52 protein-coding genes and 2 pseudogenes (1 of these 54 running past the window's edge) are annotated in these 57,419 nt (G+C 73.2%); 22 read left to right on the top strand and 32 right to left on the bottom strand.

All coding sequences use genetic code 11. From position 1 onward, the window contains the following. Positions 1–8: 8 nt before the first annotated feature. Entirely contained in the window at positions 9–668 is a 660-nt protein-coding gene (locus tag FE634_RS13820; RefSeq protein WP_137292830.1) for a TerD family protein, read from the bottom strand. Positions 669–777: 109 nt separating this feature from the next. Between FE634_RS13820 and FE634_RS13825 the strand changes: the two genes are divergently transcribed. Next, positions 778–2,946, top strand: coding sequence for a molybdopterin-dependent oxidoreductase (locus FE634_RS13825; RefSeq protein ID WP_262347426.1), 2,169 nt, complete (start codon positions 778–780; stop codon positions 2,944–2,946). On the opposite strand, the gene FE634_RS13830 is transcribed toward FE634_RS13825, so the two are convergent. Next, entirely contained in the window at positions 2,909–5,110 is a 2,202-nt protein-coding gene (locus FE634_RS13830; protein ID WP_262347427.1) for an MMPL family transporter, read from the bottom strand. The genes FE634_RS13825 and FE634_RS13830 overlap by 38 nt on opposite strands. A 135-nt stretch (positions 5,111–5,245) precedes the next feature. On the opposite strand from FE634_RS13830, the gene FE634_RS13835 reads away from it, so the two are divergent. The 3 genes from FE634_RS13835 to FE634_RS13845 all read left to right on the top strand — a co-directional run bounded on the left by FE634_RS13835 (position 5,246) and on the right by FE634_RS13845 (position 8,308). After that, positions 5,246–6,409 carry a sensor histidine kinase gene (locus tag FE634_RS13835; RefSeq protein ID WP_137292831.1) on the top strand — a complete coding sequence of 388 codons (1,164 nt, stop codon included), beginning with the start codon at positions 5,246–5,248 and terminating at the stop codon, positions 6,407–6,409. Next, a complete protein-coding gene (locus FE634_RS13840) occupies positions 6,361–7,002 on the top strand; it encodes a response regulator transcription factor (protein WP_137292832.1) in 642 nt (213 codons plus the stop codon). The genes FE634_RS13835 and FE634_RS13840 overlap by 49 nt, the downstream gene beginning before the upstream one ends. Before the next feature lie 73 nt (positions 7,003–7,075). Further along, complete coding sequence (locus FE634_RS13845; protein WP_137292833.1) at positions 7,076–8,308, top strand: AI-2E family transporter; 1,233 nt, start codon at positions 7,076–7,078, stop codon at positions 8,306–8,308. A 186-nt stretch (positions 8,309–8,494) separates the two neighbouring features. Here FE634_RS13845 and ptsP read toward each other — a convergent pair whose 3' ends face one another. Next, on the bottom strand, positions 8,495–10,198 hold the full coding sequence (gene ptsP, locus FE634_RS13850) for a phosphoenolpyruvate--protein phosphotransferase (protein WP_187366706.1): 1,704 nt from the start codon (positions 10,196–10,198) through the stop codon (positions 8,495–8,497). 137 nt (positions 10,199–10,335) lie between these two features. Here ptsP and FE634_RS13855 point away from each other — a divergent pair, with 137 nt between their 5' ends. From FE634_RS13855 to FE634_RS13870, 4 genes are read left to right on the top strand one after another with little or no spacing between them, the layout of a single operon-like run. After that, entirely contained in the window at positions 10,336–11,103 is a 768-nt protein-coding gene (locus FE634_RS13855) for a DeoR/GlpR family DNA-binding transcription regulator (RefSeq protein WP_137292835.1), read from the top strand. A 20-nt stretch (positions 11,104–11,123) separates the two neighbouring features. Next, entirely contained in the window at positions 11,124–12,083 is a 960-nt protein-coding gene (locus FE634_RS13860) for a 1-phosphofructokinase family hexose kinase (protein WP_137292870.1), read from the top strand. 4 nt (positions 12,084–12,087) lie between these two features. Beyond that, positions 12,088–14,214: a PTS fructose transporter subunit IIABC gene (locus tag FE634_RS13865; RefSeq protein ID WP_138876213.1), complete on the top strand. Its 2,127-nt coding sequence runs from the start codon at positions 12,088–12,090 to the stop codon at positions 14,212–14,214. 46 nt (positions 14,215–14,260) lie between these two features. Next, positions 14,261–14,521, top strand: a complete 261-nt coding sequence (locus FE634_RS13870) for an HPr family phosphocarrier protein (RefSeq protein ID WP_138876214.1) — start codon at positions 14,261–14,263, stop codon at positions 14,519–14,521. Positions 14,522–14,594: 73 nt separating this feature from the next. Here the strand turns inward: FE634_RS13870 and FE634_RS13875 are convergent, their stop codons facing one another. The 9 genes and pseudogenes from FE634_RS13875 to rimP form a co-directional block, all read right to left on the bottom strand. Beyond that, positions 14,595–15,605, bottom strand: coding sequence for a hypothetical protein (locus FE634_RS13875; protein WP_148240692.1), 1,011 nt, complete (start codon positions 15,603–15,605; stop codon positions 14,595–14,597). After that, positions 15,598–16,533, bottom strand: a complete 936-nt coding sequence (locus FE634_RS13880; RefSeq protein WP_137292839.1) for a bifunctional riboflavin kinase/FAD synthetase — start codon at positions 16,531–16,533, stop codon at positions 15,598–15,600. The genes FE634_RS13875 and FE634_RS13880 overlap by 8 nt, the downstream gene beginning before the upstream one ends. Positions 16,534–16,554: 21 nt before the next feature. Next, positions 16,555–17,427, bottom strand: a complete 873-nt coding sequence (gene truB / locus FE634_RS13885) for a tRNA pseudouridine(55) synthase TruB (protein ID WP_138876215.1) — start codon at positions 17,425–17,427, stop codon at positions 16,555–16,557. Further along, entirely contained in the window at positions 17,424–17,945 is a 522-nt protein-coding gene (rbfA, locus tag FE634_RS13890) for a 30S ribosome-binding factor RbfA (RefSeq protein WP_138876216.1), read from the bottom strand. The genes truB and rbfA overlap by 4 nt, the downstream gene beginning before the upstream one ends. Before the next feature lie 167 nt (positions 17,946–18,112). Next, positions 18,113–19,954 carry a translation initiation factor IF-2 gene (gene infB / locus FE634_RS21660; protein ID WP_262347673.1) on the bottom strand — a complete coding sequence of 614 codons (1,842 nt, stop codon included), beginning with the start codon at positions 19,952–19,954 and terminating at the stop codon, positions 18,113–18,115. A 990-nt stretch (positions 19,955–20,944) separates the two neighbouring features. Then, a pseudogene (locus FE634_RS21665) lies at positions 20,945–21,007 on the bottom strand (translation initiation factor IF-2 N-terminal domain-containing protein); the annotation flags it as partial. Between the two features lie 141 nt (positions 21,008–21,148). Further along, positions 21,149–21,508: a YlxR family protein gene (locus FE634_RS21785; protein ID WP_316043815.1), complete on the bottom strand. Its 360-nt coding sequence runs from the start codon at positions 21,506–21,508 to the stop codon at positions 21,149–21,151. Positions 21,509–21,595: 87 nt separating this feature from the next. Further along, a complete protein-coding gene (gene nusA / locus FE634_RS13905) occupies positions 21,596–22,576 on the bottom strand; it encodes a transcription termination factor NusA (protein ID WP_137294835.1) in 981 nt (326 codons plus the stop codon). After that, entirely contained in the window at positions 22,576–23,094 is a 519-nt protein-coding gene (gene rimP / locus FE634_RS13910) for a ribosome maturation factor RimP (RefSeq protein WP_148240693.1), read from the bottom strand. Before rimP ends, nusA begins: the two co-directional genes overlap by 1 nt. A 120-nt stretch (positions 23,095–23,214) precedes the next feature. Between rimP and FE634_RS13915 the strand changes: the two genes are divergently transcribed. The 6 genes and pseudogenes from FE634_RS13915 (at position 23,215) to FE634_RS21795 (ending at position 26,944) form a co-directional block, all read left to right on the top strand. Then, the gene (locus tag FE634_RS13915; RefSeq protein WP_138876218.1) at positions 23,215–23,745 is read left to right on the top strand and encodes a hypothetical protein; all 531 of its coding nucleotides are present in this window, start codon (positions 23,215–23,217) and stop codon (positions 23,743–23,745) included. Next, on the top strand, positions 23,742–24,161 hold the full coding sequence (locus tag FE634_RS13920; RefSeq protein ID WP_138876219.1) for a DUF4439 domain-containing protein: 420 nt from the start codon (positions 23,742–23,744) through the stop codon (positions 24,159–24,161). The genes FE634_RS13915 and FE634_RS13920 overlap by 4 nt, the downstream gene beginning before the upstream one ends. Positions 24,162–24,565: 404 nt before the next feature. Further along, positions 24,566–25,564: a dihydroxyacetone kinase subunit DhaK gene (dhaK, locus tag FE634_RS13925; RefSeq protein WP_148240694.1), complete on the top strand. Its 999-nt coding sequence runs from the start codon at positions 24,566–24,568 to the stop codon at positions 25,562–25,564. Next, positions 25,564–26,226 carry a dihydroxyacetone kinase subunit DhaL gene (dhaL, locus tag FE634_RS13930; protein ID WP_148240695.1) on the top strand — a complete coding sequence of 221 codons (663 nt, stop codon included), beginning with the start codon at positions 25,564–25,566 and terminating at the stop codon, positions 26,224–26,226. Before dhaK ends, dhaL begins: the two co-directional genes overlap by 1 nt. Next, positions 26,223–26,620: pseudogene (dhaM, locus tag FE634_RS21790) on the top strand (dihydroxyacetone kinase phosphoryl donor subunit DhaM); the annotation flags it as partial. The gene dhaL and the pseudogene dhaM, both read left to right, overlap by 4 nt. A 75-nt stretch (positions 26,621–26,695) precedes the next feature. Then, on the top strand, positions 26,696–26,944 hold the full coding sequence (locus FE634_RS21795; protein WP_222847754.1) for an HPr family phosphocarrier protein: 249 nt from the start codon (positions 26,696–26,698) through the stop codon (positions 26,942–26,944). 18 nt (positions 26,945–26,962) lie between these two features. Here FE634_RS21795 and FE634_RS13940 read toward each other — a convergent pair whose 3' ends face one another. The 9 genes from FE634_RS13940 to FE634_RS13980 all read right to left on the bottom strand — a co-directional run bounded on the left by FE634_RS13940 (position 26,963) and on the right by FE634_RS13980 (position 36,692). Then, entirely contained in the window at positions 26,963–27,670 is a 708-nt protein-coding gene (locus tag FE634_RS13940; protein WP_148240696.1) for an HAD family hydrolase, read from the bottom strand. Further along, on the bottom strand, positions 27,670–29,439 hold the full coding sequence (locus FE634_RS13945; protein WP_148240697.1) for a proline--tRNA ligase: 1,770 nt from the start codon (positions 29,437–29,439) through the stop codon (positions 27,670–27,672). The genes FE634_RS13940 and FE634_RS13945 overlap by 1 nt, the downstream gene beginning before the upstream one ends. 91 nt (positions 29,440–29,530) lie before the next feature. Further along, positions 29,531–30,376 carry a GNAT family N-acetyltransferase gene (locus FE634_RS13950; protein ID WP_137294844.1) on the bottom strand — a complete coding sequence of 282 codons (846 nt, stop codon included), beginning with the start codon at positions 30,374–30,376 and terminating at the stop codon, positions 29,531–29,533. A gap of 67 nt (positions 30,377–30,443) precedes the next feature. Then, complete coding sequence (gene ispG, locus FE634_RS13955; protein ID WP_137294845.1) at positions 30,444–31,598, bottom strand: flavodoxin-dependent (E)-4-hydroxy-3-methylbut-2-enyl-diphosphate synthase; 1,155 nt, start codon at positions 31,596–31,598, stop codon at positions 30,444–30,446. A gap of 280 nt (positions 31,599–31,878) precedes the next feature. After that, positions 31,879–33,246: a M50 family metallopeptidase gene (locus tag FE634_RS13960; protein WP_138876220.1), complete on the bottom strand. Its 1,368-nt coding sequence runs from the start codon at positions 33,244–33,246 to the stop codon at positions 31,879–31,881. After that, positions 33,243–34,358, bottom strand: coding sequence for a 1-deoxy-D-xylulose-5-phosphate reductoisomerase (dxr, locus tag FE634_RS13965; protein WP_137294847.1), 1,116 nt, complete (start codon positions 34,356–34,358; stop codon positions 33,243–33,245). Before dxr ends, FE634_RS13960 begins: the two co-directional genes overlap by 4 nt. A gap of 23 nt (positions 34,359–34,381) precedes the next feature. Next, complete coding sequence (gene mctP, locus FE634_RS13970) at positions 34,382–36,148, bottom strand: monocarboxylate uptake permease MctP (protein WP_316043816.1); 1,767 nt, start codon at positions 36,146–36,148, stop codon at positions 34,382–34,384. After that, positions 36,145–36,417, bottom strand: a complete 273-nt coding sequence (locus FE634_RS13975; protein WP_138876221.1) for a DUF3311 domain-containing protein — start codon at positions 36,415–36,417, stop codon at positions 36,145–36,147. The genes mctP and FE634_RS13975 overlap by 4 nt, the downstream gene beginning before the upstream one ends. Positions 36,418–36,482: 65 nt before the next feature. After that, positions 36,483–36,692 carry a hypothetical protein gene (locus tag FE634_RS13980; RefSeq protein ID WP_137294849.1) on the bottom strand — a complete coding sequence of 70 codons (210 nt, stop codon included), beginning with the start codon at positions 36,690–36,692 and terminating at the stop codon, positions 36,483–36,485. A 153-nt stretch (positions 36,693–36,845) separates the two neighbouring features. Between FE634_RS13980 and FE634_RS21370 the strand changes: the two genes are divergently transcribed. After that, a complete protein-coding gene (locus tag FE634_RS21370) occupies positions 36,846–37,433 on the top strand; it encodes a TetR/AcrR family transcriptional regulator (protein ID WP_212721888.1) in 588 nt (195 codons plus the stop codon). Between the two features lie 52 nt (positions 37,434–37,485). Here FE634_RS21370 and FE634_RS13990 read toward each other — a convergent pair whose 3' ends face one another. Genes FE634_RS13990 through FE634_RS14010 form a run of 5 tightly spaced genes read right to left on the bottom strand, consistent with a single transcriptional unit; the run spans position 37,486 to position 45,206 of the window. Continuing rightward, positions 37,486–39,318 carry a sensor histidine kinase gene (locus tag FE634_RS13990; RefSeq protein WP_148240698.1) on the bottom strand — a complete coding sequence of 611 codons (1,833 nt, stop codon included), beginning with the start codon at positions 39,316–39,318 and terminating at the stop codon, positions 37,486–37,488. 28 nt (positions 39,319–39,346) lie between these two features. Continuing rightward, positions 39,347–40,768: a M1 family metallopeptidase gene (locus FE634_RS13995; RefSeq protein WP_148240699.1), complete on the bottom strand. Its 1,422-nt coding sequence runs from the start codon at positions 40,766–40,768 to the stop codon at positions 39,347–39,349. 21 nt (positions 40,769–40,789) lie between these two features. Beyond that, positions 40,790–42,034, bottom strand: coding sequence for a saccharopine dehydrogenase family protein (locus FE634_RS14000; RefSeq protein ID WP_262347429.1), 1,245 nt, complete (start codon positions 42,032–42,034; stop codon positions 40,790–40,792). Beyond that, entirely contained in the window at positions 42,027–43,460 is a 1,434-nt protein-coding gene (locus tag FE634_RS14005; RefSeq protein WP_138876225.1) for a gamma-aminobutyraldehyde dehydrogenase, read from the bottom strand. The genes FE634_RS14000 and FE634_RS14005 overlap by 8 nt, the downstream gene beginning before the upstream one ends. Before the next feature lie 54 nt (positions 43,461–43,514). Then, entirely contained in the window at positions 43,515–45,206 is a 1,692-nt protein-coding gene (locus tag FE634_RS14010) for an amidohydrolase (protein WP_148240700.1), read from the bottom strand. Positions 45,207–45,300: 94 nt separating this feature from the next. On the opposite strand from FE634_RS14010, the gene FE634_RS14015 reads away from it, so the two are divergent. Further along, complete coding sequence (locus tag FE634_RS14015) at positions 45,301–46,674, top strand: aspartate aminotransferase family protein (protein ID WP_138876226.1); 1,374 nt, start codon at positions 45,301–45,303, stop codon at positions 46,672–46,674. Positions 46,675–46,789: 115 nt separating this feature from the next. Here the strand turns inward: FE634_RS14015 and FE634_RS14020 are convergent, their stop codons facing one another. Genes FE634_RS14020 through FE634_RS14040 form a run of 5 tightly spaced genes read right to left on the bottom strand, consistent with a single transcriptional unit; the run spans position 46,790 to position 52,325 of the window. Then, complete coding sequence (locus FE634_RS14020) at positions 46,790–48,184, bottom strand: NAD(P)/FAD-dependent oxidoreductase (protein ID WP_138876227.1); 1,395 nt, start codon at positions 48,182–48,184, stop codon at positions 46,790–46,792. A gap of 6 nt (positions 48,185–48,190) precedes the next feature. Then, positions 48,191–49,105 carry an ABC transporter permease gene (locus FE634_RS14025; protein WP_246060876.1) on the bottom strand — a complete coding sequence of 305 codons (915 nt, stop codon included), beginning with the start codon at positions 49,103–49,105 and terminating at the stop codon, positions 48,191–48,193. Then, on the bottom strand, positions 49,102–49,962 hold the full coding sequence (locus FE634_RS14030; RefSeq protein WP_138876228.1) for an ABC transporter permease: 861 nt from the start codon (positions 49,960–49,962) through the stop codon (positions 49,102–49,104). Before FE634_RS14030 ends, FE634_RS14025 begins: the two co-directional genes overlap by 4 nt. Next, positions 49,955–51,154, bottom strand: a complete 1,200-nt coding sequence (locus tag FE634_RS14035; protein WP_262347430.1) for an ABC transporter ATP-binding protein — start codon at positions 51,152–51,154, stop codon at positions 49,955–49,957. Before FE634_RS14035 ends, FE634_RS14030 begins: the two co-directional genes overlap by 8 nt. Next, on the bottom strand, positions 51,138–52,325 hold the full coding sequence (locus tag FE634_RS14040) for a polyamine ABC transporter substrate-binding protein (RefSeq protein WP_246060878.1): 1,188 nt from the start codon (positions 52,323–52,325) through the stop codon (positions 51,138–51,140). Before FE634_RS14040 ends, FE634_RS14035 begins: the two co-directional genes overlap by 17 nt. 184 nt (positions 52,326–52,509) lie before the next feature. Here FE634_RS14040 and FE634_RS14045 point away from each other — a divergent pair, with 184 nt between their 5' ends. The 6 genes from FE634_RS14045 (at position 52,510) to FE634_RS14070 (ending at position 56,922) form a co-directional block, all read left to right on the top strand. Beyond that, positions 52,510–52,977, top strand: a complete 468-nt coding sequence (locus FE634_RS14045) for an Lrp/AsnC family transcriptional regulator (RefSeq protein WP_137294857.1) — start codon at positions 52,510–52,512, stop codon at positions 52,975–52,977. A gap of 66 nt (positions 52,978–53,043) precedes the next feature. Continuing rightward, positions 53,044–53,703 (top strand): rhodanese-like domain-containing protein, encoded by a 660-nt coding sequence (locus FE634_RS14050; RefSeq protein WP_138876229.1) that lies wholly within the window; start codon positions 53,044–53,046, stop codon positions 53,701–53,703. A gap of 297 nt (positions 53,704–54,000) precedes the next feature. After that, a complete protein-coding gene (locus tag FE634_RS14055) occupies positions 54,001–54,858 on the top strand; it encodes a serine protein kinase RIO (protein ID WP_138876230.1) in 858 nt (285 codons plus the stop codon). 94 nt (positions 54,859–54,952) lie between these two features. After that, entirely contained in the window at positions 54,953–55,561 is a 609-nt protein-coding gene (locus FE634_RS14060; protein ID WP_148240701.1) for a DUF2975 domain-containing protein, read from the top strand. Beyond that, positions 55,561–55,800 (top strand): helix-turn-helix domain-containing protein, encoded by a 240-nt coding sequence (locus FE634_RS14065; RefSeq protein ID WP_137294861.1) that lies wholly within the window; start codon positions 55,561–55,563, stop codon positions 55,798–55,800. Before FE634_RS14060 ends, FE634_RS14065 begins: the two co-directional genes overlap by 1 nt. A 9-nt stretch (positions 55,801–55,809) precedes the next feature. Beyond that, positions 55,810–56,922 (top strand): LOG family protein, encoded by a 1,113-nt coding sequence (locus FE634_RS14070; protein WP_137294862.1) that lies wholly within the window; start codon positions 55,810–55,812, stop codon positions 56,920–56,922. Here FE634_RS14070 and FE634_RS14075 read toward each other — a convergent pair. After that, positions 56,919–57,419: the 3' end of a glycosyltransferase family 4 protein gene (locus tag FE634_RS14075; RefSeq protein ID WP_137294863.1), read on the bottom strand. The gene runs 636 nt beyond the window's last position; 501 of the gene's 1,137 nt are visible here — the last part of the coding sequence; its start codon lies off the right edge, out of view — the gene reads right to left on this strand; its stop codon occupies positions 56,919–56,921. The genes FE634_RS14070 and FE634_RS14075 overlap by 4 nt on opposite strands.

The raw sequence follows: 57,419 nt of genomic DNA on the forward strand, positions 1-57,419 counted from the left end.
CCGAGGGCTCACTTGGTGCCGCGGCCCCACGTCAGGCCCCAGCCGTAGGCCTGGTCGACCTCGGCGTGACCGGGCACGTAGCGGACCTCGCGGCGCACGACGAGCTCGCCGCCGACGTTCTCCAGCATGGCGATCGCGCACATCCCGGCGCCGGCGCCGGCCTCGTCGAGACGCACCTCGACCTGGGGGCCCGACGGCGGGAACAGGGTGACGACGCCGTCGGCGGCCGCCCAGTTCGCGACCCCCTCGTAGATGAAGGCGTAGACCAGGATCCGGCGGATCGCCGCGACCTGGCCGAGGTCGACGAAGAGGTTCTCGCCGGCGGCGTTCGTGCCCGAGCGGTCGTCGCCGTCGAGCCAGGCGACCGGGTTCGCCGTGTCGTGCTGGCCGCGCAGCGCGTTTCCCAGGGCCTGGACGGCGCCCTTGGCGCCGTCGGTCCGCTCGTAGAGGCAGCCGAGGTCCAGGTCGATCGCCGGGGCGGGCGTGGCCGCGAGGCGCTTGAGGAACCCGCCGGACTTCGTCGCCGACGGCGGCCGCGCGTTCCAGTTGAGGTTCACCCGCAGCACCCCGCCGGCCGCTCCGGCCTTCGCCAGCGACACCGACGGCGCCGCCTTCGTCAGGGTCACCTTGTCGAGGGACACCGGGCCCCGGTCGTTGCTGTCGGTCATCGGTGGTCCTCGCTGTGGTCGCCGGGTGGTCCGGGCCGTCGCCGGGTCGTCGCCGGCCTCCGGTGCGCGTAGCCTCCCACGGCCCCGCCGCCCGTGCCACGATGACGAGGTGACCACCCTCCCCAGGTCCCCCGTGCCGGCCGGCTTCACCGGCACCCGACTGGCGGCGTGCAACCTGTGCGAGGCGATCTGCGGGCTGCGGCTGACGATCGAGGAAGGCGCCGTCACCGGCGTCCGCGGCAACGCCGACGACCCGCTCTCGCGCGGCCACGTGTGCCCGAAGGGCATCGCCCTCGCCGACGTCCACGCCGACCCCGACCGGCTCCGTCGTCCGGTGCGGCGGGTGGGCGACACGTGGGAGGAGCTGTCCTGGGACGACGCCCTCGACCTGGTCGCCGACCGGCTGGCCGCGACGATCACCGAGCACGGCGGCGACGCGGTCGGGGTCTACCTCGGCAACCCGAACGCCCACTCGCTCGGCTTCGGCACCCACGGGCCGGCGTTCGTGCGCGCGCTGCGGACCCACAACCGGTTCAGCGCCTCGACCGTCGACCAGGTCCCGCACCAGCTCGTGGCCTGGCTCCTGTACGGCCACCAGCTGCTGCTGCCGATCCCTGACCTCGACCGCACCTCCTCCTTCCTGGTCGTGGGGGCGAACCCGATGGCGTCGAACGGCTCGCTGATGACGGTGCCCGACTTCCCCGCCCGGGTGCGCGAGCTGCACGCCCGCGGTGGCCGGATGGTCGTGCTCGACCCGCGGCGCACGGAGACCGCGAGGGTCGCCGACGAGCACCACTTCGTCCGCCCCGGCACCGACGCCGCGGTGCTGCTGGCGATGCTGCACGTGCTCCTCGACGACGGGCTGGCCCGCCCGCCAGCCTACGTCGACGGCGTGGACGCGCTCGCCGCCCTCGTGGCGCCATTCACCCCCGAGCGCGCCGAGGCGGTCTCGGGGGTGCCGGCCGACGTGGTCCGCGGCCTGGCGCACGACCTCGCGGCCCCGGCCGGCGGCGGTGCCGGCGTCGTCCACGGCCGGATGGGCGTCTCGACCCAGGGCTTCGGCACGATCTGCCAGTGGGCCATCGCCTGCCTCAACCTGCTGTCGGGCCACTTCGACCAGCCGGGCGGCGCGATGTTCACCGAGCCCGCCGTCGACACCGTCGGACGACGGATCGCCGGTCCCGGCCGGCACGACCGGTGGCGCAGCCGGGTGCGCGACCTCCCGGAGTTCGCCGGCGAGCTGCCCGCCGCGGTGATGGCCGAGGAGATCCGGACCCCCGGCGAGGGTCGGATCCGGGCGATGGTCACCGTCGCCGGCAACCCGGTGCTCTCGACCCCCGACGGCCGCGGCCTGGCCCGGGCGCTCGACGGGCTCGACTTCATGGTCGCCGTCGACCTCTACCTCAACGAGACGACCCGGCACGCCGACGTGGTGCTGCCGCCGACGAGCGCGCTCGAGCGCGACCAGTACGACCTGGTCTTCCACGGCTTCGCGGTCCGCAACACCGCCCGGTGGACGCCGGCCGTCTTCGACGTCGACGACGACCAGCGCCACGACTGGCAGATCTTCGGCGGGCTCGCCGCCCGCCTCGCCGACCGCCTCGGCGCCCCGCTGGCCGACGACGTCGCCGCCCAGCTGGCGACCCCGCCCGCCGACCTGGTCGAGGTGCTGCTCGACACCGGCGGCCGCGCCACGGCCGCCGAGGTCGCGGCGCACCCCGAGGGCCTCGACCTCGGCCCGCTGCGCCCGACGATGCCCGGGCGCCTGCAGACCGAGGACCGGCGCATCGACGTCGTCCCCCCGCTCGTGGTCGCCGACCTCGACCGGGTGCGGGCCTGGCTGGAGGAGCCGCCGGCGCCGGCGTCCGACGAGCTGCTGCTCATCGGACGCCGCCACCAGCGCGACTGCAACTCGTGGCTGCACAACACGACCCGGCTCACCCGCGGCCGGCCGCGGCACCACCTGCTGATGCACCCCGACGACCTCGCCGCCCGGGGCCTCACCGACGGCGGCACCGTCGAGGTGACCTCCCGGGTCGGCTCGGTCGAGGTGGAGGTGACCGCGTCCGACGACGTGATGCCGGGCGTCGTCTCGCTCCCCCACGGCTACGGCCACCAGGTCGCGGGCACCCGCCTGGCGCACGCCTCGACGGTGCCCGGGGTCTCGATCAACGACCTCACCGACCCCGGGCTCCTCGACGTCTCGGGCAACGCCGCGCTCAACGGCGTCCCGGTGCGCGTCAGACGGGCTGGCGCTCCGGCCCCGGCGCCGGCCTGACCTCGCCGGTCTCCCAGTCCAGCGGGGCCGCCGGGGGCGGGACGACGGGGCGCGGGCGGACCGGCCACCACGCCCGCTCCCCCAGCAGCACCAGCGCGGCCGGCAGCATCACCAGCCGGACCAGGGTGGCGTCGAGGAGGATCGCCGCGGACAGGCCGACGCCCATCATCTTCATCTCCAGCATCGACAGGGTCGCGAAGATCGCGAACACCGAGACCATCACCGCGGCCGCGCTGGTCACGACGCCGGCGGTGTCGGCGATGCCGCGCTGGACGGCGACGCGGGTCGGCAGCCCGGCGCTCACGTGCTCGCGGATCCGGCTCACCACGAAGACGTGGTAGTCCATCGAGAGCCCGACGAGCACGACCAGGACGAACAGCGGCAGCCAGTCGATGACGAAGCCCGGGTTCGTGAAGTCGAGCAGGCCCGAGCCCCACCCGTGCTGGAAGACCAGGACGAGGAACCCGAAGGCGACGCCGACCGAGGCCAGGTTGAGCACCGTCGAGAGGGCGGCGACCACCACGCTGCGGAAGGTCACCAGCATCATCAGGAAGGTCAGCAGCAGCACGAACCCGACCACCAGCGGCAGCCGTCCGCCGAAGCGGTCGGCGGTGTCGAGGCTGACCGCGGCGTCCCCGCCGACGACGACCTCGGCGTCGGTCCCGTCGAACGCCGCCGGCACGAGGTCGGCCCGCAGCGCCCGCACGGCGTCGTCGACCCGCTCGTCGGACTCCTCGTAGGGCAGCCCGAGGTGCAGCACCGTCGTGCCGCGGGCCGTTGACGGCGCCTCACCGGTCGCGGTGAAGTCGCCGGTGGCAACGGCGTCCCGCTCGAGGGAGGTCAGGGCCCGGGCGACCGCGTCGTCGTCGTCCGAGCCGACGACGACGTCGACCACCGTGCCCTCCGACGGGAAGGCGGCGGCGACCTCGCGCATCGTCTGCACCTCCGGCACCGAGGCGGGCAGGGTGTCGAGGTTGCCGGCGTGCACCCGCAGCCCGAGCGCCGGGAGGGCCAGCGCGGCGACGACGAGGCCGGACAGCAGCAGCGCCACGCCGGGACGCCGGACGACGGGGGCGAGGATCCGCGTGCTCAGCCCGCCCCGGCCGATGCGCGCGTTGAGGCGCCACAGCAGCGGGACGCGGGGCCGGTCGACCCAGCGGCCGAGCTTGGCCAGCAGCGCCGGCAGCACGGTGACCGAGCCGAGGACGGCGACGCCGACGACGATGATGGACCCGACCGCGAGGCTGTTGAAGGTCGCGTCCCCCATCAGGAACAGCCCGGTCATCGAGGCGATGACGGCCCCGCCGGAGACCAGGATCGAGTGCCCGGAGGTCTGGGCGGCGATGTCGACGGCCTCCAGGGTGCTGTGGCCGGCGAGCCGCTCCTCCCGCTCGCGCTTGAGGTAGAACAGCGAGTAGTCGACGCCGACGGCCATGCCGATGAGCACGACCATGCTGGTCACCGTGCTCTCGGCCGGCACCAGGTGCGAGATCGGGGCCAGGATGCCGATCGTGGCGGCCACGCTGGTCACCGCGAGGAGCACCGGCAGCCCGGCGGCGACCAGCGCCCCGAAGGCCACCAGCATCAGCACCAGGGTGATCGGGAGGCTGATCCCCTCGGCGGCGGCCAGGTCGTCGCCGACCCGCTCGTCGATCGCGGCGTCCAGGGTGGCGTCGCCGGTGGCGCGCACCTCGACGTCGGGGTGCGCGTCCTGGACGCCGGCCACGGCGTCCAGGACCCGGTCGGCGAGGGCGCCGCGCCCGGACCCGTCGTCGTCACGGGCCAGCTGGACCGGCACCAGCAGGGCCGACCGGTCCGGGCTCCACTGGGGCCCGGCCACGGCGGCCACGCCCTCGAGGGGCGTGAGGGCGGTGACGACCGCCGCGGCCGCGGCGTCGGCCGCCGCCGGGTCGAGGACGCCGTCCGCGGTGACGAGCACGTTCTCGGTGTCGGGCCCGTCGAGCCCGGCGGCCGCGACGAGCTCGGCGGCGCGGCCCGAGTCGCCGTGCCGGTAGTCGGCGTCCTCGGTCTCGGCGGTCGGCACCAGCGCCGCCAGCGCGACGGCCACGACGACGAGGAGGAACCAGGCGCCGATGGCGCGCCAGGGGTGGGTGGCGCTCCAGCGGGCCGCACGGCGCGGAAGGGTGGTCAGGGGGTTGGTCACGACGTCTCCTGGGAGGTTCTGGACTGGGGGCTCCAGCCTCGTGAGCGCGGACGTCGTCGTCAGGAGTCCAGGCACCCGGGCCGAGGTGGTGCCAGCACCCCTGCGCGCGGTCGGGTCGACCGCGAGGATGGAGCCATGTCCGAGCCGAGTCGCCTGCGCCTGACCGGGTACGCCGTCGCGCACCTCCTGCTGGGGGTCGTCGCGCTCGCGCTGGTGGTCCTCACCGTCGTCGGCGGGGTGCTGATGGTGGTCTGGGTCGGCGGGCTGCTGCTGGTGGTGGCCGTGCCCGCCACCCGGCTGGTCGCCGACGCGCACCGGCGGATGGCCGCCGACGTCCTCGGCCTCGACGTGCCGCGGCCCTACCGGCCGGTGCCCCGCCAGCCGCTGGCCGCCCTGGTCGCGGTCGCCCGCGACCCGATGAGCTGGCGCGACCTGGGCTGGCTGGTCTGGGCCTGCACCTTCGGCTGGGTGGTCGCGCTGCTCTGCGTGCTCGAGCTGCTGGCGGTGGTCACCTGGCCGTTGTGGTGGGTCGCGATCCGGCCGACGATGCAGCTGCGGTCGCACGTCGACCTGTGGTTCCTCGCGTCGAGCCGCACCGAGAAGCTCGAGCGGCGGGTGCAGGTGCTCACCGAGACCCGGGCCGAGGCCGTCGACCACGCCGCCGCCGAGCTGCGCCGCCTCGAGCGCGACCTCCACGACGGCCCGCAGGCCCGGCTGGTCGCGCTGTCGATGAGCCTCGGGCTCGCCGAGCAGGCCCTGGCCGACCCCACCGGCGACCTCGCCAGGGCCCGCCGGCTGGTCACCGACGCCCGGGCGACGACGTCCACGGTGATCGGCGAGCTGCGCGCGGTCGTGCGCGGCATCCACCCGCCGGTGCTGGCCGACCGCGGGCTGGCCGGCGCCGTGGAGGCCCTGGCCCTCGACATGGCGCTGCCGGTCCACGTGGAGGTCGACCTGCCCGGCCGGCCCCCGGCGCCGGTGGAGTCGGCGCTCTACCTCGGCGTCGCGGAGTGCCTGGCCAACGTCGGCAAGCACGCCGCTGCCACCGAGGTCACCATCGCGCTGCGCCACGTCGGCGACCACGCCGCGGGCCGGGTGCGCGTCGTCGTCACCGACGACGGCGTGGGCGGCGCCGACCCGGGCGCCGGGACCGGCATGCTGGGCATCGGACGCCGCCTGGCGTCGTTCGACGGCACGATGGCGGTGACCAGCCCGCCGGGTGGGCCGACCGAGATCGTCCTGGAGGTGCCGTGCGACTCGTCCTGGCCGAGGACCACGCCCTCCTCCGCGCCGGGATGACCCAGCTGCTCGAGGGCAACGGCTTCACCGTCCTGCACGCGGTCGCCGACGGCGACGCGCTGGCCGAGGTGCTGCGCGACCCCGACGCCGACGCGGCCGTCGTCGACGTCCGCCTCCCGCCCACGCAGACCGACGAGGGCCTGCGCGCGGCGATCGCCGTGCGCGCCCAGCGGCCCGGGTTCCCGGTGATGGTGATCTCGCAGTACGTCGAGCAGCTCTACGCGCGCGAGCTGCTCGCCAGCGGCGAGGGCGGGGTGGGCTACCTGCTGAAGGACCGGGTGTCCGACGTCGCCGAGTTCGTCGACGGCGTCCTGCGGGTCGCGGCGGGCGGCACCGTGCTCGACCCAGAGGTGGTCGCCGCGATCATGGCGCGCCGGCGCGAGCGGCCGCTGGACCGGCTCACCCCGCGCGAGCGCGAGGTGCTGGCGCTGATGGCCGAGGGCCGGTCGAACGCCGCGATCGGCGCCCACCTGGTCGTCACCGAGAAGGCGGTGGCCAAGCACATCAACGGCATCTTCTCCAAGCTCGACCTGCCCCTGGCCGACGACGACCACCGCCGGGTGCGGGCGGTGCTGGCCTGGCTGGACGCCTGAGACCTCCTGCGGTCGCCCCACCGCCGGGGTGAGGAATCCTCCCGGGCCTCCGGCGATCTGCGAGGGTCGGGGGATGACCTCCCCCACGCCCCCGCCTGTCGCGCCGTCCCCCGCGCCCCGCCAGCGCGCCGAGGTCGTCGGCGACGGCATCGCCTGGCTGGCCCGCTGGAGCGGGCGGTGGATCCTGATCGCGATCGCCGCGGTGCTGCTCGGCCTGGTCGTCGGGCGCTTCTGGAGCATCGTGCTGCCCGTCGCCCTGGCGCTGATCCTCACGACCGTGCTGGAGAAGCCGGCCCGGTTCCTCGAGCGCCGGCTGCACCTGCCCGCGGCGCTGGCCGCGGCCGCGGTCCTGCTGGGCTCGCTGGCTGCCCTCGTCGGCCTCGGTTTCGCGATCGCGCCGGCGGTGAGCGGGCAGCTCGGCGACATCGTCGACAAGGCCTCGGCCGGCCTGCAGGACGTGCAGGACTGGGTGCAGGCCAAGGACTTCGTCTCGCGCGACCAGATCGACGCCGGCATCCAGGCGATGCAGGACAAGCTGGGCAGCAGCAGCGGGGCGATCGCCTCCGGCGTCCTGACCGGCGTCGGCGCGGCCACCTCGGCCACCGTCACCGTCGTCATCACGCTGATCCTGACGTTCCTCTTCCTCAAGGACGGACGCCGGTTCGCACCCTGGGTCGAGCGGCTGGCCGGCGACCGCGTGGGCGGCCACCTCACCGAGGTGATGCGGCGCTCGTGGACGACGCTCGGCGGCTACATCCGCACCCAGGCCATCGTCAGCGCCATCGACGCGGTGCTGATCGGTGCCGCGCTGCTGGTCGTGGGCGTGCCACTGGCGATCCCGCTGGCGATCCTGACCTTCGTCGGCGGCTTCGTGCCGATCGTCGGCGCCTTCGTCGTCGGCGCCCTCGCGGTGCTGGTCGCCCTGGTCTCGAACGGGCCGACCGCCGCGCTCATCATCCTCGCGGTCATCGTGGCCGTGCAGCAGCTCGAGGGCAACGTGCTCTCGCCGTGGCTGCAGTCGAGGAGCATGCAGCTGCACGCGGCCGTCGTGCTGCTGTCGGTGACGCTGGGCTCGACGCTGTTCGGCATCACCGGGGCGTTCCTCGCGGTGCCGGTCGTCGCGGTCGCGGCCGTGGTGCTGCGCTACCTCGACGAGGTCGTGTCGGTGCGGAGCGGGACGCCGGTGGCGTCGGCGCCGCCCGAGGACGAGGACCCGCCCGTCGAGGAGCCCGTCGAGGAGCCGGCCGAGGAGCCGGCCGGGGAGCCGGCCGACCGGCGGGACGGGAAGCCGCTCAGCCCACCGTGACCGGGTGCCGGACGACGGCGTCGAAGAAGTAGCCGTTGTCGTTGAACGGCGTCTCCAGGGGCTGGGTGCCGCCGGGGCGGGGTTTCCCCGGTCGACCGGGGAAACCTGAACCTGGGGGCCGGGATCCCGGCCCCCAGGTTCAGGTTCAGGCCCCCCAGACGCGCCGGGCCGGCGGACGCCGGGCGCTCAGCCCCCGAGCACGGCGAGGGCAGCGGCTCGGGCCGAGGCGGGGTCGACGGCGGCGAGGGCGGCCTCGGCGGCCTCCAGGCAGGTGTCGTGGGTGATGCTGGCCAGGCGGGCTCCCACCGGCTTCGCCGCGGCTGCGGCCATCGAGAGCGACGTGATGCCCATGCCGACCAGCACGCAGGCGAGCAGCGGGTCGGCCGCGGCCTCGCCGCAGACGCCGACCGGCTTGTCGGCCTGACGACCGGCCTCGGCGGTGATCGCGACCAGCTGGAGGACGGCGGGCTGCCACGGGTCGGTGAGGTGGGCGAGGTCGGTCGCCATCCGGTCCGCGGCCATCGTGTACTGGGTCAGGTCGTTGGTGCCGATCGAGAGGAAGTCGACCTCCTCCAGCATCTGGTGGGCCATCAGCGCGGCCGAGGGGACCTCGACCATGACGCCCGACTTCAGCCCACGCCCGCGGACGGCGGCCGAGAACTCCCGCGCCTCGGCGACGGTGGCCACCATCGGCGCCATCACCCACGTCTCGGTGCCGGTCGACTCAGCCGCCGCGGCGATGGCGTCGAGCTGGCGCTCGAGCAGCGAGGGGTTGCTGAACGACAGCCGCAGCCCGCGGACGCCGAGCGCCGGGTTCTCCTCCCCCGGCATCGTCGCGAACGCGACGGGCTTGTCGGAGCCCGCGTCGAGGGTGCGCACGACGACGTAGCGGTCGTCGTGGAAGGCCTGGAGCACCTCGGCGTAGATCTCGGCCTGCTCGTCGACCGTCGGCTCCTCGGTGCGGTTGAGGAAGCACAGCTCGGTGCGGAAGAGGCCGACGCCCTCGACGGGGCCGGTGGCCGAGGAGCGCGCGGACTGACCGTCCGCGACGTTCGCCAGGATCTTGACGCGGAAGCCGTCCGACGTGGCGCCGGGGCCGGTCCACTGGGCCAGCGCCTCGCGGTCCTCGGCGTCGGCGGCCACGAGCGCGCCGGCCACCTCGGGGTCGACGTCGACCGTGACGCCGCCGCTGGTGCCGTCGACGAGCAGCATCGTGCCGGGCTCGACGGTGAGGACGTCGGCGGTGCCGACGACGCACGGGATGCCGAGCTGGCGCGCGATGATCGCGGTGTGGCTGGTGGGACCGCCCCGCTCGGTGACCAGGGCCAGCACCACGGCCGGGTCGAGGCCGGCGGTGTCGGCGGGCGCGAGGTCCTCGGCGAGCAGGATCGAGGGCGCCTCGGGGGTGGGGACGCCGGGCTCGGCCTCCCCGACCAGGCGCGCGACGAGGCGGCGCTCGATGTCGCGCAGGTCGGTGACCCGCTCGGCCATCAGCCCGCCCATCTGCGTGAAGACGCCGGCGAACTGCTCCACGGCGTGCTCGACGGCCTCGAGCAGGGGGCTGCCGGCGCGCAGGTTCTTGCGGACCGCGCCGCGCAGGCCACGGTCGGTGGCGAGGCCGGCGCTCGCGGTGAGCACCTCCGCCGCGGCACCGCTGGCGCGCTCGGCCTTGGCCGAGAAGCCCCCGGAGACCGCGGTCGCGGCGGCGTCGTAGGCGGCCAGGGCCGCCTCGGCGTCGGCGAACCCGCCGTCGCCGAAGGCCGCGACGGCCTCGGCGGAGACCTCGCCGCGGGCGAGGACGGCGGGCCCGTAGGCCACCCCGGGGACGACCGGGGTGCCGGTGAAGGCGGGCTGGAGGGAGCTGGCGGAGGGGCTGGCGTCGGTGACCACGATCACAAGTTACTCACCCCCACCCCTTGACAGTCAACACATTCGGGCATAAAACAACACAAGTACAGATTGTGAGGGCCGCCACCAGGCCCTGCCGGATCCACCGAGGGACCGGGCACCGGGTGAGGAGGGTCCACGTGTACGCCGAGGAACGACAGCAGGCGATGTCCCGGCTGATCACCGAGCGCCGACGCGTCTCGGTGACCGCGTTGGCCGAACAGTACGACGTCACCACCGAGACCGTGCGCCGCGATCTCTCGCAGCTCGAGCGGCTCGGCCTCGTGCGCCGCGTCCACGGCGGCGCCGTCCCGGCCGACGCCCTCGCCACGACCGAGGCCGCGCTGGGCGACCGCGACCGCCTCAACACCGACCTCAAGGACCTGATCGCGAAGGCCGCCCTGGCGCTGCTGCCCGCCGACGGCTCCACGATCATCCTCGACGCCGGCAGCACGACGTCCCGCCTGGCCGGGGCGCTCCCCCAGGACCGCCGCCTGGTGGTCTTCACCCACGCGGTCCCGGTCGCCTCACGGCTGGCCACCCTCCCCCTGGTCGAGCTGCACCTGCTCCCCGGCCGGGTGCGCACCGCCACGCACGCCGCCGTCGGCCCCGACACCGTCGCCGCCCTCGGCATGCTGCGCGCCGACATCGCCTTCCTCGGCAGCAACGCCCTCAGCGTCGGGCACGGACTGTCGACCCCCGACGCCGACGAGGCCGCGACCAAGCGCGCCGTCGTGGCCGCCGCCCAGCAGGTGGTCGCCCTGGTCGACTCGACCAAGATCGGCCACGACTCCGCCATCCGTTTCGCGGCGCTCTCCGAGGTGGACATCGTGGTCACCGACGCCGCCATCGAGCCGTCCGACCGTCGGGCGATCGAGAGAGCAGGAACTGAGGTTCTCGTAGCGTGAGCATCCCCCCGCCGACCGGCCTGATCGTCACCCTCACCCCCAACCCCAGCATCGACCGCACGATCGTGCTCGAGGGCCCGCTGCAGCGCGGCGCCGTCCAGCGCACCGAGGCGGCGTTCTCCCAGGCCGGCGGGAAGGGCGTCAACATCTCGCGGGCCTGCCTGGCCGCCGACGTCGCGACGACGGCCGTGCTGCCGGCCTCCCCCGACGACCCGTTCGCCCTCGAGCTCGCCGCGGCCGCGATCCCGAGCCGCCTGGTCGCCCCCGACGGGCCCGTCCGGGTCAACCTCACCATCAGCGAGCCCGACGGCACCACCACCAAGCTCAACAGCCCGGGAGCCACCGCCACCCCCGCGACCCTCGAGGCCCTCGCCGCCACGCTGCACGAGCTGGCCGCCTCCGCGGAGTGGGTCGTGCTCGCCGGCTCGCTGCCGCCCGGCGCGCCCACCGGCTGGTACGCCGACCTGGTCGCCGACCTGCGCAGCGTGACCCGCGTCGCGGTCGACACCTCCGAGGAGCCGCTCACCGCGCTCGTCGCACGGCTCTCGCCCACGACCGCGCCGCACCTGATGAAGCCGAACGGCGAGGAGCTGGCCTCCTTCACCGGCGGCGACGCCGACCTGCTGGAGTCCGACCCGGCCGCCGCCGCGACCGCGGCCCGCACCCTGGTCGACGCCGGCGTCACCGACGTCCTGGCCACCCTCGGTGGTCACGGCGCCGTCCTGGTCACCGCCGACGGCGCCTGGCACGCCACGCCCCCGCCGACGGAGGTCGTCAGCACCGTCGGTGCCGGCGACTCCAGCCTGTTCGGCTACCTGCTCGGCGGGCTCCGCGGCCAGGGCCCCGCCGACCGCCTGGCCCTCGCCGTCGCCTACGGCAGCGCCGCCGCCGCACTTCCCGGCACCACCATCCCTCAGCCAGAGCAGGTGCGACCCGACCTGGTCGTCGTCCGCGACCTGGCGATCAGAACTGGAGCGTGACCGCATGACCGAGCTCATCACCGCTGACCTGGTCCGGCTCGACGCCGACCTCGGCAGCGACAAGCACGACGTGATCCGGGCGCTGGCCCAGGTCGTCCAGGACGCCGGCCGCGCGACCGACGTCGACCGCCTCGTGGAGGACGCGCTCGCCCGCGAGGCCACCTCCCCGACCGGGCTCAAGGGCGGCATCGCGATCCCGCACTGCCGCACCGAGGGCGTCGAGGAGCCCACGCTGGTCTTCACCCGGCTCGCCCCGCCGGTCGACTTCGGCGCCAAGGACGGCCCGGCCGACATCGCCTTCCTCATCGCCGCCCCGGCCGGCGGCGGTTCCACCCACCTGCAGATCCTCACCAAGCTCGCCCGGGCGCTGGTCCGCCAGGAGTTCACCGACGGGCTGCGGTCCGCGGCCTCCGCCGACGAGGTCGTCGCGCTGGTGCTGGACGCCGTGGCCGACAAGCCCAAGCCGGCCGCCGCACCGGTGAGCGTCGAGAAGACCCCGGCCGGCACCACCACGACGACGGGCGCCACCACCGGCGCCACCACGGCCGACAGCACCGGCGCCGCCACGGCCACCGCCGCGGCCACCCGCCGCCTGGTCGCCGTCACCGCCTGTCCGACCGGCATCGCGCACACCTACATGGCCGCCGAGGCCCTCGAGGCCGCCGCGGCCCGCGCCGGCGTCGAGATCGAGGTCGAGACCCAGGGCTCGGCCGGCTCCACCCCGCTCGACCCCGCGACCATCGCCGCCGCGGACGCCGTGATCTTCGCCGTCGACGTCGGGGTGCGCGACCGGGGCCGGTTCGCCGGCAAGCCGCTGGTCTCCTCCGGCGTCAAGCGCCCCATCGACGACGGCGACGGCATCATCGCCGAGGCCCTGCGCAACGCCGAGGACCCGAACGCCCCGCGCGTCGAGGGCAGCGGCGGCGGCGACGAGGGCGCGGCGGCCTCCGGCGCCGGCGGCCACGAGTCGTGGGGTGGCCGCACCCGCCGGGTCCTGATGACCGGCGTGTCCTACATGATCCCGTTCGTCGCGGCCGGTGGTCTGCTGATCGCGCTGTCGTTCCTGCTCGGCGGCTACGAGATCGTCGGCCCCTACGGCGACATCGCGGTCAACTACACGCTCTTCGACCTGCCGGACCCGGCCGCCCTCGGTCTCGACCACGCGCTGCTCGACTCGGGGCTGATGGCCTACATCGGTGCGCTGTTCTTCATCATCGGCAAGACCGCGTTCATGTTCTTCATCCCGGCGCTGGCCGGCTACATCGCCTACGCGATCGCCGACCGCCCCGGCATCGCCCCCGGCTTCATCGTCGGCGGCCTGGCCGCCAACATCTTCAACGTGGCCGACCCCAACGGTGTCGGCCTGCCGGCCACCGGCTTCCTCGGCGCGATCGTCGGCGGCGTCCTGGCCGGCCTCGTCGCGCACTGGATCGCGGGCTGGAGCGTGCCGAAGTGGGCCCGCGGCCTGATGCCGGTGCTCGTCATCCCGCTGCTGACCTCGATCATCGCCGGCCTGCTCATGATCGTCGTCTTCGGTCGACCGATCGGCTGGCTGATGGACCAGCTCACCGACGGGCTGTCCGACATGAGCGGCAGCTACGCCGTCCTGCTCGGGGCGATCCTCGGCCTGATGATGGCCTTCGACATGGGCGGCCCGCTCAACAAGGTCGCCTACTCCTTCGCCGCGGCCGGCGTCGGCGGTGCCTCGCTGGCCGCCGACGCCCCCGAGCTGAAGATCATGGCCGCGGTGATGCTCGCCGGCATGGTCCCGCCGATCGCGCTGGCGCTGGCCACGGTCGTCCGGCCCAGGCTCTTCAACGCCGCCGAGCGCGAGAACGGCAAGGCCGGCTGGCTGCTCGGCGCGTCGTTCATCACCGAGGGCGCGATCCCGTTCGCGGCCGCCGACCCGCTGCGCGTGATCCCGGCGATGATGCTCGGGTCGGCCGTCACCGGCGGGCTGTCGGAGCTCATGGAGGTCAGCGTCCGCGCCCCGCACGGAGGTATCTTCGTGCTGTTCGCCGTCGACGGCGTGCTGGGGTTCCTGATCGCCCTCGCTGCCGGCGTCCTCGTCGGTGCGGCCGCCGTGATCGCCCTCAAGTCCACCGCCAAGGCCCCCGCGCCCGTGGCGTGACCCCCTGACCCAGCAGCTCCCTCACCCACCACCACCAGGAGAACCCATGCCCACCAGGACCGTCACCGTCGGCTCGGCCGTCGGCCTCCACGCCCGTCCCGCCGCGATCATCAGCGAGGCGGCCGGCGAGCTCGACTCCGACGTGCTCATCGGCGTCCCCGGCGAGGAGCCCGTCGACGCCGGCTCGTCGCTGCTGATCATGACCCTCGGCGCCGGCAACGGCGACACCATCGAGGTCTCCGGCGACAACCAGGCCGACGTCGACGCCATCGCGGCGCTGGTCGAGAAGGACCTCGACGCCGAGTGACCCACCGCCAGGACCACCCGGCCGCGGCGACGCCGCACCGGGCGGTCCTGGCCCCGGCGTTCCCCGCCGCTGGTCAGCTGCGGTGGGCGGCGTCGTCGACGCGCAGGGTGAGGTAGACCGCGCGCATGCCGACGGCGCGCTCGAGCTCCTCGGTGACCGCCGCGAAGAACTGGCTGCGGTAGGTGTCGTCGGTGACCGCCGAGACGGTGAAGTAGAGCCCGGAGAACGCGGCGAGGAACAGCGACACCTTGAGCAGCTCGTAGGAGAGCGTCGGCAGGAACGAGAAGCTGTCGACCCCGCCGTCGAGACCGGTCCAGGCGTTCTGCACGTCCACGGTCATCACGAGCGAACCGAAGAGCAGGAAGAAGCAGAAGACCGTGACGGCCAGCAGCAGCACCTGGCCGATCTGCACGACCAGCAGCACCAGGATCAGGTTCCAGCGGTCGTAACCCGCGACCTGGGCGTTCGCCGCCGGGTCGCGGCCCTCCTCGACGAGCCGGACGGCGTCCGCCTCGAGCGGCGTGCCGCGCGTGGTCCGGCGCAGGAACTCCTCGTCGACGGCGTCGTCGACCCGGTCCACCTCCTCGGGCAGCCGGACGAGCAGGAAGAGCACCGCGAGCGCGGTCAGCAGCAGCACGACGGTCCAGAGGATGCCGGGCTTGAGGTTGGCCGTCATCTGCCACGCCTCGGCGTTGATGAACAGGAACGTCACGAAGACCAGCAGGAGCGGCAGCGCCCGGCTCACCATCGGCACCAGCACCCGCAGGCTGCCGAAGGTGTGGTTCAGCGCCCACACCACGATGCCCTGCGCGCGCAGGGCGGTGAGGGCGTAGCCCAGCGCGCCGATGCCCGCGAAGGAGACGATGACCGCGGGAGCGGCGGTGACCTCGTCGGAGAGCCACGCCAGCAGCACCCCGACCCCGACGGCCAGCAGGGCCACGCCGAGCAGCGGCGGGAGGAAGCGCCGCGGCCGCAGGCCGGCCCGGACGGCGTCGCGCACGTCGGGCACGAAGTAGGACAGGCCGTGGGCCTGGAACCAGCGCTCGGCCTCCGCGACCGCCGGTGGGGCGGCGCCGTCAGGCACCGAGGACCTCGCGGGCCCGCCGGACGTCGTCGGCCATCTGCTCCACGAGGGCGTCGATCCCGTCGAAGGCGACCATCCCCCGCAACCGGGCGACGAAGGAGACCTCGACCTCGACGCCGTACAGCTCGAGGTCGGTCCGGTCGAGGACGTAGCCCTCGACGCGGCGGTAGCGGTCGCCGTCGAAGGTGGGGTTGGTGCCGACGCTGATCGCGGTCGGGAACGTCTCGCCGGAGTCGACGCGCCGCAGCCAGCCGGCGTAGACGCCGTCGGCCGGGGCCGCGGTGAGCCCGTCGGTGGGCACGTTGGCCGTCGGGTAGCCCAGCTCGCGACCGCGCTGGTCACCCTGCACGACGACGCCGTGGACGCTGAACGGCCGGCCGAGGGCCTCGGCGGCGCCGGCGACGTCACCGGCGGCCAGGCAGGTGCGGACGTAGGTGGAGGACCAGACCTGCGGTCCGCCGTCGAGCTCGACGCCCACGGCCTCGAAGCCAGCGGCCTGCCCGGCGGCGACGAGGAACGCGACGTCGCCGGCGGCCCGGTGCCCGAAGCGGAAGTTGGCACCCACCACGACCGCGCGGGCGCGCAGGTCCTCGACGAGCACCCGGTCGACGAACTCCTGCGGGGTCCAGGCGGCCATCGCCATGTCGAAGGGCAGGGCCAGGACGTGGTCGACGCCGACGTCGGCGAGCAGGACGGCGCGCTCCTCGAGGGTGGTCAGCATCGTCGGGGCGTGGTCGGGCCGCAGCACCGCCATGGGGTGCGGGTCGAAGGTGACCGCCACGAGGGGCACGCCGAGGGCGTCGGCGCGCTCGCGGGCGCGCGCGATCACCGCCCGGTGGCCGCGGTGGACGCCGTCGAAGTTGCCGATGGTGACGGCGGAGGCGGCGAGGTCGGCCGGGATCTCCTCGAAGGAGCGCCAGATCGTCACGTCGCAGAGCCTACGGCGCCCTCACACGAAGACGGCGACCGGCCGCGCGCCCTGGTCGCGCGGCTCGTAGAGGGCGAGGAACTCACCGTCGGGGGCGAAGACGGCGCTGAGCCCGCCCAGCTCGCGCTCGATCCGGCGTCCGACGCGGACGTCGACCGCCTCGGCCTCGTCGAGGTCGACGCCCGGGAACGTCGCCCGGGCCGCCTGGGCGATCGGGATGATCGAGTACTCGTCGTCGAGCTGCTCGAGGGTGCGGGAGGTGCCGAGGTCGAAGGGGCCCACCGCCGTGCGGCGCAGCGACGTCAGGTGCCCGCCGACCCCGAGCCGCTCCCCCGCGTCGCGGGCGATGGCGCGGATGTAGGTGCCGCTGGAGCAGCGCACCGACACGGTGAGCTCGGGCACCTCGGCGCCGAGCCGGACGTCGTGGACGACGAGGTCGTGCACGGTCACGCGGCGCGGCTTGAGCTCGACCTCCTCGCCGTCGCGGACCCGCTGGTAGGCGCGCTTGCCGTCGACCTTGATGGCCGAGACGGCGGTGGGGACCTGGTCGATCGGGCCGACGAACGCCGCCAGCGCCTCGCGGACGGCGTCCGCGGTCAGCTCGGCGACCCGGGAGGCGTCGGCGGTGGCGACGACCTCGCCCTCGGCGTCGTCGGTGCTCGTGGTGACCCCGAGCCGGATCGTGGCGTCGTAGCGCTTCTCGGTGAGCATCAGGTGCCCGAGCAGCCGGGTGGCCCGGTCGACGCCGAGCACGAGCACGCCGGTGGCCATCGGGTCGAGCGTGCCGGCGTGGCCGACCTTGCGGGTGCCGGCGAGCCGGCGGATCCGGGAGACGACGCCGTGCGAGGTGATCCCGCCCGGCTTGTCGACGACGACGAGACCGGGAGCGGTCACCTCGGGCCGTCGTCCTCGGCGGCGTCGTCCTCGGCGGGAGCCTCGTCGAGCTCCTCGTCGCCCTCGTCCCCGTCGTCCTCGTCGTCCTCGTCGTCCTCGCCGATGACCCGCGGTTTCTTGTACGGGTCCTCCTCGCCGGCGTAGGCCGAGCCACGGGCGGCGGCGACGGCGTCGTCCTGGGCCTTCGCGCGGGCCAGGACCTCCTCGAGCGCGCGGGCCTCGTCGGGCAGCGCGTCGTGGAAGAACGACAGGGTCGGGACGATGCGGGTGCCGAGCTGCTTGGCGACCTCGGAGCGCAGGATGCCCTTGGCGGACTCGAGGGCCACGGCCGTGCCGGCCATCTCCTCCTCGCCCCCGAGCACGGTGTAGAAGATCGAGGCCTGCTGCCCGTCGCCGGTGAGCCGGACGTCGGTGATGGTCACGAACCCGAGCCGCGGATCCTTGATCCGTCGCTCGAGCATCTCGGCCACGATCACCTGGATGCGGTCGGCGATCTTCCGGACGCGGGGGCTGGTCATGCTGCCTACTTTCTCAGACCGCCGCTGCACGGAGCAGGGCGGGACGTCGGTGGTGCTCCGGCCCGCCACGACGGGCCGGACGCGGTGGGCGCGCCGGTGGGTCCGGCGGCCCGAACGCCGCAAGCGGCCCCGCCAGGAGGCGGAGCCGCTTGCGGACGGGGAGCGGGTCAGCTCCGGGGGATCTCGCGCATCTCGAAGGCCTCCACGACATCGCCTTCCTTGATGTCCTGGAAGTTGCGCAGCACCAGACCGCACTCGAAGCCCTCGCGGACCTCGGAGGCGTCGTCCTTCTCGCGCTTCAGCGAGGCGAGGTCGAGGTTGTCGGCCACCACCTTGTTGTCGCGCAGGACCCGGACCTTGGCGTTGCGTCGGATGACACCACCGGTGACCATGCAGCCGGCGATCTTGCCGATCTTGGAGCTGGAGAAGATCGCACGGATCTCCGCCTGGCCCAGGGTCGACTCCTCGAACTCCGGCTTGAGCATGCCCTTGAGGGCGGCCTCGATCTCGTCGATGGCCTGGTAGATGACGGTGTAGTACCGGATCTCCACGCCCTCCTTGTCGGCCATCTCGGTCGCCTTGCCCTGCGGGCGGACGTTGAAGCCGATGATGATCGCGTCGGAGGCGGCCGCCAGGTCGACGTTGGTCTCGGTGATCGCACCGACACCGCGGTCGATGACGCGGATGCTGACCTCGTCGCCGACGTCGATCTGCGACAGGGCGTCCTCGAGCGCCTCGACCGAACCGGACACGTCGCCCTTGAGGATGAGGTTGAGCTCCTGGCTCGCGCCCTTCTCCATGGAGGCCATGAAGTCCTCGAGCGTGCGACGCACGTTGCGCTTGGCCTGCATGGCCGCACGCTGGCGCGACTCGCGCTTCTCGGCGATCTGGCGGGCCATCCGGTCGTCGTCGACGACGAGGAAGTTCTGACCCGCACCGGGCACCGAGCTGAGACCGAGGACCATCGCCGGACGACCGGGGTCGGCCTCGGTGATCTCCTGACCGTGCTCGTCGAGCATCGCGCGCACCCGGCCGTAGGCCGCGCCGGCGACGATCGAGTCACCGACGCGCAGCGTGCCGCGCTGGACCAGGATCGTGGCCACGGGGCCGCGACCACGGTCGAGGTGGGCCTCGACCACGAGACCCTGCGCGTCCTGCGTCGGGTTGGCCCGCAGGTCGAGCGAGGCGTCGGCGGTGAGGACGACGGCCTCGAGCAGCTTGTCGAGGTTGAGCTCGGACTTGGCCGAGACGTCGACGAACATCGCGTCGCCGCCGTACTCCTCGGGCACCAGGCCGTACTCGGTCAGCTGGCCGCGGACCTTGGTCGGGTCGGCGTCGGGCTTGTCGATCTTGTTGACCGCGACGACGATCGGGACGCCGGCGGCCTTGGCGTGGTTGAGCGCCTCGACCGTCTGCGGCATGACGCCGTCGTCAGCCGCGACCACGAGGATCGCGATGTCGGTGGCCTGGGCACCACGGGCACGCATGGCGGTGAACGCCTCGTGACCCGGGGTGTCGATGAGCGTGATGCGACGCTCGTTGCCGTCGACGTCGGTCGCGACCTGGTAGGCACCGATGTGCTGGGTGATGCCACCGGCCTCCTTGTCGACGACGTTGGCGCCACGCAGGGCGTCGAGGAGCTTGGTCTTTCCGTGGTCGACGTGACCCATCACGGTCACGACCGGCGGCCGGATGACCAGGTCGGTGTCGTCGCCCTCGTCGGAGCCGAACTCGAGGTCGAAGGACCCGAGCAGCTCGCGGTCCTCGTCCTCGGGCGAGATGATCTCGATGTTGTAGTTGAGCTCCTCGCCGAGCACCTCCAGCGTGGCGTCGTTGACGGACTCCGTGGCGGTGACCATCTCGCCGAGGTGGAACAGCATCTGCACGAGCTGGGCCGCGTCGACCCCCACCTTGTCGGCGAAGTCGGTCAGCGACGCGCCGCGCGCCAGGCGCACGGTCTCGCCGTTGCCCTTGCGGACGCGCATCCCGCCCAGGGTCGGGGCCTCCATGGCCTCGAACTCCTGGCGACGAGCGCGCTTCGACTTGCGACCGCGACGCGACGGACCACCGGGGCGACCGAAGGCACCCTGGGTCTGGCCGCGCTGGCCGGGACGACCGCCGCCGGGGCGACCGCCACCGGCGAAGCCGCCGGGGCGACCGGGAGCGCCGGCACCGGCACCGCCGGGACCACCGCCGGGGCCACCGCGACCGGGGGCACCGGGGCGACCCGGGGCTCCGCGACCGGGGGCACCGGGACGACCGGGACCGCCCGGACCACCGGGGCCACGGCCACCGGGGCCGTTGCCGAACGCGGCCGGGGACTTCGGCATCATCGCCGGGTTCGGGCGCGGCATGCCGGGACGCCCGGGGGCGCCGCCGTCGCGAGCCGACGGGGGCCGCGGCGGACGGTTCTCACCAGCGCCGGTCCCGGCACCGGTGCCGGTACCGGTGCCCGCGGGGGCGTCGCCGGCGGCGTCGGGGCGCGGGGCCGCGGGACGGCGTCCCATGCCCTGGTTGGACGAGAACGGGTTGTTGCCCGGGCGCGGGGTGCCGCCGGGCTTGCCGACCGGACGCGGGGCCGGGGCCTTGGGCGTCGGGGACGGCTTGGCCGGGCGGACGGGGACGCCGACGCGGCGGGTGCCGCGGGGGCGGCCGGCTCGGCGGCTGCCGGCTCGACGGCCGCCGGGGCGACCGGGGCGGCCGGCTCGACGGCGGGGGCCGGGGTGACCGGCGCGGGGGCCGGGGTCTCGACGACCGGCTCGGCCACGGGGCCGGGGCCTTCGGACCGGGCTTGGGGCCGGGACGGGCGCCCGGCCGCGGGCCGCTCGAGGGGCGGCACCGGACGACGCCGGGGCCGGCGCGGACGGCGCAGCCTCGGCGGGGGCCGCGGGCGCGGCCTTGAGGGAGGCGCCGACCTCCTTGCGGAAACGCATCTCCGCAGGCAGCTCGACGGTGGAGCTCGCCGACTTGACGAACTCGCCCATCTCCTTGAACTTCTCGAGAACGAACTTGCTCTCGACGCCGAACTCCTTGGCGAGCTCGTGTACGCGGGTCTTAGCCACAATTCTCCTTCATGGCTCGACCCGCGTGCCCTGGTGGGCGAATTGTGCGGTGACCGAGCCTCAGTGGTGGTGTTGCAAACTCATCGGGAAGTACTCATCGAGTGCTCATGAGCTGCTGCTCCAGTTCCCTGTGGTGGATGGTCATCTGCTGGTTGCTGCGTCCTGCGCGGCTGCGACGTGGTCCCTCACCGGCACGCTGGAGAGGCCCGGGTCGGCACGCAGTGCCCTCCCGAACGCCCTCCGGCGCACCGCGAGCTCGTAGCACTCGGTGGTGGGGTGCACGTGTGCCCCCCGGCCGGGTGCGGTGGCTGTCGGATCGGGCACGACGGCCGGGTGGCCACCTGCGTCCGCGCCGGCGGTCACCCGCAACAACTCGCGCTTGGCGGCCCGCTGCCGACATCCCACGCACGTGCGGACAGGCTCCGTGCGCACGAGGGACGACGATCGTTGGACCACCGCTCCCAGTCTAGCCAACTCCGGCCCGTACTCCGAACCGGGCACGACCGGGCCCGAATGACGGCGTCACGTCGGCGTCACGTCGGCGTCGCGCAGGCGTCGGCGCGGGGTCGACGCGGGGTCGGGCGCGGGTCAGCGCCGCGGCGCCTCTTCCTCGTCACCGTGGATGTCGATGCGCCACCCGGTGAGGCGGGCGGCGAGGCGGGCGTTCTGGCCCTCCTTGCCGATCGCCAGCGACAGCTGGAACGACGGGACGACGACCTTCGCCGAGCGGGCGGCGAGGTCGACGATCTCGACGCTCTTGACCTGGGCGGGCGACAGCGCGCTGGAGACGAGCCGCGCGGGGTCGTCGGACCAGTCGACGATGTCGATCTTCTCCTCGTTCAGCGCGTGCATCACGCTGCGCACCCGCTGCCCCATCGGGCCGATGCAGGCGCCCTTGGCGTTGATGCCGGGGGCGGTCGAGCGGACCGCGATCTTGGTGCGGTGGCCGGCCTCGCGGGCGATCGCGGAGATCTCGACCTGGCCGCTGGCGATCTCGGGCACCTCGAGCGCGAAGAGCTTCTTGACCAGGTTGGGGTGCGAGCGGGTCAGGGTGACCTGCGGTCCGCGCATCCCCTTGCGCACCGAGAGCACGAGGCACTTGATGCGGGTGCCGTGGCTGTAGCTCTCGCCGGGCACCCGCTCGCTGACGGGCAGCAGCGCCTCGAGGCGACCCAGGTCGACCAGGACGTCGTCGGGGTTGCGGCCCTGCTGGATGATCCCGGAGATCAGGTCGCCCTCCTTGCCGGAGAACTCACCGAACTTGATCTCGTCCTCGGCGTCGCGCAGCCGCTGCATCATGATCTGCTTCGCGGTGGTCGCGGCGATCCGGCCGAACCCGGCGGGGGTGTCGTCGAACTCCCCGACCTTCTCGCCGTCGTCGTCGAGCTCGGCGGCGAGCACGGTGACGTGCCCGGTCTTGCGGTCGAGCTCGACGCGGGCCTGCTCGTGGGCCCCGGGCGACCTCAGGTACGCCGTCTGGAGGGCCTGCTCGATGGCCTCGACGAGGACCTCGAACTTGATCTCCTTCTCGCGCTCCAGCATTCGCAGGATGCTCAGGTCGATGTCCATCAGTGCTCGTCCTCCTCGATGTCCGGCTCGTCGGCCGGACCCTTGCGGTTGAACTCGATCTGCACCAGCGCCCTGGCGACGTCGGCGTACGGCAGGCGGGTCTCGTCCCCGTCGACGTCGAGCACGACGGCTCCGTCGGGGTCGTCGTCGCTGGCGCCGATGCGCCCGGTCACGGTGCCGCCCTCGACGAGGGTGACCTTGACCAGGCGGTCGGCGTTGCGGCGCCAGTGACGCGGCAGCGTGAGCGGGCGGTCCACGCCGCGCGAGGTGACCTCGAGGGTGTAGGGCTGCTGCCCCATCGCCTCGGCGAGGTCGCCGTCCAGGACCTCGGCGACGCGGCGGGTCGCGTCGGCGACGTCGTCCATGGTGACGCCGCCGTCCTGGTCGACCGCGACGCGCACGACGCGGCGCTTGCCGGCCGGGGTGACCTCGACGGCCTCGAGGTCGAGCCCGAGCTCGGCCAGGGGGTCGGTGAGTCCTGCTTCGATGCGGCTGGACAACGCCTGCGTGGCGGACATCCTCGCGACCTCCTGTGCTGTTGTGTCGAGCGGTGGTGCCGGTCTCTCAGCGTAGGGCATGGCCGGCCCCGGGGCGGTGTCGGCGCCGTCGGCCGCGAGGTCCCGGGATATCGTCGCCCGGTGCCGCCGCGTCCTGCCCTCGTGACTCGCCGCGCCGTCGTCGGCGTGACCGTGCTCGGGACCGCCGGCTGCTCGATCGGGTCCCTCGACCCGTCGTCGGGCGACCCCACGATCACGCCGACGACGAGCCCGTCCGACGGCGCGGTCCCCGACCCCGGCGGCAGCGGGTCCGCCGACACCGACGCCGACACCGACGCGGCCCTGGTCGAGCAGGCCGCGCTCGCGCTGTCGGTGGCGCACCGGACGGCCCAGACCAACGCCCGCGCCCACCCGCCCCTGGCCGAGGCGCTGGCCCCGCTGGTGCGGCTGCACCGCGCCCACGCCGGGGAGCTCGGCGGGCTGCGCCCCACGAGCGGCAGGTTCGCCGTCGGCGGCGAGCCCGTGCGACGTGCCCGCCGCCGCGTCGCGGTGGCCGAGGAGACCCTCGAGCAGGCGCTGGTCGGCCTCGCCGTCCGCGCCGACAGCGGCGCGCTGGCCCGCCTGCTCGCCTCGATGGCCGCCTCGGTCGCCCAGCACCGGAGCGTGCTGTGACCTACCTCGACGCGCTGCAGACCACCCTGGCCGCCGAGCACGCCGCCCTCTTCGTCGGCGGCTACCTCGGCGCCCAGACGTCGGCCTCGGCGGACCCGACGCTCTACGAGGCGCTGCGCACCTCCTACGACGTGCACCGCGCCCGGCGCGACGAGCTCACCCGGTTCGTGCTCGCCGGGGGCGCCGAGCCGGTGGCGGCCGCGGCGTCCTACGACCTGCCGGGGGTGGTCACCGGCGACAGCGCCGCCATCCGCGGCGAGGCCCTGCGGGTCGAGCGGGCCTGCGGCACGACGTACGGCTACCTGGTGGCCAGCACCCCGGGCGAGCAGCGGAGCTGGGCGGTCGGGGCGCTCCTCGACTCGGCGCGGCGCGAGCTCGCGCTGGGCGGGAGCCCCCGCCCCTCCCCCGGTCGCTGACCGGGCGACCGGGCCGAAAACGCAGCCAGTCCGCGAACTCATCTTCCGGGGAACTCCCGAGATGCTCCCCGGAAGGATGAGTACGCGGACTGCTGGCGGCCTGGGACAGCGGCCGTCGGAGGGAGCCGACCCGAGTCGGTGGAGAACCCTTCGTGCAGAAGTCTGCAACAGCGGAGGCCCCCGAGGACACGACGGCGGATCATCACAAGTCTGCAATGCACAAACCTGCAATCACCTCGGCGCCCGGCTCGACGGTCGACCCGGGCGGGCACGGCGGGTTGCAGGAACGTGCAGCCGACGATGACGGCGTCCAGGGGTTGCGGCGGGGACCAGGTTCCGGTTCGTTGCTCGTAGGGGAATCGCAGCGCCGACGACGTCGACGCCGAGTTCGGAGGACCGAGACCATGAAGAAGCTCATCAACGACCCGGCGAACGTGCTCGCCGACGCCCTGCGCGGCATCGAGGCGGCCCACCCGGAGCTCCGGGTCGACCACCAGCACCGGGTGATCTACCGCGCCGAGCCGAAGCAGGACGGCCGGGTGGCGATCATCTCCGGCGGTGGGTCGGGCCACGAGCCGCTGCACGGGGGGTTCGTCGGTCCCGGCATGCTGGACGCCGCGTGCGCCGGCGAGGTCTTCACCTCCCCGACCCCCGACCAGGTGGCCGAGGCGACCGCGGCCGTGGACCGCGGGGCCGGCGTGCTCCACGTCGTGAAGAACTACACCGGCGACGTGATGAACTTCGAGATGGCCGGCGAGCTCGCGGCTGCCGACTCCGGGGTGCGGGTCGAGACCGTCGTCACCGCCGACGACGTCGCCGTCCAGGACTCCACCTACACGGCCGGACGACGTGGCGTCGGCCTGACCGTCCTGCTCGAGAAGATCGTCGGCGCCGCCGCCGAGGAGGGCCAGGACCTCGACGCCGTGGTCGCGCTCGCGCAGCGGGTCAACGACGCCGGCCGGTCGATGGGCATCGCCCTCACCAGCTGCACGGTGCCCGCGGCCGGCAAGCCGACCTTCGACCTCCCCGAGGACGAGATGGAGGTCGGCGTCGGCATCCACGGCGAGCCGGGCCGGCGCCGGGTGCCGCTGGCACCGGCCTCCGAGGTGGCCGCGCTGCTGGTCGAGTCGGTTCTCGCCGACCGCGACTTCACCGGCTCCCCCGCCGTGGTGATGCTCAACGGCATGGGCGGCACCCCGCTCATCGAGCTCTACGTGCTCTACGGCGAGGTGGCCCGGCTGCTCGCCGACGCCGGCGTGCCGGTGGCGCGCCGCCTGGTCGGCAACTACATCACCTCCCTCGACATGGCCGGCGCCTCGCTCACCGTGCTCGGCGCCGACGACGACCTGCTGCGGCTGTGGGACGCACCGGTCGACACCTCCGGGCTGCGGTGGGGGGTCTGATGGCCGGCACCGTCACCCAGGACCAGCTCGTCGGCTGGCTCGCGGCCTTCCGCGACGCCGTCCACGAGCACGGCGCCCACCTCACCGAGCTCGACTCCGCCATCGGCGACGCCGACCACGGCTCCAACCTGGTCCGCGGCATGGACGCGGTGATGGCCGCCGTGCAGCCGCCACCGGACTCCGTCGGCGCCCTGCTCAAGAAGGTCGGGATGACGTTGGTGACCTCGGTCGGGGGCGCGAGCGGGCCGCTGTACGGCACGTTCTTCCTCCGCGCCGGCGCCGCCGCCGACAACGCGACCGAGTTCGACGTCGCCGGCCTCGCCGCGGTGCTCCGGGCGGGCGTGGAGGGCGTGGTCGCCCGCGGCAAGGCCGACCTCGGCGACAAGACCATGTACGACGCGCTCGGCCCCGCGCTCGAGGCCCTCGACGCGGCGCTCGCCGACGGGGCCGACGCGGCCGGGGCCGTCCGGGCCGCCGCCGACGCGGCGGCGAGGGGGCGCGACGCGACCGAGCCGATGCAGGCTCTCAAGGGCCGGGCCAGCTACCTCGGGGAGCGCAGCATCGGTCACGTCGACCCGGGTTCGGCCTCGGCGACCCTGCTCGTCGAGGCGCTGGCCCGGGCGCTGGCCGACCCACCGGCCGACCCGCCGGCCGACCCGTGATCGGGATCGTGGTCGTCTCCCACAGCGCCGCGCTGGCCGCGGCGGCCGTCGACCTGGCCGCCCAGATGGTCCCGGACGGCGGACCCGTCGTCGCGGTGGCCGCGGGCACCGCCGACGGCGGCTGGGCACCGACGCGACCGAGGTGGCCACCGCGCTCGGGACCGCGGCGTCGCCCGACGGCGTCCTGGTGCTGATGGACCTCGGGTCCGCGGTGCTGAGCGCCGAGCTGGCCCTCGAGCTGAGCCCGCCCGAGGGTCACGAGGTGCGGCTGAGCGGCGCGCCGCTGGTCGAGGGCCTGGTCGCCGCCGTCGTCCGTGCCGCCGGGGGTGCCGACCTCGCCACGGTGGCGGCCGAGGCCGAGGACGCGCTGCGCCCCAAGATCCTCGCCCTGGCCCCGGCGGAGGATCACGGGCTCGGCGACGGGCTCACCGACGGGCTCACCGACGGGGCCGGCGACGGGGTCCGGCTCGTGCTGACGAACCCGCAGGGCCTGCACGCGCGCCCGGCCGCGCTCCTCGCGACCGCCGTCGGCGAGCTGGACGCCGAGGTGAGGATCACCCACGATGGGCGCAGCGCCGACGCCGCCAGCTCGCTGGAGCTGATGACGCTGGGCGCCGCCCAGGGCGCCGAGGTCGTGGTCTCCGCCACCGGCGCCGACGCGGAGGCCGCCGTGCGTGCGGTCAGCGCGCTGGTGGCCGACGGCTTCGGCGAGACCTGAGCCCACCGCGACGAGCGGCTACCAGCCCGCCACGATGTCGAGCACGTCGGCGATCCGGTGCGCCACGGCGTCCGGCACGCCCTCGGTGTGCCCGACCTGCGAGGCCGGGATGGTGCTGTGCGGCACGTGGATCGCCCGCAGCCCGGCGTTCTGGGCCCCCCAGACGTCGTCGAAGAGCCGGTCGCCGACGTAGACGCAGCGGGCCGGGTCGGTCGCGCCGACGGCGTCGAGCGCGGCCGCGAACGCCCGCGGGGACGGCTTCGTCCACGGGATCTCGCTGGTGTAGACGTCGCCGTCGATCAGGTGGCGGACGCCGTCGCGCTCGAAGAAGCCCTCGTGGACCGCGCGCGGCCAGATCGTGTTGGAGAGCACGCCCACCTTGATGCCGCGCTCGCGCAGCCCGGTCCACAGCGGGGCGACCTCGGGGTCGGTGAGCGTGTGCGGCTCCCAGAACTCGTAGTAGGCCGCGAGCAGCGCGGGGTCGTGCTCGAGGCCGGCCTCCACGAACAGGTCGGCCACCGTGGCGCTGCGCTGGTGGTCGCGACTGCGGCCCCAGATGACGTCGCCGGCGCGGTGCAGCCGCTCGCGGGCCACGTCCGGGTCGTGGCCGACGTCGACCACGGCCTGCACCAGCGCGAGCGACTCGGCGTGGAAGTCGACGTCGTGCCACCGGGTCAGGGTGCCGCCCCAGTCGAAGACGACGGCCTCGACCGCCGCGGTCGCCATCAGGAGCGGACCAGGGCGACCAGGTGGTCGACGATCGCGGTGGTCGCGACGTCCTCCCGCTCGCCGGAGCGCCGGTCCTTGACCTCGACGACGCCGTCGGCCAGGCCCTTGCCGACCACGACGATCGTCGGGACGCCGATCAGCTCGGCGTCCTTGAACTTCACGCCGGGGCTGATCTTGCCGGCGCGGTCGTCGAAGAGCACCTGGACCCCGGCCGCGTCGAGCTCGCGGGCGATCTCCTCGGCCGCGGCGAAGACGGCCTCGTCGCGGCCGGTGGCCACGAGGTGGACGTCGGCGGGCGCGACGTTGCGGGGCCAGCACAGCCCGACGTCGTCGAGGGTGTCCTCGGCGATCGCGGCGACCGCGCGGGTCACGCCGATGCCGTAGGAGCCCATCGTCACGGTGACGAGCTTGCCGTTCTCGTCGAGCACGCGCAGGTCGAGGGCGTCGGCGTACTTGCGGCCGAGCTGGAAGACGTGGCCCATCTCGATGCCCCGGGCGGTCTCGAGGGTGCCGGTGTCGCAGTTCGGGCAGGGGTCGCCGTCGCGGACCTCGGCGGCCTCGACGGTGCCGTCGGGGGTGAAGTCGCGGCCCACGACCAGGTCGAGGACGTGGCTGCCCGGCGCGTCGGCGCCGGTGACCCAGCGGGTGCCCTCGACGACGCGGGGGTCGACGAGGTACCGGATGCCAGTGGCGTTGCCCTCCCCCAGCACGCCGGGGCCGATGTAGCCCTTGACCAGCGCGGGGTGCCGGGCGAACTCCGTCTCGTCGAACGGCTCCACCTCGATCGGCTCGAGCTGCCCGTCGAGCCGCTTCTGGTCGACCTCGCGGTCGCCGGGGACGCCGATCGCCACCGGCTCGCGGGTGCCGTCGGGGTGCTTGAGGACGACGAGCACGTTCTTGAGCGTGTCGCCGGCCGTCCAGGGCCGGTCCTCGCGGGGGAAGGCGGCGTTGAGGTGGTCGACGAGGGTCGCGATGGTCGGGGTGTCGGGCGTGGCCTCGACGTGGGAGGCCGGCGCGTCGTCGTGGGCGACGGGCGCGGGCGGGCGGACCTCGACGGCCTCGACGTTGGCGGCGTAGTCGCAGCTCGTGCAGCGCACGTAGGTGTCCTCGCCGACGGCGGCGCGGGCCAGGAACTCCTCCGACTTCGACCCACCCATCGCCCCCGCGGTGGCCTTGACGATGACGTAGTCGAAGCCGAGCTTGTCGAAGATCCGCACGTAGGCGTCGCGGTGGCGCTGGTAGCTCTGCTCGAGGCCGGCGTCGCTGACGTCGAAGGAGTAGGAGTCCTTCATGGTGAACTCGCGCCCGCGCAGCAGCCCGGCGCGGGGCCGCGCCTCGTCGCGGTACTTGGTCTGGATCTGGTAGAGCGAGAGCGGCAGGTCCTTGTAGGAGGAGTAGAGGTCCTTGACCACCAGGGTGAACATCTCCTCGTGCGTGGGACCGAGGAGGTAGTCGCCGTCCTTGCGGTCCTTGAGGCGGAAGATGCCGTCGCCGTACTCCGTCCAGCGCCCGGTCGCCTCGTAGGGCTCGCGCGGCAGCAGCGCGGGGAAGCTGAGCTCCTGGGCGCCGATGCCGTCCATCTCGGCCCGGATGACGTCCTCGACCTTGCGCAGGACCTTGAGCCCCAGCGGCAGCCAGGAGTAGATCCCGGGCGCGGCGCGCCGGATGTAGCCGGCACGCACGAGGAGCCGGTGGCTCGGGACCTCGGCGTCCGCGGGGTCGTCACGCAGCGTGCGCACGAACAGGGACGACATCCGGAGAATCATGAGGTGCAGGCTACGGGTCGCGATCGCGCGGCAACCAATCAGTTCCCCGGGCGTCGTGCCGTCGCGTCGTCGCGCCGCGGCGTCCGGGGTGTCACCACATGACGGTGGAGAACCGGGTGGACTCCCGGAACCCCGCGCGGCGGTAGGCGCGGCGCGCGGGGTGGTTCCACTCGTTGACGTAGAGCGAGACGGTGGGGGCGATCTCGGCGCGCACGATCTCGACGACGGCGGCCATCCCGGCGGTGGCCAGCCCCTTCCCGCGGTGCTCCGGCGGCACCCAGACGCCCTGGATCTGGGCGGCGTCGTCGGTGGCGCAGGCGACCTCGGCCTTGAACACCAGCTGGCCCTGCTCGAAGCGGGCGAAGGACCAGCCGCGCGACATCAGCTGGGTGACCCGGGCGCGGTAGAGGTCGCCGGTGCCGCCGAGCTCCGGCGAGACGCCGACCTCCTCGGTGTACATGGCGACGCACGCCGGGTAGAGCACGGGCAGGTCGCCGCGCTCGGTGCGCCGCACGAGCGGGTCGGGCTCCACGGCCGGCGGGCCGTCGATGACCAGGTGGGGCTGCATCCACCGCGACTCACGCGGCCGGCCCCAGGAGCCGGCGACGGCGTTCCAGAAGGTGCGCACGGCCTCGTGCGGCCCCACGATCGTGGTTGCGGTGCGGCTGCGGGTCAGCGCCCGCTCGGCGAACGCGCGCGCGTCGTCGTCGGTGGCCTCGATCGGCACCAGGTTGGCACCGACGTGGCAGGCCGCCACCAGCTCGCCGTCGGCGTAGCGACCCCACATCTCACCGCCGAGCCAGCGCGGCTCCAGGCTGGTGGTCCGCGCCCGGTACAGCGCGAACACGTTGGTCACCGGGTCGCGCCCGGCCAGGGCGAGGAACGCCTCCAGGTCGGCGGGGCCGAGGACCCTGACCCCGTGGCGACTGGTTGGCACGCGGCAACCCTAGCGACGTGGGGTCGCATCGGCGCGCCTGGCGCCGCCGTCCCACCCCTGGGGTGGATCAGCCCGAGACAGAGACCTGGGCGCCGGCACCCTCGACGGCCTCCATGCCCTCGGCGATGCGCATGGCCTCCTCGATGAGGGTCTCCACGATCTGCGACTCGGGCACGGTCTTGATGACCTCGCCCTTGACGAAGATCTGGCCCTTGCCGTTGCCGGAGGCGACGCCGAGGTCGGCCTCGCGGGCCTCGCCGGGGCCGTTGACGACGCAGCCCATGACGGCCACGCGCAGCGGGACCTCGAGGCCGTCGAGGCCGGCGGTCACCTGCTCGGCGAGGGTGTAGACGTCGACCTGGGCGCGCCCGCAGCTGGGGCAGCTGACGATCTCGAGGCGGCGCTCGCGGAGGTTGAGCGACTGCAGGATCTGGATGCCGACCTTGACCTCCTCGACCGGGGGCGCGCTGAGCGAGACCCGGATCGTGTCGCCGATGCCCTGGCTCAGCAGGGCACCGAAGGCGGTGGCCGACTTGATGGTGCCCTGGAAGGCCGGCCCGGCCTCGGTGACGCCGAGGTGCAGCGGCCAGTCGCCGGCCTCGGCCAGCAGCTCGTAGGCGCGCACCATCACGACGGGGTCGTTGTGCTTGACCGAGATCTTGAAGTCGCGGAAGCCGTGCTCCTCGAACAGCCCGGCCTCCCAGACGGCGCTCTCGACGAGCGCCTCGGGGGTGGCCTTGCCGTACTTCTCCAGCAGGCGCTTGTCGAGCGAGCCGGCGTTGACGCCGATGCGGATCGAGGTGCCGCGGTCCTGGGCGGCGCGCGCGATCTCCTTGACCTGGTCGTCGAACTTGCGGATGTTGCCCGGGTTGACCCGGACCGCGGCGCAGCCGGCGTCGATGGCCGCGAAGACGTACTTCGGCTGGAAGTGGATGTCGGCGATGACCGGGATCTGCGAGTGCTCGGCGATCTCGGCGAGCGCGTTCGCGTCGACCTGGTCGGGGCACGCGACACGCACGATGTCGCAGCCGGTCGCGGTGAGCTCGGCGATCTGCTGGAGCGTGGCGTTCACGTCGGCGGTGACCGTCGTGGTCATCGACTGCACCGAGACCGGCGACTGGCTCCCGACCCCCACCTTGCCGACCTTGATCTGACGGGTCTGGCGGCGGGGGGCCAGCACGGGCGGTGGTGCGGCGGGCATGCCCAGGCTGATCGCGGTCATGGTCCCCAATCTACTGCGAGGGCCCGCACGCCCCCACTTCGGCGAGCTGACGGTCCGAGCTCGCGAGGACGGTCAGCTCGTGGGTGGTCGAGCAAGCGGCGCGGCTGAGGAACGAAGCCGCGACCCGAGTGTCGAGACCCCTGGCCCACCGAGGGCAACCCACCGCGGACGGCAGGCAGCGTCGGGCCAGAGGTTTCGTCGGCGCTCGCTGGCGCTCGCTTGCTCAACCTCCGGACTGGCGCTCGCTTGCTCAACCTCCGGGCTTGCGCTCGCTCGTGGCTCAGCCCGAGATGTCGAGCGGCACCACGATGTCGCCGACGATCAGCACGACGCCCATCACCAGCATGGCGCTGGCCACGACGTAGGCGATCGGGAGCAGCTTGGCGGCGTCGACGTAGCCGGGGTCGGGCTTGCGGCGCAGCCGGGCGATGCCGCGGCGCACGGCCTCCCAGAGGGCGGAGGCGATGTGGCCGCCGTCGAGGGGCAGCAGCGGCAGGAAGTTGAACAGCCCGATGAACAGGTTGAACCCGGCGATCAGGGTGAGCAGGAAGATGGTCTTCTCCTGCACGTCGAGCACGTCGCTGGAGGTCTGCTCCCCGGCGAACCGGCCGCCGCCGACGATGCTGACGGGGCTGTCGGCGGCCCGCTCCTCGAGGCCGAGGATGGCCTGGCCGACGTCGAAGACCTTCATCGGCAGCTGGCCCAGCGCCTTGACGGTGTCGACGGTCATCGTGCCCATCGCGTCGAGGGTGTAGATCGGGCCGCCCTTCTCCACGACGATCCGGGTGGCCGGCGAGATGCCGAGGAACCCGACCTCCCGGACGGCGTCGCCGACGTCGTCGCCGGGGCGCGCGGTGACGGTGGTGCTGGTCTGCGCGGTGGTCTCCGCGCCGTCGCGCACGTAGGTGATCGAGGCCGTGCCCTGGGCGTTGTCCTCGATCAGGTCGCGCAGCTGCTGCCAGCCGGTGACCTCGACGCCGTTGAAGCCGACGATCTGGTCACCGGGCTCGAGGCCGGCCGCGCGCGCCGGGCTCTCGGGGTCGCTGGCCGCGCAGTCGCGCAGCGGCCCCTCACCGGTGTAGGCGATGACGCACTGCGAGACCGTCTCGACCACCGGTGCGCCGGGCTCGACCTCCTGGCTGCGCTGGCCGTAGGTGGAGAAGACGATCAGGAACAGCACGAAGGCGATGAGCAGGTTGACCGTGGGCCCGCCGGCCATCACGACGACCTTCTTCCACCACGCCATCTTGTAGAAGAGCCGGTCGCCGTCCTCGGGACGGATCAGCTCCCACTCGGCGCTGCGGGCGTCGGAGATGAGCTGGGTGAACATGCCGGTGTTGGACTTGCGGACCCGCTGGACGCGGTTGCCCTCGGCGTCGACCTCGACCGAGTCGACCAGCTCCTCGGCGGCCGGCGGCAGCATGCCGACGATCTTCACGTAGCCGCCGAGCGGGATCGCCTTGACGCCGTACTCGGTCTCGCCGACCTGCTTGCTCCACACGGTCGGGCCGAAGCCGATGAAGTACTGGGTGACCTTCCCCCCGAACTTCTTCGCGGGGATCATGTGGCCGAGCTCGTGCAGGCCGATCGAGGCGAGGATGGCGGCGACGAAGATCACCACTCCGAGGAGGTACAGCAGGGCGGTCACGTCTCACTCCGGATCAGCTCGTGCGCGGTGCTGCGCGCCCACGCGTCGGCGGCGAGGACGTCGTCGACGGTGAGGGTCTGCGTCGAGGGTACGTCGTGGGACCGCAGCACGTCCTCGACAACGGACACGATGTCGGGGAACCGCAGCCGGCCGTCGTGGAAGGCCTCCACGCACACCTCGTTGGCGGCGTTGTAGACCGCGGGGGCCGTGCTGCCCCGCGCGCCGGCCTCACGGGCGATCCGCACGGCCGGGAAGGCGGTGTCGTCGAGCGGCTCGAAGCGCCAGTCGGCGGCCCGGGTCCAGTCGATCGGGCTCTCGGCGTCGGGCACCCGGTCGGGCCACCCGAGGCCGAGCGCGATCGGGACCAGCATCGTCGGGAGCCCGAGCTGGGCGACGACCGCGCCGTCGACGAACTCGACCATCGAGTGGATGAGCTGCTGCGGGTGGACGACGACGTCGATGCGCTCGAGCGGGACGTCGAAGAGCAGGTGCGCCTCGATGACCTCGAGCCCCTTGTTGACCAGGGTCGCGGAGTTGGTGGTGATCACCTTGCCCATGGCGAAGTTCGGGTGCGCGAGCGCCTGCGCCGGGGTGACCGAGGTGAGCTGCTCGCGGGTCATCCCGCGGAACGGCCCGCCGCTGGCGGTGAGCACCAGGCGCCGCACCTCGTCCGCGGTGCCGGCCCGCAGGCTCTGGGCGATGGCGCTGTGCTCGGAGTCGACCGGCACGATCTGGCCGGGGCGGGCGCGGTCGCGCACCAGCGGCCCGCCGATGATGAGCGACTCCTTGTTGGCCAGGGCCAGCGTCGTCCCGGCGTCGAGGGCGGCCAGGGTCGGACGGAGCCCGACGGCTCCGGTGATGCCGTTGAGGACGACGTCGCAGGGCCGGCCGGCCGCCTCGGTCGAGGCCTCCTCCCCCAGCCCCGAGAACGCCGGGGCGAACTCGGCGACCTGCGCGGCGAAGAGCTCGGGGTTGCCGCCGCCGGCGGTCAGCCCGACGACGCGGAACCGGTCGGGGTTGTCGCGGACGACGTCGAGGGCCTGGGTGCCGATCGAGCCGGTCGAGCCGAGGACGACGACGTCGCGCCGCTCGGGCTGGGAGGTCGGGTTCACGCCCCGATCCTGACAGCCCGGGCTCAGCGCGCGGGACCCGCGTCGCCGCCGTCGCGGCCCCCGGGGAGGTCCGGCTCGACGGCCAGCGGGTCGGCGGCGGCGAGGTCGGAGTCGACCCGCGGGTCCCCGGCGTCGGCGTAGTAGTCGCCGGCGGTCGTGGCGTCCCGGCCGTTGGGCACCTTGAGCGCGTGCAGCAGCACGGTGAGCAGCACGGTGACGACCAGGTTCAGCGCGAAGGCGGTGATCGCGATGTAGCCCATGTCGCCGAGGCCCGGGATCTCGGCGAGGCTGCCGCCGAAGTGGTCGGTGGCGGCGCTGGAGACCTGGTAGGCCTCGACGGTGCCGTAGACCATCCCGACCGCCCAGCCGGCCAGCAGCGCCTTGCGGTGGAACCAACGCGTGTAGAGGCTGAACACGATCGCCGGGAAGGTCTGCAGGATCCAGATCCCGCCGAGCAGCTGGAAGTTGATCGCGTTCTGCTTGTCGAGGGTGAGCACGAAGACCAGCGCGAACGCCTTGACGACCAGCGACATCAGCTTGGAGACCTTCGCCTCTTGCTGGGGGGTGGCGTCCTTCTTGAGCCACTCCTTGTAGATGTTGCGCGAGAACGTGTTGGCGGCCGCGATCGACATGATCGCGGCCGGCACGAGCGCACCGATCGCGATCGCGGCGAAGGCGACGCCGACGAACCAGTCGGGGAAGAAGTCCTCGAACAGCTGCGGCACGACGAGCTGCGGGTTCTTCTCGCCGTCGAGACCGGTGACGTCGGTGCCGGCGGCGATCGCCACCCAGCCGAGCAGCGCGAGCAGGCCGAGGACGAAGGAGTAGGCCGGCAGGATCGCGGCGTTGCGGCGGATGGTGTTGCGGCTGCCGGAGGACAGGCTCGCCGTGACCGAGTGCGGGTACATGAACAGCGCCATCGCCGAGCCGAGGCCGAGCGTGGCGTAGGCCCACATCTGGCCGTCGCCGGGGATGAACGAGCCGGTCGGCGCGCCCGTGTCGGGGTTGGGCGTGGCCATCTTGTCCTGGGCCGCGCCGAAGATGTCGTCCCAGCCGCCGACCTGCGAGGGCAGGTAGATGACGGCGACGATGATGACGACGTAGATCAGCGCGTCCTTGACGAAGGCGATGATCGCCGGGGCCCGCAGGCCCGAGGAGTAGGTGTAGGCCGCGAGCACCGCGAAGGCGATGAGCAGCGGTGCGTCCTGGGCGATGATGTTGTCGCCGCCACCGACGCCGGCCACCTCGAGCACCGCCTGGATGCCGACGAGCTGGAGGGCGATGTAGGGCATGGTCGCGACGAACCCGGTGACCGAGACCGCGAGCGAGAGGTGGCGGTCGTCGTAGCGGCCGCGGACGAAGTCGGCGGTGGTGACGTAGCCGTGGCGGTGGCTGACCGACCACAGCCGCGCCATGAAGAGGAAGATGATCGGGTACAGGATGATCGTGTAGGGCACGGCGAAGAAGCCGGCCACCGCACCCAGCGAGAACATCGCCGCGGGCACGGCCACGAAGGTGTAGGCGGTGTAGAGGTCGCCGCCGAGCAGGAACCAGGTCACCCAGGTGCCGAACTTGCGACCGCCCAGGCCCCACTCGTCGAGGCTGTCGAGCGACTCGGCCCGCCGCCAGCGCGAGGCCAGGAAGCCCAGCACGGTGACGACGGCGAACAGCGCGACCAGGACGACCAGCGCCGTGGTGTTGACCGAGGAGTCGGTCACCTGCGCCGTCGGTCCGCCGGCCAGCGCGTCGGCCGACGGTGCGCCCGGTGGTGCGGCCAGTGGTGCGCTCACCTGCGCCCCCCGCGGCGGGCGCTCCTGGTCAGCAGGTACGCCGTCCAGGTGAGTCCCGAGCAGAGGAAGACCCAGAGGAACTGGTACCAGAAGAAGAACGGGACGCCCCCGATGCTGGGGTCCTCCCGGGCGTAGCTGGGCACCCAGAGCAGGGCGACGACGGGGATCGCGAGGCACACGCAGGCCAGCGCGATCCGGCGTCGGTCGGCGTGCGGGACGCCCGTGGGCTCGGTGGGCGTGGGTGCGTCGTCAGGACTCCCGAGAGACATGGGTCGGACGCTACTCCCGACGGGCTCCCTTGGGGAGCCCTGCCGGACGTCGTCCGGCGGCGCGCTCAGGCGTGGCGGACGTGACCGTTCGCGACCGGGAGGCGGCGGGTGCTGGTGGCGGGCTCGGTGGCCCGGACGGCGGTGCTGGTGCCGGGGCGGGCCTCGGTGCGCAGGAGGCTGCCGAGCGCGACGACGGTGAGGACGAGGGCCAGGCCGGCGACGGCGGCGAAGGCGGCGAACCACGGGGTCATGGTGGGAAGGAGGTCGAAGGTCATGATGGGTTCCTCTCGGGCTTTCTACGGATGTAGTACCTACTGATGTAGAAACTACGCCTGTAGAAGGCCCGGGGCAAGTGCGCGAGGCTGTCTGCTGCGCCACACTGGACCCACCCCGTCGACCCGACGTCCCGCCCAACCCTGGAGTCGCCCGTGCCCCGCCCCGTCGCCACGGAACGCCGCTCGGTCCTGCTCGACGCCGCGCTCGACGTCGTCGTCCAGCAGGGGCTGCGCGGACTCACCCACCGCGCGGTCGACCGGGAGGCGGCCGTGGCCGAGGGGACGACGTCGGCCTACTTCCGCACCCGTCGCGCGCTGCACCACGCGCTGGGCGAGCGGGTCACCCACCGCCTCGCCGACGACGTCGACCGGGTCGTCGGCGACATCGGCGACGCCGACCCGGGCCGCCCGGAGGCGCTGGCGTGCGTCGTGGACCTCTTCACCGGGTGGCTCGACGAGTCGCCGCTGCTCCAGGCCAAGGTCGAGCTGACCCTGGAGTCGACCCGCGACGCCGAGCTCGCCGCCGTCCTGGCCCGCGAGCGGGAGCGGGTGGTCGGCCTGGTCGCCTCGGTGCTCGAGGCACGGGGCAGCACCACCGCCTGGCCGCGGGCCTCGGTGGTGGTCGCCGCGTTCGACGGCATCCTGCTCGCCGCGCTCACCAGCGCCCCGGAGGAGCGCGACCAGTTCGTCGCCGACGCCGTGCGCTTCACCCTGCAGCCGCTCTCGCACGAGGACACCTGACCCGTCCTGCCCCCCGCGCCCCGCGCCCCGGCCCCGGGGTCGCGAGGGGGCCTCAGCGGGTCTCGGGCAGGCCCGGCGCCCCGGCCGCGGGCAGCCGGACCGTGAAGGTCGTGCCCGAGCCCAGCGTCGAGGTGACCCGCACGGTGCCGGCGTGCCGCTCCACGACGGTCGCCACGATCGCCAGGCCGAGCCCGGTGCCCTGCTCACGCAGCGCCGCGGGGTTCGTCGTGCGGAAGAAGGCCCGGAAGAGACCGGCCTGGTCCTCCTCGGAGATCCCGAGCCCGTCGTCGACGACCCGCACGACCACCGCCTCCCCGTCGCGCTGGAGGTCGATGGTCACGACCCCGCCGGCGGGGGTGTACTTCACCGCGTTGCTCACCAGGTTCGACAGCATCCGGTCCAGCTCGACCGGGTCGCCGTCGACCACCAGCGCGGCCGGGACCGCCTCGCCGCCCTGACGACGGATCCTGACGCCCTTGGCCTCCGCGGTCGACCCGATGAGGCCGAGGACGTCGGCCGCGGTCCGTCCCAGGTCGACCGGGATCCGGACCAGCGGGTGCCGCGGGTCGCCGACCTGGGCCAGCAGCAGCAGGTCGTCGACCACCTTGTTCATCCGTCCCGCACCGCGGCTCATGGCGCGGTGGTGCCGGGCCGCGCCGTCGTCCAGGTCGAGCTCGCCGAGCAGCTCGAGGTTGCCCAGGATGACCGCGAGCGGGGTGCGGAGCTCGTGCGAGAGGGTCGCGATGAGCTGGCTGCGGTAGTCCTCCAGGCGCTTGAGCTCGCGCACCAGCGCCCGCTCGCTCTCGAGGGCGCGCACGGTCATCAGCGCCGCCCCGAGGTCGTGCCCGATCTCCAGCGCGGACGCCGTCTCGACCGGCGACCAGTGCGGCCGGGAGTCCTGACGGGGCAGCACGAGGAAGCCCAGGCACTCCTCCCCCGCCCCGAGCGGGATGCCGATCACCAGCGCCACGCCCAGCTCGGCGAGGAGCTGCCGGCCCGCCTCCAGGTGGCGTCCGGCGATGTCGTGGCCCTCGGCGCCGGCGACGCCGTCGGCGTCGAGGACGGCCACCCGCTGCTCGCGCCACAGCCGGGGGGCCAGCTCGCTGGCCACCTCGTGCAGCCACTCGGGCAGCACGACGAGGTCGCCGGCCTTCGTGCGCGCGTAGCCGCGGGTGCCGCCGTCCGGCTCGAGGATCTCGATCCAGGTGCCGACCGCGCCGAAGCCCTCGATCAGCGGCTGGTGGGTCGAGATCAGCACGGCGTCCAGCGAGGCGTGCACCGGGATCGAGGCCGCCCGGATCATCCGCCGGGCCGCCTCGGCGTGGGCCACCTGCTGGACGAGCTCCTCGCGCTCGAAGGCGGTGAGCACGGCCCGCTCGGTCTGGGCGGCGTAGCGCTCGAGGAGGTCACGCAGGGCGACGTCGGGCCGGCGACCCGAGAGCGGGCCGTCGAGGGACAGCGCCCCGACCAGGGCGCCCTCGTCGTCACGGAGCAGCGCGACCAGGATGTCGTGCGGGTCCCACCCGTCCTCGAGGGTCGGGTCCCCCTCGTCGGGCAGGACGAACCAGTACCCGTCGAGGTCGGCGGCGTCGTCGTACCGGTCGGCGGGGACGAACCGGAACCGGCCCCAGTCGTCACCGCGCTCGAGCACGAGGTCGAGGGCCGAGACCGGGTCGGCGTGCTCGAAGACGAGGTCGCGGAACTCGTCGGGGCCGGTGTAGGCGACCGTCACCAGCAAGTCGTCGAGGATCACGCTCAGCGCGGCCGTGCTGAACCCGGTCATCTGCGCGACCGAGTCGACCATCAGCTGGAGCACGGCCCGGGCCGAGGAGTCCGACCAGACCGAGGGGTCGATCCGTCCCACCGGGACCGACTGGTTGTCCATCACCTCGCGCTCGAGCGTCGCGGCGGCGTCAGCGCAGCCCGTTGCGCACGGTGGCGCGCGGGGGCCACGGTGCCTTCAGCCAGGCCCGGAAGAAGCCGTCGAGACGGGTGCCGGCCACCTGCTCGGCGAGTCGCCGGAACTCCGGGACGCTCGCGTTGGCGTGGCGGTGCTGGCGGACCCAGGTGCGCAGGAGACGGGTGAAGTCACGACCGCCGATGCGGTGCCGCAGCGCCTGCAGGGCCATGGCACCGCGGGTGTAGACGGCGTCGTCGAAGATGCGACCCCGGCCGGGGGCGGTCAGGTCGACCTTCCAGAACGACCGGTCGACGTAGCGGCCGTGGTAGGTGTCGCGCAGCCACTGCTGCCCGCTCGGACCGCCGTGCTTCTCGGCGTGCAGGACCTCCATGAAGGTCGCGAACCCCTCGTTGAGCCAGATGTCGCGCCACCGGTCGACCGAGACCGAGTCGCCGAACCACTGGTGCGCCAGCTCGTGGACGACGATCGAGGTGTCGTAGACGCCCGGGTAGGTCGGCCGCGTCTGGTTCTCCAGGGCGAAGCCCACCGGGAGCGCGGTGCTGAGCCCACCCGTCGACTCGAACGGGTACCGGCCCAGGCGCCCCGCGAGCCAGGAGGTGATCTCGTCGCTGCGGTGCAGGTTGCGCCTCGAGATCCGGCGACTCTCGGCCGGGAGCTCCTTCGAGACCGCGACGTACCACGGGATCTTGTCGCGCACGCCCCGCGTCACCTCGTAGCGGCCGAGCGCGAAGAACGCCAGGTACGTCGCCATCGGGCGGGCCGAGCGCCAGTGGGTCGTGGCCTCCGCGCCCGCGACCGTGCGCCCGACCAGCAGCCCGTTGGACACGACCTGGTGGGTGGCCGGCCCGGTGACGGTGACGTCGAAGGTCGCCTTGTCGCTCGGGTGGTCGTTGGAGGGGAACCACCACGGCGCCATGTGCGGCTCGTTCATGGTGACGACCTCGCTGTCGTCGGCGAGCCAGTTCTGCTCCCCGGCGTACTCGATGCCGCCGGGCGCGCCGGCGTACTCCACGACGACGTCGACGACGTCACCGGCCTCCAGCGGCGTGGCCGGGGTGATCTGCAGCTCGTGCCGGTCGGGCTTGGAGAACGCCGCCGGCTCGTCGTCGACCCGGACCGCGGTGACCGGCAGCAGCAGGTCGAGCTGGAACCGGCCGAGGTCGGTGGTGGCGCGCAGCGTCACGGTGGTCGTGCCGGACAGCACCCCGGTGTCGAAGACGTAGCGGTCGTGGACGTCGTAGTGCTGCACGTCGATGCCGCCGTTGCCGTCGAGCGGCCAGTAGGGGTCGCCGATCCCCGGGCTGCCCGGTCCCGGCACGCGGACCGACGCTCCGCCCGCGGCCGTGCCGGCCGGGAGCGTGGCCACGAGCAGGACGGTGGTGGTGGTCAGACCCACCCAGCGACGCAACGACATGCGAGCAAGGTAGACCGTCGCTCAGCCGAGCGTCGACGAAGCCATCTCACGCTGGCCCCACGGGGCGCCGTGCTCGGCGAGCAGGTCGAGGAACGGCACGGCGTCGAAGGCCTCCGGCCCGAGCACGCCGACGCCGGTCCACACGCCCGTGGCGAGCAGCTCGAGCGCGACGACCGGGTTGACCGCGGTCTGCCAGACCACGCACTGGTGGCCGTACTCCGCCATCGTCCACTCGTTGTCGACGACGTGGTAGAGGTAGGTCGACCGCGCCTGGCCGTCCTTGCCCGTGCCCGTCACCCACAGCCCGGCGCAGGTCTTGCCGCGCATCCGCGGGCCGACCGTGGCGGGGTCGGGCAGCACGGCCGCGACGACGTCGCGCGGGCTGACCTCGACACCCTTGACCCGCACCTTCTCGGTGCGGTCGAGGCCGAGGGTGTGCAGCACCTTGAGGATGGTGATGAACTCCTCGCCCAGCCCGTACTTGAACGTCGCCCGCCGGCAGTCGATCCAGCGCGGCATGAGGAGCACCTCCTCGTGCTCGACGTTGACGCACTCGACCGGGCCGATGCCCTCGGGGAAGTCGAAGACCTCCGGCTCGCTGAACGGCGCGGTGGTGTGCCAGGCGCCGTCCTGCCAGACCACGGGCGGGTTCAGGCACTCCTCGATCGTGGTCCACATGGAGAACGACGGCGCGAAGACCTCGTTGCCGTCGTTGTCGGTGACCACCAGGTTGGCGCCGTCGCGGGTGCCGAGCTCGTCGATCTCGGAGAAGAGGTGGTCGGCGGCGTAGCGGGCGAAGACGTCGGACAGGCCCGGCTCCACCCCGATGCCGACCAGGGCGAGGCGGCCGGCCGCGGCCCAGTCGTCGGCGACGGCGAACTGCTCGTCGCCGAGCTTGACGCCGGTCCTCTCGTACGGCGCCTCGGGGTGCGGCCGCGACAGCGACATCGCCATGTCGAGGTAGTCGGCGCCGGCGGCCAGGGCGCCGTCGAAGATCGACATGTTGAAGACCGGGTCGACGGCGTTCATCACGTGGGTGATGCGGTGCTCGGCGCACAGGGCCGCGACGGAGCCGGCGTCCGAGGCGTCGACCTGGACGGCGCTGAACCGGGCGTCGACGGCGGCGGCCCGCTCGGCCTTGGCGACGTCGTGGTCGCCGACCACGATCGCCTCGAAGAAGTCGCGGCGGGCCGCGATCGCGGCGAAGGCACCGCCGACGCCGCCGGCGCCGACCAGGAGGATGCGCATCGGGTCGCGGTCACTCACCGAAGTAGCTCATCACGTGCTTGACGCGGGTGTAGTCCTCGAGGCCGTACATCGAGAGGTCCTTGCCGTACCCGGAGTGCTTGAAGCCGCCGTGGGGCATCTCGGAGACGAACGGGATGTGGGTGTTGATCCACACCACGCCGAAGTCGAGCTTGCGGCTCATCCGCAGGGCGCGGCCGTGGTTCTCGGTCCACACGCTCGAGGCCAGGCCGTACTGGACGCCGTTGGCCCAGCGCAGCGCCTCGGCCTCGTCGGTGAACTTCTGCACCGTCATCACCGGGCCGAAGATCTCGTCCTGGACCTGCTCGTCGTCCTGGCGCAGCCCGGAGAGGACGGTCGGCTCGTAGAAGTAGCCGCGCTCGCCCTGGCGCGTGCCGCCGGTCGCGACCGAGGCGTGGTCGGGCAGCCGGTCGACCATCCCCGCGACGCGCTCGAGCTGGTGGGCGTTGTTGAGCGGGCCGTAGTAGGTGCCCTCGTCGTCGGGCGCGCCGGTGGGCATCCCCCGCGCAGCCTCGGCGAGGGCCGCCACGAACTCGTCGTGGATCCCCTCCTGGACCAGCACCCGGGTCGCGGCGGTGCAGTCCTGGCCGGCGTTGAACAGCCCGGCCCCGGCGATGCCCTCGGCCGTCCTGGCGATGTCGGCGTCGTCGAAGACCACGACGGGCGCCTTCCCGCCCAGCTCGAGGTGGACACGCTTGAGGTCGCTCGCGGCCGAGGCCGCCACCTCCATGCCGGCGCGCACCGAGCCGGTGATCGCCACCATCTGCGGCGTCTTGTGCGCCACCAGCGCGCGGCCGGTGTCGCGGTCGCCGCACACGACGTTGAGGACGCCGGGCGGCAGGAACTCCTGGCAGATCTCGGCCAGCAGCGACGAGCTCGCCGGGGTCGTGTCGCTCGGCTTGAGGACGATGGTGTTGCCGCCGGCCAGCGCCGGGGCGATCTTCCAGATCATCATCATCAACGGGTAGTTCCACGGCGTCACCTGGCCCACGACACCGATCGGCTCGCGGCGGACCCAGGAGGTGTGGTCGGCCATGTACTCCCCCGCCGAGCGGCCCTCGAGGATGCGGGCGGCGCCACCGAAGAACTTGAAGTGGTCGGAGGCGTAGGGCATCTCCTCGGCCATGGTCAGCCCGAGCGGCTTGCCGGTGTCCCTGCACTCGACGGCGTTGATCTCCTCGACGCGCTCCTCGATCGCGGCGGCGATCTTGAGCAGCGCGTTCGAGCGGTCCTGCGGCGTCGTGTCGCCCCAGGCCTCGAAGGCGGCGCCGGCGGCGGCGTAGGCGCGGTCGACGTCCTCCTGGCCCGAGAGGGGCGCGCGGGCGTAGACCTCTCCGGTGGTGGGGTCGATGACGTCGTAGGTCTCGCCCGACACCGAGTCGACGGGCTCACCGTTGACGACGTTCTTGAAGGTCTGGTCGGCCATGGCGGGGAGCCTAGTGAGGTGACAACGGAATCTGTAGCCCCTGGGGCGCTTTGATCACCGATTCCGTTGCTGGTGGACCACCTCGCCATCGATCCAGGTGCTCACGACGCGCGCCGCGCCGATCTCGGCCGCCGGCGCCGCGAACGGGTCGCGGTCGAGGACCACGAGGTCGGCGGCCGCGCCGGGGGCGACAACGCCGGCCCCGTCGCGGCGGTCGCGGTGGTTGATCCACGCGCTGCCCGAGGTGTAGGCCGCGAACGCCGCCTCGAGGGTGAGGGCCTGCTCGGGGAGGAACGCCACGGGCTCGCCCCCGGGACCGGCCGGCCCGTCCTGGCCGTCCTGGCCGTGCGCCCAGCGGTTGACCGCCACGTGGATCGCCTGCAGCGGGTCGGGGGTGCTGACCGGCCAGTCGGAGCCGGCGACCAGCCGGGCGCCCGCCCGGTGCAGGTCGCCGAAGGGGTACTGCCAGCGTGCGCGCTCCTCCCCCAGGAACGGCAGCGTCAGGTCGACCATCTGCTCGTCGAGGCAGGCCCACAGCGCCTGCGCGTTGGCCGCGACGTCGAGCGCGGCGAAGCGGCGGACGTCGTCGGGGTGCACGACCTGGAGGTGGGCGAGGTGGTGGCGGCGCTCGGCGCGGGTGGCGGGGTCGGTGCCCTCGAAGGCGTCGAGGGCCTCGCGGACGCCGCGGTCGCCGATCGCGTGCACGTGCACCTGGAACCCGGCCGTGTCGAGGGCGGTGACGGCCGCGCGGAGCTCGGCCGCGCTGAGGAAGGAGTGGCCGGTGTTGTCGGTGGCGTGGCCGCACCGGTCGAGGTACGGGGCGTCCAGGGCCGCCGTCCCGTTCTCGGCGACGCCGTCCTGCATGATCTTGACGCTGGTGGCGTGGAACCGGCCGCCCGACATCGCCTCGCGGCGCGCGACCAGCTCGGCGACCTGCTCCACGCCACGCTCCCGGTCCCACCACAGCGCCCCGACGACGTCGGAGCGGAGGTCGCCGCTGGCCGCCGCGGCCGTGTAGGTCGCCGAGGTGTCGTCCATGCCGGAGTAGGCGCCGACGATGGCGTCCTGCCAGCCGGTGACGCCGAGGGAGTGCAGGTGGGCCTGGCCCGTCAGCAGGGCGGCCAGCTGGTCGGCGTCCGTGGTGGGCGGCAGGTGCCGCGAGACCAGCGACGTGGCGCCCTCGTGCAGGGTGCCGGTCGGACGGCCGCCGGCGTCGCGCTCGATGCGCCCGTCGGCGGGGTCGGGCGTGTGCCGGTCGATCCCCGCGACCTCGAGCGCGCGCGAGTTGACCCAGGCGCCGTGGTGGTCGCGGTTGGGCAGGAAGACGGGGCGGTCGGGCACGACGGCGTCGAGGTCGGCGGCGGTCGGCGTGCCGCCCGGGAACGCCGGCATCGCCCAGCCGCCGCCGAGGATCCAGGGCGCGTCGGGGTTCGCGGCGGCGTGGGCGGCCACCGCGGCGACGTACTCCTCGCGGGTGTCGAGCTCCGAGAGGTCGCAGCGCATCCGCTCGAGCCCGCCCTGGACGGGGTGGACGTGCGCGTCGACGAAGCCCGGCGCGAGCAGGGCCCCGCCGACGTCCACGACGTCGTCGACCCCGGCGCGCGCCCGCGAGCCGAGACCTGCGGCGCCCGAGGCGCCGGCGGCGCCGACGGCGACGACCCGGCCGGCGTCGAGGAGCACCTCGTGACCGGGGCCGCGGTAGCGGCGGCCGTCGAACAGGGCGGCGTTGCGCAGGAGCGTCGTCACGGCGACGAGTCTGGCACGACTGGATCCGCAGCCTGAGGCGCCGACGACCACTGATTCACTTGCAGAAGCGGTCGACGACCCTCAGGATGGTTACATGGACGCCGCCGAACTGCAGCACGCCGCGAAGAACAACCTCTGGATGCACTTCACCCGCCACGGCTCGTACGGCGGTCCCCACGGGGCCGACGTGCCGGTGATCGTGCGGGGCGAGGGCGCCTACATCTTCGACGACAAGGGCAAGCGCTACCTCGACGCGCTCGCCGGCCTGTTCGTCTCCCAGCTCGGCCACGGCCGCACCGAGCTCGCCGAGGCCGGCGCCGCGCAGGCCCGCGAGCTGGCCTTCATGCCGCTGTGGTCCTACGCGCACCCCTCGGCGATCGAGCTGGCCCACAAGGTCGCGCAGGCCGCGCCCGGCGACCTCAACCGGGTCTTCTTCACCAGCGGCGGCGGCGAGGCCGTCGAGACCGCGTGGAAGCTGGCCAAGAACTACTTCAAGCTCACCGGCAAGCCGATGAAGCACAAGGTCATCAGCCGCGCCATCGCCTACCACGGCACCACCCAGGGAGCGCTCTCGATCACCGGCCTCCCGCTGCTCAAGCAGCAGTTCGAGCCGCTGGTGCCCTCGACGTTCCGGGTGCCCAACACCAACATCTACCGCGCCCCGATCCACGGCGACGACCCGGAGGCCTTCGGCCGCTGGGCCGCCGACCAGATCGCCGTCGCCATCGAGAACGAGGGCCCCGACACCGTCGCGGCGGTCTTCCTCGAGCCGGTCCAGAACGCCGGCGGCTGCTTCCCGCCGCCCCCCGGCTACTTCCAGCGGGTGCGCGAGATCTGCGACGAGTACGACGTCCTGCTCGTCTCCGACGAGGTCATCTGCGCCTTCGGGCGTCTCGGGTACCTCTTCGGCGCCGAGCGCTACGGCTACCAGCCCGACATGATCACCTGCGCCAAGGGCATCACCTCCGGCTACGCCCCGCTCGGCGCGATGATCGCCAGCGACCGGCTGATGGAGCCGTTCCTCCAGGGCGGTGAGATGTTCGCCCACGGCTACACCTTCGGCGGGCATCCGGTCTCGACCGCGGTCGCGCTGCGCAACCTCCAGCTGTTCGAGGAGGAGAAGGTGCTCGAGAACGTCCGCGACAACGAGGGCGCCTTCCGCGCCACCCTCGAGCGGCTCAAGGACCTCCCGATCGTCGGCGACGTCCGCGGCGACGGCTACTTCTACGGCATCGAGCTCGTCAAGGACAAGCACACCAAGGAGACCTTCACCGACGAGGAGTGCGAGCGCCTGCTGTTCGGCTTCGTCTCCAAGCAGCTCTTCGCCGAGGGTCTCTACTGCCGCGCCGACGACCGCGGCGACCCCGTCGTCCAGCTCGCTCCCCCGCTCATCTGCGACCAGACGCACTTCGACGAGATCGAGCAGATCATGCGCAACGTCCTGGAGAAGGCCGGCCAGATGCTCTGAGGCCACCGCCTCTCCCCGACCGGGGGGCTGAAACCTGAACTTGAGGGCCGGGATCCCGGCCCCCAAGTTCAGATTTCCCCGGTCGACCGGGGAAATACCGCCCCCGGGCCCCCGATCAGCTGTCGAAGCCCAACCCAGCCCGGTCGAGGGTCCGCAGCCACAGGTTGCGGCGGCCGCCGTCGCGGTCGGCGCGGTCCAGCGACCAGCGGGTCAGGTTGATGCCGAGGGCGCGGGCCGGCTCGGGCGGGAAGGGCAGCGGCTTGCGCCGCACCATCTCCAGCTCGGTGCGCTCGGTGGGCTCGCCCGCGAGCAGGTCGAGGACGACGTCCGCGCCGAAGCGGGTCGCGGCCACGCCGAGGCCGGTGTAGCCGAGGGCGTAGGCGGCCCGGCCGCCGAACGCCGTCCCGTAGAACGCCGTGAACCGGGTGCAGGTGTCGATCACCCCGCCCCAGCGGTGGCTGAACCGCAGCCCCTCGAGCTGCGGGAAGGTCTCGAAGAAGTGCTCGGCCAGGACGCCGTGGGTGCGGTCGGACTGCTCGAGCGAGCGGTCGATGCGCGAGCCGTAGTGGTAGACCGCGTCGTAGCCGCCCCACAGGATCCGGTGGTCGCGGGTCTGGCGGTAGTAGTGGAACTGGTTGGCGCTGTCGCCGACGCCCTCGCGCCCGCCCCAGCCGATGGCCGCGCGCTGCTCCGCCGACAGCGGCTCGGTCATCAGCACGTGGTCGTAGACGGGCACGCTCATCAGGCGCAGCCGGCGCAGCAGCGGCCGGAACGCGTTCGTGGCCAGCGCCACCTGGCGCGCGCGCACCGAGCCCCCGGCGGTCCGCGCGACGACGCCGCCGTCCTCGCGGTCGAGCGAGCGCACCACGCTGCCCTCGTGGATCGTCGCGCCCAGGTCGAGGCAGGCCTGCCGCAGCCCCCAGGCGAGCCGCGCCGGCTCGACGAGCGCGCACCCGGTGCGGTCGAGCAGCCCGCCGAGGTAGGTCGGGGAGTTCACGTGCGCCCGGACGCCGGCGGCGTCGAGCAGCTCGACGTCGTGCCCGGCGGCGAGCATCGCCCGCGCGGCCGCGGCGAGCTCCTCGACCTGGTGCGGCCGGGCGGCCACCGCCAGCTCGCCGGTCTCCTCCCACCCGCAGTCGATGCCGTGCCGGGCGATCGTCTCGCCGATCCCCCGCAGGTTCTCGGCGCCCAGCCGGTCCAGCTGGGCGAGCTCGTCGGGCCAGCGCTCCAGCCCGTTGCCGAAGCCGTGGGTCAGCGAGGACGCCGCGAACCCGCCGTTGCGCCCGCTCGCCTCGTGGCCGCACCGGCCGGCCTCGAGCACCACGACCGAGCGGCCCGGCTCGCGCTCGAGCGCCCGCAGCGCGGTCCAGAGGCCGCCGTACCCGCCGCCGACCACGAGCAGGTCGGCCCCGACGTCGCCCGCGAGCGCCGGGAGCGGCTCGGGTCGGTCGGGGTCGTCGAGCCAGAAGACCGACCGCTCGGCGGCGGCCAGCGCCCGGGCTGCACCCACGGCGGCCTACCCGGCCTGGCGCCGGGCGCGGGACTGGCCGATCAGCACGATCGCCAGCGAGACCACGATCATCACGGTGCCGACGACGTTGATCTGCATCGGGACCGAGCGGCGGCTGACGCCCCACACGTACATGGGGAACGTCGTGGTGTTGCCGGAGTTGAGGTTGGTGACGATGAAGTCGTCGAACGACAGCGAGAACGACAGCATCGCCGCGCCGAGGATGCCGGGGAAGACCAGCGGGAAGGTGATCTTCCAGAAGGTCTGCGCCGGGGTGGCGTAGAGGTCCATCGCCGCCTGCTCGAGGGCGTCGTCCATGCCGGCGAGGCGGGCGCGCACCGTGACGACGACGAACGACAGGCAGAACATCACGTGGGCGATGAAGATCGTCCAGAAGCCGAGCTGGCCGGCCAGGCCGGCCGCGACGAACATGGCCAGCAGCGAGGAGCCGAGCACGATCTCGGGGGCCGCCATCGGCATGAAGATCAGCAGGTTGCTCGTCGAGCGGCCCCGGAACTGGTGGCGCACCAGGGCGAAGGCCGCCAGCGTGCCGAGCAGCGTCGCCAGCAGGGTCGCGAGCAGCCCGATCTCGATGCTGCGCCCGAGCGCGCTGCACATGCTCGGGTCCGCGCAGGGGTTCAGCCAGTTGTCGAGGGTGAAGCCGTTGAACTCGTAGATCTTCGACTGCTCGCTGATCGGCTTGTTGAAGCTCATCAGCACCACGACGGCGATCGGCACGAACGTGTAGGCGAGTACGAGGATGCCGAGGATCAGCACGACGTGCTCGCGCAGCCACGCGAACGGACTCCGGCGCGGCGGCGCAGCGGCGCGTCCCCGCCGACCCGAGCCGCCCGAACCGCCCGAGCCGCCCGAACCGTCCGACTGGGTCGAGGTCGGGGTCGGGGCCTGGAGGGCGCTCACAGCAGCTCCTCGGTCCCGGCGCGACGGACGTAGACCAGCACCATCGCCAGGATCATCGTCATCAGGATCACCGACAGCGCACCGGCCGCCGGGTAGTCGTTGGCGTCGGTGAACAGGCTCTGGATGACGTTGCCGATCATCCGGGTGTTGGTGTTGCCGAGCAGCTCGGCGTTGATGAAGTCACCCACGGCCGGGATGAAGGTCAGCAGCGTCCCGGACACCACGCCCGGCAGCGACAGCGGCCAGGTGACCTTGAAGAACGACACGACCGGGTTGCCGTAGAGGTCGCGGGAGGCCTCGATGAGCCGGTAGTCCATCTTGTCGAGGCTGGCGAACAGCGGGAGCACCATGAACGGCAGGAAGTTGTAGGTCAGCCCCGCGACCACCGCGAACGGCGTCGCCAGCAGCCGGCCGTCGTCGCCGAGGACCTGGAGGAGTTGCAGGGTGTTGACGATGAAGCCGTCGTCGGCCAGCAGCAGCTTCCACGACAGGGTGCGGACCAGGAAGCTGGTGAGGAACGGCGCGATCACCAGCACGAGCATCAGCGTCTTCCACCGCCCGGACTTGAACGCGATCGCGTAGGCGAGCACGTAGCCGAGCACGAGGCAGAAGAAGGTGGCGATGGCGCCGTACAGCAGGGAGCGGAGCAGCGGCTGCCAGTAGGCCTCGACGACGTCGACGTAGTTCCCGAACGCGTAGGTCATCTGGTAGCCGCGGAAGTCGGAGCCGGCCGGGTCGTAGAGGCTGGTGGCGATCAGGGAGTAGAACGGGAAGGCGAAGAAGACCAGCAGCCACAGCCCGCCGGGGATGATGAGCAGGTAGCCGGAGCGCCCCCGCCGGCGCACCATCTCAGCCATCGGCGCCGACCTTGTCGGCACCCGCCGAGGCGTCCTGCGCGTGGTCGAGCAGGAACGCGTACTCCGGGCGCCACGACAGCTCGACGCGGTCGCCGGTGCGGAAGATCGTCACCCGCCCGGTGTTCTGCTGGAAGACCTGCAGCTCCTGGCCCCAGGGCATCCTGACGAGGTACTGGGTGCTGACGCCGAAGAAGCTGACGTCGGTGACGACGCCGCCCGGGATCGTGTTGCCGGGGGCGTCGAGCGCCTCGCCCGGCGCCCCGATGAGCACCTTCTCGGGCCGGATGCCGATCCACCCGCGCTCGCTCGTGGTGTGCGAGCGGCCGGCCGGCACCGACACCGCGATGCCGTGCATGTCCATCGTGACGACGTCGCCGGAGCGGCCGACGACGGCGCCCTCGACCAGGTTGGACTGACCGAGGAAGTTGGCCACGAACGTGCTCCGGGGGTTCTCGTACAGGTCGGCCGGGGCGCCCATCTGCTCGATGACGCCCTTGTTCATCACCGCGACGGTGTCGGCCATCGTCATGGCCTCCTCCTGGTCGTGGGTGACGTGGATGAAGGTCAGCCCGACCTCGGTCTGGATCCGCTTGAGCTCGATCTGCATGCTGCGGCGCAGCTTGAGGTCGAGCGCGCCGAGCGGCTCGTCGAGCAGCAACACCTCGGGCTTGTTGATCAGGGCCCGGGCCAGCGCGACGCGCTGCTGCTGGCCGCCGGAGAGCTGGGCGGGGCGCTTGCGGGCCTGCGGCCCGAGCTCGACGAGGTCGAGCATCTCCTTGACCTCGGACTCGACGTTCTTCTGCTTGCGGCGGCGCAGGCCGAAGGCGACGTTCTCGAAGATGTCGAGGTGCGGGAAGAGCGCGTAGCTCTGGAAGACCGTGTTGACCGGTCGCTGGTAGGGCTTGGTCGCGGTGATGTCGTCGCCGGCCAGCACGATCGAGCCCGACGTCGGGGTCTCGAGGCCGGCGACCATCCGCAGGGTCGTGGTCTTCCCGCACCCGGACGGTCCGAGGAGCGCGAAGAACGAGCCCCGTGGGACGTCGAGGTCGAGGTCGTCGACCGCGGTGAACGTGGCGAACGACTTCGTCAGCGCCCGCAGCCGGAGACCGTCGTAGGACGCCTCGCGGTCCTCGCCGGAGGACGTCGAGCCCCCGGTGCGCTCCACCACCTGCTTGTCAGCCGCCTGTGACACTGGCCCAGTCCCTCTCGTAGTCGATGCTCTGCCGGTCGTCGAGCGGCATGAAGTCGAACGTCGTCGCCAACATCTCCTCGTCGGGGAAGATCAGCGTGTTGTCGACCAGGGAGGGATCGACCTTCTCCATCGCCTCCTGGGCCCCCTGGACCGGGCAGATGTAGTTGACCCAGGCGGCGAGCTTCGCCGCGACCTCGGGCTGGTAGTAGTAGTCGATCCAGGCCTCGGCGTTCTCCTGGTGCACCGCCTGGTTCGGGACCATCATGTTGTCGCTCCACAGCGACAGCCCCTCCTCCGGCACGACGAACCGGATGTCCGGGTTCTCCGCGGCCACCGCGATGACGTCGCCGGACCAGGCCTCGCAGGCCACGATGTTCCCGGCGGCCAGGTCGTTCATGTAGTCGTTGCCGATGAACGAGCGGATCTGCCCGCCGGCCACGACGCCGCGCAGGTTGTCGATCGCGTTCTCCCACTGCTCCTGGGTGAAGTCGTCGGGGTCGGCGCCCTCGACCCGGAGCATGAAGGCCATCGTGTCGCGCATCTCGCTGAGCAGCGTGACCCGGCCCTTGAGGTCGGAGCGGGTCAGCAGGTCGCTGAACGAGCCCACCTCGTCGACCTTGGCCGCGTTGTAGGCGATGCCGGTCAGGCCCGACTGCCAGGGGGCGTGGTAGCTCAGGTCGGCGTCCCACTGGACGCCCTGGAGCGGCTTGATGAGGTTCGCGTGCAGGTTGGGCACCCGGTCCTTCTGGAGCGGCTGGATCCAGCCGAGGGAGATCATCCGGGCCGCCATCCAGTCGGTCAGGATGATCATGTCGCGGTCGATCGGCTCGCAGGACCCGAGCTGGTTGCGGACCTTGGCGTAGAACTCGGCGTTGTCACCGATGTCGTCGGTGTAGCTCACCTCGATGCCGGTCTGCTCCTGGAAGACCGAGATCGTCGAGGTCTTCTTCCGCGGCGGGTCCATGTAGCCCGGCCAGTTCGAGACCACCAGCTCCTTGGCCGACGACGACACGTCGCCGGCCCGGCACTGCATCGGGTCCTGCTGGGCGCCGGAGGCGCCGAAGAACGGCAGCTTGAGCGCGGCGCCCGCGACACCGAGCGCGGCGACACCCCCGCCGGCCTGCAACAGGCGACGTCGGGTGAGCGCACCCCGGCCACTCTGCGGACTCACGGATGGACCTGGCGGCATCCGACCCCCTCATGTCGACTCGCCCGGATCGTGCCACGCCACGGGGGTGACGACAAGGGATTCGGTCGACCGGAAACACGATGGCAACGAAATCCGTTGTTTCGACGCGAACCCGCCGACGGGCCGGGGGGTGCCTCCGGCGGCCCGGCATGGGTACCTTTCGCCCATGACGCGCTCCCCCTCCGCCCCCCTCGACGAGGTCTCGAAGGCGATCATCGAGCAGCTGCAGCAGGACGGACGCCGCTCCTACGCCGCCATCGGCAAGGTGGTGGGGCTGTCCGAGGCGGCCGTGCGCCAGCGCGTCCAGCGCCTGGTCGACGGCGGCACCATGCAGATCGTCGCCGTCACCGACCCGATGCAGCTCGGGTTCGCCCGCCAGGCCATGATCGGCGTCACCGCCACCGGCCCGCTCGACCCGGTGGCCAACGCGCTGGCCGCCCTCGACGAGGTCGACTACGTCGTGGTCACCGCCGGTCGCTACGACCTCCTCGCCGAGATCGTCTGCGAGAGCGACGACCGGCTCCTCGAGCTGATCTCGGAGAAGATCCGCACCATCGCGGGGGTCGCCTCCACCGAGACCTTCATGTACCTGCGCCTGCAGAAGCAGTCCTACTCCTGGGGCGTCGTGCGGTGATTGCCCACACCTCCCTTCCAGTGATATAAGTTGACCAACTTACATTACTTTGAAGGAGGAGGCGCCGTGAGCACTCCCGCCCGTCCCGTCACCGCCGTCCAGGTCACCGACGCCGTCCTCGCCGGGTCCTGGGTGATCGACCTGCGCGCCCGCGGCGCCTTCGCCGCGGCCCACGTGCCCGGCACCGTGAGCATCGAGTACGACGACCGCTTCGCGACGCAGGTCGGCTGGCTCGTGCCGTGGGGCGACGACATCGTCCTGCTGACCGACACCCCCGAGGTCCTCGAGCCGGCCCTGCGCCAGCTCGCCGCGCTCGGCATCGACGACGTCGGCACCCACCTCCTCGGGGCCGACGACGCGACCGCCACGGCGGGGGCCTCCTCGCTGTCCGCGCAGTACCGGCGCGCCGACTGGGCGGCGTTCCGCGACGCGAGCCGGATCGGCGCGGTCACCCGGCGCCGGCCGGTGGTGGTCGACGTCCGCCAGCTCGACGAGTGGCGCGACGGGCACCTGCCCGGCGCGCTGCACCTGCCGCTGCACGAGCTCGAGCTGAGCATCCACCGACTGCCGCCCGGCGAGCTGTGGGTCTACTGCCGCTCGGGCTACCGCGCCGGGATCGCGGCCAGCCTGCTGCACCGGGCCGGGCGCCACGTCGTCCACCTCGACGACCGCTGGGACCGCGTCGGCGAGCTGCACATCGAGGTCGTCCCCGCCGCCGCGGCCTGACCCACCCACCCCGCTGACCCGTCGCTGATCACTGACGGGTCACCGCACCCACCCCGCCGACCCGTCGCTGATCACTGACGGGTCAGCGCACGCACCCCGCTGACCCGTCGCTGATCAGCGACGGGTGGGCGGGAAACGGGTTGCGCGGTCAGGGGAGGTGGCCCCACCATGGCACCGAGCTCGTCGGAGTCGTCCAGGCGGCCGAGAGCGCCATCGAGAAGGAGCGTGACATGTCCATGACTGTCCTCGGTCTGCCCTGCGACCACCTCTCTCCTCTCGAAACGAGCACCGCCACCCATGACCTCCCAGGACTTCACTCCTGACCCACCGCTCCACCCCGACTTCACCCTCGACTGGACGACGTACGACGACGTCGACGACTCGCGGCAACGCTGGTCCACCTGGTTCGACGTCGAGCCGCTCTCCCGCGGACCCGAGCCGCGTCCTGACTGGGTCGTGACCTCGCGCGGCGCGATCGACACCGAGCTCGGCATCCTCAAGACCGGCAAGGAGGGCGACGTCTTCCTCCTCGAGCGGGCCGACCCGCTCGACCCCGACGGCGGCGTCGTGATGGCGGCCAAGCGCTACCGCTCCTCCGAGCATCGCACCTTCCACCGCTCCGCCTCCTACACCGAGGGCCGCTCGATGAAGCGCTCGCGCGACGAGCGCGCGATCAAGCGCAAGTCGACCTTCGGCAAGCAGGTCGCGGCCGGCGAGTGGGCGGCCTCGGAGTGGGAGGCGCTCAAGCGCTGCTGGTCGATCGGCGTGCCGGTCCCCTACCCCGTGCAGATCGACGGCACCGAGATCCTGATGGAGTGGATCACCGTCGACGGGGAGACCGCGCCCCGGCTGGCCCAGACCCGGCCAGACGTCGACCTGCTGGCCTTCTACTACGACCAGCTGCGCGACGCGATGGCCACGATGGTCCAGGCCGGGCTCGTCCACGGGGACCTGTCGGCGTACAACATCCTCGCCGCCGGCGAGCGGCTGGTCGTCATCGACCTGCCGCAGATCGTCGACCTCGTCGGCAACGTCAACGGCATGGACTTCCTGCTGCGCGACTGCACCAACATGTGCGCCTGGTTCCGACAGAAGGGCCTCGAGGACGCCGACGAGCACGAGCTGTTCGGGGAGCTCCTGGCGCACGCGTTCTGACGCGGAGGTCTCCCTCGCCCGTCGACCTTATCGAAGATCGATGTTATCGTTCTTCGACACATTGCTCGGCACACCCACGACGAGGGAGACCCCCGTGAAGCTGCCCGTGTTCGACCGCTGGGACTTCCTGGCCACGCAGGTCGTCGTCCTCGGGGTCGCCGCACTCACCGCGCTGGTGACCGTGGTCCGCCCCCTCGTCGCGTGGATCGGCGGCGGGGCCCTGGAGTGGGACCTCACCACCGACGACGTCGGCCGCGCGCCCGAGGGTCTCCTGGCCCGCGACGGCTCGACGGTCCGCGGCGTGGAGGGCATCCATGTCGAGGTGAGCGACGCGAGCGCCGCCACCTGGGCGGCGAGCCTGCTCCCCGGGGTCGTCGTCTCGGTCGCGGCCCTGGTGGTGGCGCTGCTCGCCGTGCGTGTGCTGCGGGGGATCCAGTCGGGACACCCCTTCACGCAGGCCAACGTGGACGCGCTGCGGGCGATCTCGATGGCGACGGCGCTCGGTGTGGTCCTCCACGTGCTCACCACGAGCCTGGCCGACCACCGGGTCCGGGCCGCGGCGCTGGTCGACCGGGACGAGGTCACGCTGTTCTGGGGGGAGGTCCCCCTGACCCTGCTCGGCGCCCTGCTCGTGGTGGGCGCCCTGGCGCACGCCTTCGACCGCGGGCGGCGGCTCGAGCAGGACGTCGAGGGCCTCGTCTGATGCCGGTCGAGGAACCACACCGCGTCGTGTGCCACCTCGACCGCCTGCTCGCCGAGCGCGGCATGACCGTCACCGCGCTCGCCGAGCAGATCGGCGTCACCAACGTGAACCTGAGCGTGCTGAAGAACCAGCGGGCCAAGGCGATGCGCTTCTCGACGCTGACCGCGATCTGTGACGCGCTCGGCTGCCAGCCCGGCGACCTGTTCTCGGTCGCCGCCGCGGGCTCCACCCCCGGGTAGGTTCGCGGCGTGAAGCAGACCCACGGGCGCGTCGTCCACGTCGAGTCGCTGGCGGAGGTGGACCGTCGCCTCGCCGCGGGCGCGAGCCGGATCGGCTCCTGGCGGGTGCACCACCTCGACCTCACCGAGCACGGCGAACGACTGCTGGCGTGCCGGGTCACCGGGGCAGCGTTCCTGGGCTGCACCTTCGCCCCGGGTGACGACGACGCGCTGGTCGCCGCGGGGGCGCTCGTGCTCCCGACGGTCGGCTCGACCCCGCTCGACGTCTACCGTCCGCGGCTCTACTCCCCCGACGAGCTCTACGACCGGACGCCGTACCTGCGCACGCTCGACGCGCGCGCCTACGCCTGGGCCCAGCGGGTGCCCGGGCGCGACGACACGCTCGCCGCGGCGCTGCACGACCACGCCGTCGGCGAGGCGCTCGGCGCCTGGGTGGCCGGACGCCGGGTGGTCGGCGTCATGGGTGGCCACGCGCTGCAGCGCGGCGACGCCGGGTACGCGGACGCCGTCCGGCTCGGCTGGCTGCTCGGGCGCGACGCCGTGGTCGCGACCGGCGGCGGGCCGGGCGCGATGGAGGCCGCCAACCTCGGCGGCCGGCTCGCGGGGCAGGACGACGCCGCCGTCCGGTCGGCGCTCGACGCGCTGGCCCCGGTGCCGTCGTTCCGGCCCTCGATCGACGACTGGGTGCGCACCGCCCGCGAGGCCGTGGCCGACCTGCCCGCGCGCGACGGCCTCGGCGTCCCGACCTGGCACTACGGCCACGAGCCGCCGAACCTGTTCGCCACCGCCATCGCGAAGTACGTCGCCAACGCGACCCGCGAGGCGGTGCTGCTCGAGGTCTGCACCGCGGGGATCGTCTTCCTCCCCGGTGCGGCCGGCACCGTCCAGGAGGTCTTCCAGGACGCGTGCGAGAACTACTACGCCGACGAGTCGTCGGTCGCGCCGATGGTGCTGGTCGGCCGCGCGCACTGGACCGGGACGCTGCCGGCGTGGCCGCTGCTGCAGGCCCTGGCCCGCGGGCGCGCGATGGAGCAGCACGTGCACCTCGTCGACACCGTCGAGGAGGCGGCCGCCATCATCGCCGGCCCTGACCCGCTGCCGGCAGTCCCAGGGCGGCCCTAGGCGGCCCGTCGCGCGGTGCGGGCCTCGATGACCTCGCGGTAGTGCCCGACCAGGGCGTCGTTGACCGAGGCCCACGAGCGACCCGCGACCGAGCGCCGGGCGGCCAGGGCCATCCGGCGGCGCAGCAACGGGTGCGCGGCCAGGAGGTCGACGTAGGTGGCCAGGTCCCTCGCGTCGCCGGGGCGGTAGAGGAAGCCGGCCTCACCGTCGCTGACCACGTCGATCGGGCCACCGGCACGAGGCGCGACGACGGGCACACCGGAGGCCAGCGCCTCCTGCGCCGACTGGCAGTACGTCTCGTGCCGCCCGGTGTGCACGAAGACGTCGAGCGCGGCGTAGGTGGCGGCGAGCTCGTCGCCGTGCTGGACGCCGAGGAACCGGGCTCCGGGCAGCGCCGACCGGAGCCGCTGCTCCTCGGGACCGCCGCCGACCACCACCAGGGCGAGACGGGGGTCCTCGGCGAGCACGGCCAGGAGCCCGAGCTCCTTCTCGGGGGC

This window comes from Nocardioides sp. S-1144, assembly GCF_005954645.2.
Lineage (GTDB): Bacteria > Actinomycetota > Actinomycetes > Propionibacteriales > Nocardioidaceae > Nocardioides > Nocardioides dongxiaopingii.

Excerpts from the sequence above, each read along its gene's own strand:
- FE634_RS13820 (WP_137292830.1), bottom strand. The coding sequence starts at position 668 with ATGACCGACAGCAACGACCGGGGCCCGGTGTCCCTCGACAAGGTGACC.
- FE634_RS13835 (WP_137292831.1), top strand. The coding sequence starts at position 5,246 with ATGTCCGAGCCGAGTCGCCTGCGCCTGACCGGGTACGCCGTCGCGCAC.
- FE634_RS13845 (WP_137292833.1), top strand. The coding sequence starts at position 7,076 with ATGACCTCCCCCACGCCCCCGCCTGTCGCGCCGTCCCCCGCGCCCCGC.
- FE634_RS13865 (WP_138876213.1), top strand. The coding sequence starts at position 12,088 with ATGACCGAGCTCATCACCGCTGACCTGGTCCGGCTCGACGCCGACCTC.
- FE634_RS13870 (WP_138876214.1), top strand. The coding sequence starts at position 14,261 with ATGCCCACCAGGACCGTCACCGTCGGCTCGGCCGTCGGCCTCCACGCC.
- rbfA (WP_138876216.1), bottom strand. The coding sequence starts at position 17,945 with ATGACCAGCCCCCGCGTCCGGAAGATCGCCGACCGCATCCAGGTGATC.
- infB (WP_262347673.1), bottom strand. The coding sequence starts at position 19,954 with ATGGAGGCCCCGACCCTGGGCGGGATGCGCGTCCGCAAGGGCAACGGC.
- nusA (WP_137294835.1), bottom strand. The coding sequence starts at position 22,576 with ATGGACATCGACCTGAGCATCCTGCGAATGCTGGAGCGCGAGAAGGAG.
- rimP (WP_148240693.1), bottom strand. The coding sequence starts at position 23,094 with ATGTCCGCCACGCAGGCGTTGTCCAGCCGCATCGAAGCAGGACTCACC.
- dhaK (WP_148240694.1), top strand. The coding sequence starts at position 24,566 with ATGAAGAAGCTCATCAACGACCCGGCGAACGTGCTCGCCGACGCCCTG.
- dhaL (WP_148240695.1), top strand. The coding sequence starts at position 25,564 with ATGGCCGGCACCGTCACCCAGGACCAGCTCGTCGGCTGGCTCGCGGCC.
- FE634_RS13940 (WP_148240696.1), bottom strand. The coding sequence starts at position 27,670 with ATGGCGACCGCGGCGGTCGAGGCCGTCGTCTTCGACTGGGGCGGCACC.
- FE634_RS13945 (WP_148240697.1), bottom strand. The coding sequence starts at position 29,439 with ATGATTCTCCGGATGTCGTCCCTGTTCGTGCGCACGCTGCGTGACGAC.
- ispG (WP_137294845.1), bottom strand. The coding sequence starts at position 31,598 with ATGACCGCGATCAGCCTGGGCATGCCCGCCGCACCACCGCCCGTGCTG.
- FE634_RS13975 (WP_138876221.1), bottom strand. The coding sequence starts at position 36,417 with ATGTCTCTCGGGAGTCCTGACGACGCACCCACGCCCACCGAGCCCACG.
- FE634_RS13980 (WP_137294849.1), bottom strand. The coding sequence starts at position 36,692 with ATGACCTTCGACCTCCTTCCCACCATGACCCCGTGGTTCGCCGCCTTC.
- FE634_RS13990 (WP_148240698.1), bottom strand. The coding sequence starts at position 39,318 with ATGGACAACCAGTCGGTCCCGGTGGGACGGATCGACCCCTCGGTCTGG.
- FE634_RS13995 (WP_148240699.1), bottom strand. The coding sequence starts at position 40,768 with ATGTCGTTGCGTCGCTGGGTGGGTCTGACCACCACCACCGTCCTGCTC.
- FE634_RS14005 (WP_138876225.1), bottom strand. The coding sequence starts at position 43,460 with ATGGCCGACCAGACCTTCAAGAACGTCGTCAACGGTGAGCCCGTCGAC.
- FE634_RS14015 (WP_138876226.1), top strand. The coding sequence starts at position 45,301 with ATGGACGCCGCCGAACTGCAGCACGCCGCGAAGAACAACCTCTGGATG.
- FE634_RS14030 (WP_138876228.1), bottom strand. The coding sequence starts at position 49,962 with ATGGCTGAGATGGTGCGCCGGCGGGGGCGCTCCGGCTACCTGCTCATC.
- FE634_RS14045 (WP_137294857.1), top strand. The coding sequence starts at position 52,510 with ATGACGCGCTCCCCCTCCGCCCCCCTCGACGAGGTCTCGAAGGCGATC.
- FE634_RS14055 (WP_138876230.1), top strand. The coding sequence starts at position 54,001 with ATGACCTCCCAGGACTTCACTCCTGACCCACCGCTCCACCCCGACTTC.
- FE634_RS14065 (WP_137294861.1), top strand. The coding sequence starts at position 55,561 with ATGCCGGTCGAGGAACCACACCGCGTCGTGTGCCACCTCGACCGCCTG.